Origin of the sequence: Microcoleus sp. S13_C5 (assembly GCF_036700845.1) — a bacterium.
In the GTDB taxonomy this organism is placed as follows: Bacteria; Cyanobacteriota; Cyanobacteriia; order Cyanobacteriales; family Microcoleaceae; genus Microcoleus.
This window is the reverse complement of sequence record NZ_JAUBPR010000009.1, coordinates 57,672-98,516: the sequence shown is the minus strand read 5'-3', so window position 1 is coordinate 98,516 and position 40,845 is coordinate 57,672. Positions and strand designations below refer to the sequence as shown.

Annotated in this window: 29 protein-coding genes and 1 pseudogene (1 of these 30 cut by a window edge); 12 read left to right on the top strand and 18 right to left on the bottom strand. The window is 45.6% G+C overall.

The features are described 5' to 3' along the window. Positions 1-394: 394 nt before the first annotated feature. Both QUA04_RS04655 and QUA04_RS04650 read left to right on the top strand, forming a co-directional pair. A complete protein-coding gene (locus tag QUA04_RS04655) occupies positions 395-1,447 on the top strand; it encodes an ABC transporter substrate-binding protein (protein WP_333254218.1) in 1,053 nt (350 codons plus the stop codon). Beyond that, positions 1,444-3,195 (top strand): ATP-binding protein, encoded by a 1,752-nt coding sequence (locus QUA04_RS04650; RefSeq protein ID WP_333254215.1) that lies wholly within the window; start codon positions 1,444-1,446, stop codon positions 3,193-3,195. The genes QUA04_RS04655 and QUA04_RS04650 overlap by 4 nt, the downstream gene beginning before the upstream one ends. A 226-nt stretch (positions 3,196-3,421) precedes the next feature. Here the strand turns inward: QUA04_RS04650 and QUA04_RS04645 are convergent, their stop codons facing one another. Continuing rightward, the gene (locus QUA04_RS04645; RefSeq protein WP_333254213.1) at positions 3,422-9,112 is read right to left on the bottom strand and encodes an AAA family ATPase; all 5,691 of its coding nucleotides are present in this window, start codon (positions 9,110-9,112) and stop codon (positions 3,422-3,424) included. A 1,047-nt stretch (positions 9,113-10,159) separates the two neighbouring features. On the opposite strand from QUA04_RS04645, the gene QUA04_RS04640 reads away from it, so the two are divergent. The 4 genes from QUA04_RS04640 (at position 10,160) to QUA04_RS04625 (ending at position 14,496) form a co-directional block, all read left to right on the top strand. Further along, positions 10,160-10,645, top strand: a complete 486-nt coding sequence (locus tag QUA04_RS04640) for an ester cyclase (RefSeq protein ID WP_333254211.1) — start codon at positions 10,160-10,162, stop codon at positions 10,643-10,645. 451 nt (positions 10,646-11,096) lie between these two features. Continuing rightward, positions 11,097-13,091 (top strand): bifunctional serine/threonine-protein kinase/formylglycine-generating enzyme family protein, encoded by a 1,995-nt coding sequence (locus QUA04_RS04635; protein ID WP_333254209.1) that lies wholly within the window; start codon positions 11,097-11,099, stop codon positions 13,089-13,091. A gap of 412 nt (positions 13,092-13,503) precedes the next feature. Continuing rightward, entirely contained in the window at positions 13,504-13,785 is a 282-nt protein-coding gene (locus QUA04_RS04630; RefSeq protein WP_333254207.1) for a hypothetical protein, read from the top strand. A 360-nt stretch (positions 13,786-14,145) separates the two neighbouring features. Next, positions 14,146-14,496, top strand: a complete 351-nt coding sequence (locus tag QUA04_RS04625) for a hypothetical protein (protein WP_333254205.1) — start codon at positions 14,146-14,148, stop codon at positions 14,494-14,496. A 51-nt stretch (positions 14,497-14,547) separates the two neighbouring features. Here QUA04_RS04625 and QUA04_RS04620 read toward each other — a convergent pair. The 4 genes and pseudogenes from QUA04_RS04620 to QUA04_RS04605 all read right to left on the bottom strand — a co-directional run. Continuing rightward, a pseudogene (locus tag QUA04_RS04620) lies at positions 14,548-14,772 on the bottom strand (4-Cys prefix domain-containing protein); the annotation flags it as partial. Positions 14,773-15,005: 233 nt separating this feature from the next. After that, positions 15,006-16,433: a serine/threonine-protein kinase gene (locus QUA04_RS04615; RefSeq protein WP_333254203.1), complete on the bottom strand. Its 1,428-nt coding sequence runs from the start codon at positions 16,431-16,433 to the stop codon at positions 15,006-15,008. Positions 16,434-16,628: 195 nt separating this feature from the next. Further along, positions 16,629-18,464 carry a biosynthetic-type acetolactate synthase large subunit gene (ilvB, locus tag QUA04_RS04610; protein WP_333254201.1) on the bottom strand — a complete coding sequence of 612 codons (1,836 nt, stop codon included), beginning with the start codon at positions 18,462-18,464 and terminating at the stop codon, positions 16,629-16,631. Positions 18,465-19,086: 622 nt separating this feature from the next. Further along, a complete protein-coding gene (locus tag QUA04_RS04605; RefSeq protein ID WP_333254198.1) occupies positions 19,087-20,385 on the bottom strand; it encodes an MFS transporter in 1,299 nt (432 codons plus the stop codon). A 353-nt stretch (positions 20,386-20,738) separates the two neighbouring features. Between QUA04_RS04605 and QUA04_RS04600 the strand changes: the two genes are divergently transcribed. Beyond that, positions 20,739-21,077, top strand: coding sequence for a P-II family nitrogen regulator (locus QUA04_RS04600; RefSeq protein WP_006633346.1), 339 nt, complete (start codon positions 20,739-20,741; stop codon positions 21,075-21,077). 154 nt (positions 21,078-21,231) lie between these two features. On the opposite strand, the gene rdgB is transcribed toward QUA04_RS04600, so the two are convergent. From rdgB to QUA04_RS04555, 9 genes are all read right to left on the bottom strand, one after another. Next, positions 21,232-21,819 carry an RdgB/HAM1 family non-canonical purine NTP pyrophosphatase gene (gene rdgB / locus QUA04_RS04595; protein ID WP_333254196.1) on the bottom strand — a complete coding sequence of 196 codons (588 nt, stop codon included), beginning with the start codon at positions 21,817-21,819 and terminating at the stop codon, positions 21,232-21,234. Positions 21,820-21,834: 15 nt separating this feature from the next. Continuing rightward, the gene (locus QUA04_RS04590; protein ID WP_333254194.1) at positions 21,835-22,239 is read right to left on the bottom strand and encodes a hypothetical protein; all 405 of its coding nucleotides are present in this window, start codon (positions 22,237-22,239) and stop codon (positions 21,835-21,837) included. Between the two features lie 36 nt (positions 22,240-22,275). Continuing rightward, entirely contained in the window at positions 22,276-22,455 is a 180-nt protein-coding gene (locus tag QUA04_RS04585) for a hypothetical protein (protein WP_333254191.1), read from the bottom strand. A 255-nt stretch (positions 22,456-22,710) separates the two neighbouring features. Then, a complete protein-coding gene (locus QUA04_RS04580) occupies positions 22,711-24,135 on the bottom strand; it encodes a phosphoglucomutase/phosphomannomutase family protein (RefSeq protein ID WP_333254189.1) in 1,425 nt (474 codons plus the stop codon). 347 nt (positions 24,136-24,482) lie between these two features. Then, positions 24,483-25,217 carry a GTP cyclohydrolase I FolE gene (folE, locus tag QUA04_RS04575; protein WP_333254187.1) on the bottom strand — a complete coding sequence of 245 codons (735 nt, stop codon included), beginning with the start codon at positions 25,215-25,217 and terminating at the stop codon, positions 24,483-24,485. Between the two features lie 110 nt (positions 25,218-25,327). After that, entirely contained in the window at positions 25,328-26,053 is a 726-nt protein-coding gene (locus tag QUA04_RS04570; protein WP_333254185.1) for an SDR family oxidoreductase, read from the bottom strand. A 242-nt stretch (positions 26,054-26,295) separates the two neighbouring features. Continuing rightward, positions 26,296-27,276, bottom strand: coding sequence for an acetyl-CoA carboxylase carboxyl transferase subunit alpha (accA, locus tag QUA04_RS04565; protein ID WP_333254183.1), 981 nt, complete (start codon positions 27,274-27,276; stop codon positions 26,296-26,298). 552 nt (positions 27,277-27,828) lie between these two features. Further along, the gene (locus QUA04_RS04560; RefSeq protein ID WP_333035377.1) at positions 27,829-28,851 is read right to left on the bottom strand and encodes a long-chain acyl-[acyl-carrier-protein] reductase; all 1,023 of its coding nucleotides are present in this window, start codon (positions 28,849-28,851) and stop codon (positions 27,829-27,831) included. Positions 28,852-28,993: 142 nt separating this feature from the next. Continuing rightward, entirely contained in the window at positions 28,994-29,686 is a 693-nt protein-coding gene (locus QUA04_RS04555; RefSeq protein ID WP_333254180.1) for an aldehyde oxygenase (deformylating), read from the bottom strand. A gap of 493 nt (positions 29,687-30,179) precedes the next feature. On the opposite strand from QUA04_RS04555, the gene QUA04_RS04550 reads away from it, so the two are divergent. After that, entirely contained in the window at positions 30,180-30,998 is an 819-nt protein-coding gene (locus tag QUA04_RS04550; protein WP_333254178.1) for a carbohydrate ABC transporter permease, read from the top strand. 90 nt (positions 30,999-31,088) lie between these two features. Beyond that, positions 31,089-31,445 carry a transporter suffix domain-containing protein gene (locus tag QUA04_RS04545; protein ID WP_333254176.1) on the top strand — a complete coding sequence of 119 codons (357 nt, stop codon included), beginning with the start codon at positions 31,089-31,091 and terminating at the stop codon, positions 31,443-31,445. Between the two features lie 60 nt (positions 31,446-31,505). On the opposite strand, the gene QUA04_RS04540 is transcribed toward QUA04_RS04545, so the two are convergent. Then, positions 31,506-32,534 (bottom strand): hypothetical protein, encoded by a 1,029-nt coding sequence (locus QUA04_RS04540; RefSeq protein WP_333129130.1) that lies wholly within the window; start codon positions 32,532-32,534, stop codon positions 31,506-31,508. Positions 32,535-32,883: 349 nt separating this feature from the next. Here QUA04_RS04540 and QUA04_RS04535 point away from each other — a divergent pair, with 349 nt between their 5' ends. After that, positions 32,884-33,081, top strand: coding sequence for a DUF433 domain-containing protein (locus QUA04_RS04535; RefSeq protein WP_333254174.1), 198 nt, complete (start codon positions 32,884-32,886; stop codon positions 33,079-33,081). A gap of 132 nt (positions 33,082-33,213) precedes the next feature. Further along, on the top strand, positions 33,214-35,280 hold the full coding sequence (locus QUA04_RS04530) for a pentapeptide repeat-containing protein (RefSeq protein ID WP_333254172.1): 2,067 nt from the start codon (positions 33,214-33,216) through the stop codon (positions 35,278-35,280). Between the two features lie 98 nt (positions 35,281-35,378). On the opposite strand, the gene QUA04_RS04525 is transcribed toward QUA04_RS04530, so the two are convergent. Then, entirely contained in the window at positions 35,379-35,645 is a 267-nt protein-coding gene (locus tag QUA04_RS04525) for a hypothetical protein (RefSeq protein WP_333254170.1), read from the bottom strand. Positions 35,646-35,733: 88 nt separating this feature from the next. Here QUA04_RS04525 and QUA04_RS04520 point away from each other — a divergent pair, with 88 nt between their 5' ends. Continuing rightward, the gene (locus QUA04_RS04520; RefSeq protein WP_333254168.1) at positions 35,734-35,889 is read left to right on the top strand and encodes a hypothetical protein; all 156 of its coding nucleotides are present in this window, start codon (positions 35,734-35,736) and stop codon (positions 35,887-35,889) included. A gap of 172 nt (positions 35,890-36,061) precedes the next feature. Here QUA04_RS04520 and QUA04_RS04515 read toward each other — a convergent pair whose 3' ends face one another. Both QUA04_RS04515 and QUA04_RS04510 read right to left on the bottom strand, forming a co-directional pair. Then, the gene (locus tag QUA04_RS04515) at positions 36,062-39,265 is read right to left on the bottom strand and encodes an efflux RND transporter permease subunit (RefSeq protein ID WP_333254166.1); all 3,204 of its coding nucleotides are present in this window, start codon (positions 39,263-39,265) and stop codon (positions 36,062-36,064) included. A gap of 180 nt (positions 39,266-39,445) precedes the next feature. Next, a protein-coding gene (locus tag QUA04_RS04510) for an efflux RND transporter periplasmic adaptor subunit (protein WP_333254163.1) crosses the window boundary here: on the bottom strand, positions 39,446-40,845 show its 3' portion. It continues 385 nt past the right edge of the window; 1,400 of the gene's 1,785 nt are visible here — the last part of the coding sequence; its start codon lies beyond the right edge, outside the window — the gene reads right to left on this strand; the stop codon is at positions 39,446-39,448.

The following is a 40,845-nucleotide window of genomic DNA, read 5'->3' as shown; positions in this document are numbered from 1 at the left end:
ATAAATAGTCTAAATGAAAGCTCATTACTCTAACTGTATTGGTTGAGCTATTTTACACCATAAACTCAGGAGAGCCAATTTTCCTCTGTGAATAAACTGTTGATTGCAGCGTCCCCAGAACCGCCAGAGCAACGAACCCCTCAACTCCCGGAAGCGATTCGCATCGCAATATCGGCCTTGTGTAGAAGTTCTAACTATATTTGCCTGCCGATTAATCGGTGAATTCTTATGTGCGGGAATCAGTGACGATTTCTTGATTTTGGTTGGATTTGGTAATGAATTATAAGCGAGGAGAATAATTCTATTTTACATTTGTTTTGGGCGTTTTTTCAGGGAATGACATCCAGAAAAGTTCTTGCTATCATCGACGAACAAGAGCGTGGAGGCTGCATAGATGACTGGCAAAGCTCAGACTGGGACTAGACAATTATTGCGTAGGTATTGGCTGACCTTAACGAAATGGCGATCGCTCAGTGTCCTCTGCGTTTTGACACTGGCGGTTAGCCTGATTGTGAATGCTTGTAGCGTGGCACCCCCGCAACTAGCTCCCCTGCGCGTGGGAATCCTCAGTTGGGCAGGATTTGATATCGCACTTTATGCTCAGGAAGCAGGCTTATTCAAACAGCGCGGATTGGACGTGCAACTCATTCGATTTGAGAATAATCAAGATTCGACTCGCGCCATGCTGCGCGGTAATTTGGATGCTAATTTTACCTCTTTGTGGGATGTGATGCAGTCTGATTCGGGGAATGATAAGCCTGTGGTGCTGATGGTAATAAATATTTCTCACGGGGCTGACGGTATTGTTGCTCAACCGGGAATTAAGTCAGTGGCCAACCTGCGCGGTAAAACAGTGGCAACGAAACTGGGAACGGTTAATCATCTGATTTTATTAGAAGCTCTCAAGTTGCACCAGATTAAACCCGAAGAGGTCAAGATTGAGGATGTTCCCAACGAGATAGCGGTTGATTTGATGCAAAAAAAACGTTTAGATGCCGCCGTGCTCTGGCAACCGTTGCTAGGGGAAACGGCTCAAACTATTAAGGGTAATATCATTTACACTACTCAGGAAATTAATAGTTTAATCATTGATACGTTCGCTTCTCGACCAACTATTACTCGCACGAAAAAAGCTGAACTGAAGCAATTTATGATGGCTTGGTTTGATATTATGAGTGCAGTGGAAACAAAGCCCAAAGAAGTGTTTCAAAAGGTTGGAAAAAGCCTCGGACAGAAGAGTGAGGCTTTTGCTAAAGATTACGCTGGTCTGAAAAAGGGTGACATTGCTATGCAACAACAGATGTTTAAGTCTGGTCGCTTACCAGAAGCGATCGCTCAAATGGCTGAACTATTAAAATCTGACCCCCGTGCCGCACGGATACCGCGTCAGGATGTGGAGATTAATACTGAGCTCGTAACTACAGCGATCAAGGAGTGGCAATTATGACCAAATGGCTGCGTCCCCATAGTTTGTCCCAGCGCTTGCTAGTTAGCGTTGGGTTGTCGATCGCCACTGTTGGACTGGCAACCCTCGGACTCAACTATCGGCTGATGCAGTCTGACTTAGAAACGCAAGTTCATAACCGGGCTCAATCGATTACACAATCGCTAGAGTTTTCTACAGAAGGCTTACTAGAGTTGGAGAATAAAAGCATTCTGCGACGGGTTGTGCAAAATTTTGCTACGATGCCCGGTGTGCTGGAAATTGCGATTGTCGATCCATCTGGAATGGCGATCGCCCGCAGTCCTCAGAATACGACTAATCAGCCATACACTTCGATCTATCCGCAACTGGCGCAAGCGATCGACCAAGCGGCAACCACAAGCGTCGAAGTCACCTACGATATCGTACTAGATGGCAAGCCTGCGATCGCACAAATTCTGCCTTTTAGCAGTACCTTATTTGGCACATCTCAACGACGGGGAGTGGCGATCGCGCTACTCGATCTCAACCAAATGAAGCAAGCTGCTGACAGAACTTTCATTACCTCAACATTGTTATTGCTAGTTGGCATCATCACAATTTTGTTAATCATGGGGATACTCCTTCAGAAGAATGTATTGCAACCCTTGCGCGACTTAAACGAAGCAGTTTTTCAAAGTAAAAAAACTGGCATTTTTCCTATGCCAAAGACGATTCCAGCTAACGAAATTCAATTTTTGGCCAGCACATTTGAAGAAGTATTCCGACAATTGGAAATTCACGATCAACTCACCGCAGAAATAACTCAACGGAAACAAATAGAAGTCACCTTACGCGATAGCGAAGCCAAAGAACGCGACAAATCTCAGCAGCTTGAGCAGGCAATTGAGACTTTAAAACGAATGCAAACCCAACTGATTCAGACAGAAAAAATCTCATCCTTGGGGCAATTAGTTGCAGGAGTAGCCCATGAAATTAACAATCCGGTCGGCTTCATTCATAGCAATCTAATTCATGTACAATATTATGCTGACAGTCTATTAAATTTGGTACACTTATATCAAAAGCATTATCCAAACCCAATTGGCGAAATTGAGAAAGAAGCAGAAAATATTGACCTGGATTTTTTGCAAGATGATTTACCTAAAATTTTGAGTTCAATGAGAATTGGTACCGATCGCATTCGCCAGATTGTGCTGTCACTCCGCAATTTTTCCCGAATGGATGAGTCAGAATTTAAAGAAGTTGATATCCATGAAGGAATTGATAGCACGCTGTTAATTTTGCAACATCGTCTCAAAGCGCGACTAGAACATCCAGAAATTAAAGTCATTCGAGACTATGGTGATTTACCGCTAGTTGAGTGTTATGCCGGACAACTTAACCAAGTATTTATGAATGTTTTGGCAAACGCTATTGATGCACTGGAAGAAATAAATATTCAACGGGTAGCTTGCTCGATCGAGAAGCACCCATGTTGTATTACAATTTGTACCTCGGTGGTATATTCGCAGTGGGTTAAAATTGCGATCGCCGATAATGGCAATGGAATTCCAGAATCAATTCAAACACAGATATTCAATCCATTTTTTACAACAAAGCCTGTAGGGAAGGGAACCGGAATGGGAATGGCGATTAGTTATCAGATTATTACTGAAAAACATGGTGGGACGCTGAGGTGTTTTTCAACGCCAGAAAAAGGGACGGAGTTTGAGATTTGTATTCCTGTTAAGCAGCAGGAGTTGACGATGGGAAAGTTTCGGTATAATTAATGCTTCTAATACTGTAAAATGAAATCGTAAGTTGTCATTTTAGCCAAATATTGATGAAAGTCAAAGTCAAAAATCTTGGTGTTTTAAAGCAAGCCGAATTCACCCTTGGCGACCTAACAATTATTTGTGGTGGCCATACTACTGGTAAAACCTACGCTACTTACAGGGAGAACCGCTGTATCATTATCTCTTTAGGACTACAAGAAATACCAACAACAACCACTCATCAGGTTTGGCTTTGCAAAGCCAATTTTTGATAGTCCTGTCGAATAGGAATCTGAATGATGAACTCTGCCCCCTGGCCGGGATGAGAAACACACTTCAACTGTCCGCGGTGTTTTTCTACCACAATCTGGTAGCTGATTGACAGCCCCAAACCGGTGCCCTTCCCTACGGGTTTCGTCGTGAAGAAGGGGTCGAACACCCGTCCCTTCACTTCCTCTGTCATACCCGGGCCATTGTCGCAAATGCGAATCACAACAAATTGGGCAGCTTTCCGGGTGGGGGCGAGGTTGTGGGAATCCACCTCAGCCGAATAAACTGTAGAGCTTTCCGCAAGGGGGGGATTGGAAATCGGGGATTTTTCTTCTTCCCCATACCCCACTGAGGTGCGAATTGCGATCGTCCGCGGCCCCCTTTGGTCATGGAGAGTGTCAATCGCATTCGCCAGTAAATTTACAAACACCTGGTTCAGTTGGCCGGCATAGCACTCCACCAGCGGCAGCGGGCCGTACTCTTTAATTATTTGAATGGCAGACTGGTCTAATTTGGCTTGCAGTCGATGCTGCAAAATCAGTAGGGTGTTATCGATGCCCTCATGGATATCGACCTCTTTCATTTCCGCTTCATCCAGTCGCGAGAAGTTTCGCAGAGAGAGGACTATTTCGCGAATTCGGTCTGCCCCCACCTTCATCGAATCGAGCACTTTGGGTAAGTCTTCCATCAAAAACTCTAATTCGATTTCCTCAATATCCTCAACAATCGTTGCTGTGGGATGGGGGTATTGTTCCTGATAGAGTTTCACCAGTCCTAGTATATTTTCACTGTATGTCCTGACGTGAGTCAGGTTGCCATATATGAAGTTAATCGGGTTATTGATTTCGTGGGCCACTCCAGCCACCATCTGTCCCAGAGAGGACATTTTCTCAGTTTGAATGAGCTGGGTCTGGGTGCGCTTGAGCTCTTGGAAAGAAAGCTCTAGTTGTTCGGCTTGTTTTTTTAATAGCGCTTCTGATTGTCGCAGAGCTTGCTCTATCTGCACGCGATCGCGAATTTCCTGGCTCAGCAGCAGATTTTTTTCCTGTAATTCCTGCGTCCTCTCTTCCACTTTATGTTCTAAAGTCCGGCTGTAATCTTCTAATTGCTCATTGGCTTGTTTCAGGTTGTCCGTCGCCTCAGACAAATTGGCATATAGTCGGGCATTTTCCAGAGAAATCGCTGCTTGAGAACAGAGCACGGTTAAAACTTCCAGGCGATCGCCCGTAAACGCACTCGTTGTCAGATTATTTTCCAAGTAAAGCAGACCAATGAGCTTTCCTTTATGGACAACAGGCATACATAAAATCGACTTCGGTTGGGCGTTAACGATATAGCTATCCCTGGTAAAAATCCCCTCCTGACTTGCATCATTTAAAACCACATTTTTTTGAGTTCTAGCCACATAATTGAGGAGAGATAAGGGCAGTTTATGACTCGTTTCTATCGGCGTGGATTGCAGCACTACTACCTCATTATTATCTATGCTTGCCGTGCCTTCTACCACCAGTTGACCATCTTTTTCTAAAATGAAGTAACTTTTTTCAGCCCCAGCATTCTCGATCGCAATTTTCAATAACTTAGAAAGCAGGCTTTCCAGAACAATTTCGCCAGAAATAGCTTGAGAAGATTTCATCACAGAGGCGAAATCCAGTGCCGCAAAACTCCCCGTAGTCGTCGCGCTAGTTGTCCGTGATACGTCGAGGGTGGGGGCTTCTTTAGCCAGTAGTCGCCAGAAGAATTCAGGATATTGTTCTGATAAATCTTTCACTTTAGCCTTCGCTCCCCAGCGAATATAGCCATAGTAAGCATCCGTCAAATAAATTTCCGCTATCTTCTCCCGACCGCGAGAGAAATAAAACTCGGCTGCCCGTTCATTAGCTAGGGCTTCTTCATGAATGTATCCCTGTTCTCTGGCTCCTTGAATGCTGGCGTCATAATACTCCATCGCTTTGCCAATTTTACCCAATACCCGCGCTTTCTCTGCCTCCACTAACTCGTATTTGTGTTGATAATTCATCGGCCCATGTATAGCCCATTCCTGCATTTTTCCCTGATTTTTAGCCACTTGCTTCAAGAATTCTTCTTGTTCGCTGCTGGAAACTTGGGGATATTGACCAAGGAGGGCCAGAGAATAGTAGAAATTGTGTTCCGCACCACTCATCAGCGCCGGTGCACCTTCTTTATATTTTTCTGCTTCGCTGGCATTTTTCACGGACTGAGCGTAATCTTTCAACAAGTAAAATCGAATCAGTTTTGTCAAGTGAGCCACAAAAACAAACATATGTTTATTGTCAGCAATTGACTGTTGCAGGAGTTCATCTTCATTCAAAGCTTCGCCCTTGACCGTATATTTTTCTTCAGGGGCTGCAAGTAATTGTAATACCATTACTCTCCATATTTTCAAATAAGGAAGATGCGAATCTTGTTGGAGTTTCAGCAGTAAATCAAGATAGTGCGCCTGCTTCTGATCCACAAACTCTAGCGGTTGGCCAGTAAAAAATATATGATCGCAATAGTAAATACAACTATAACCAACATCGTCTAAATCTCCAATTTCTAGACCACTTTTGATGCCTTCAATTAATGGTAATAAGGTTTCTTTTCCATGCTCTTTCCAGTGTCTAATGTGAGCATTAAAAACTACATAGACGTAAGATTTCAGTTCTTTGGCATCAAATCGATCCAACAAATTTAAACCTAGTTGTCCAAAGCGATATCCCGCCTCAATTTCACCCAGATGCCAGCACAAAATCATGCCATAAACCGCATACCCCGAAGCAGCTTGGGGTGAATTACCATATTGGATACACAGATGAATCATTGTAAATGGAACTTGTGGAAGTAAGGCAGGAGCCACATGAAAAGCAAGAGGAGCGGATTTCAATAATATCCCCATAGCCACTCGCTTATTGAGATCCGTCATTTCGGGCAGAGAAGCTAACGCCTCCGTATTCATCTCTTGTGGAGGTTCTGGACAAAGGGAGACGCCCAGCATACCGAGAACTTGCAGCGCAATATCGAACGCGACCTGCATCTGGTTTTGCTGGGTATAAAACTGCATTTGGATTTCATAAACTTTTACTTTTTCAAGCAGAGTTTTAGCGTGTTTGAGAGCTGCCTCAGAAAGTATTCTTGCTCGCTCGAAGTTGATATTTAGAAATTCCACCGCCGCCGTTTCCACATACAGAGAAAACGTCAGGTCATACTGAGTTTCCCAGCTATCTTCTCTTAGGAGTTCTAGCCCCACCCGTAGTTGTCTGGCGGCAGTTTCATAAGCTGTTGCTGCCTTAGCTTTTTTGCCTGCTATCAAATTTAATCTGGCTAGACGATCTTTTTTTGCCTGATGGGTGATGAAGTCAGCCCCAACATTTAACTGATTGACAATCTCAAAGATATTTTCTTCAATCTCCTCTGCTGGAGTATGCTCCAATAGCAGTTCACCAATTTTCAAATGCGTCTGTTGTTTCTGAGATTCGGGAATAAGAGAATACGCCGCTTGCTGCACCCTGTCATGGAGAAATTTGTAAGCGATAGGGGCGTGATGGCTGCAAGGCAAAGAGGCAGGTGAGCCTGATAGCAGAGGAGAATCTGGAGCTATCCTGTGATCTGCTTCTCTGCTCATTTCATCGGAGTTAAAAACAAGAGGAATTTTGTAGGCTTCGTTTAGGGGCAAAACCAAGCCAGCCTGAAGTCCACGCCACAAATCTGTTGCCGTTTCTGACTGAGATTTTTCATTAACAATTGCCAGAACTTCTAAATTAAATTTGTCTCCTATACAGGCGGCTAACTTTAAGACTTTTTGCGTCTCCTCCGGGAGTTTTTGAATGTTTCTGGCAATCAGTTCTACGACATTATAATCAGTGATTCCTACCGCTTGAATTTCGTTTAATGACCACTGCCAGCACCCAGCACTAAAATCAAAGGTCAATAGTTTTTCTTGGTACAGAGTAGCGAACATCTGAGTCAAGAAGAAAGGATTGCCCTGGGTTTTATTGAAAAGTAGCTCGGACAATTCAGAAACCCGGTTTCTCGGAGCGGAAGACTCATTTAGGGTATGCGCTACCAGTAAGCTGACGTTGCCAATATCCAAAGGACGGAGAGTGATATTATTTACAACCGCCCCATTCTTGTGAATCTCATCTAACGTCAGCATCAACGGATGCGTCGGACTGACTTCGTTATCTCGATAGGCTCCCATCAGCAGTAAATATTGGCTGTCCGGGTCACAAATAAGCAGATGAATCAACTTGAGCGATGCCGAATCTGCCCACTGTAAGTCATCCAAAAAGACGACGAGCGGGTGTGAGGGTTTAGTAAATACATGAATGAATTCTTTAAAGACGCGATTAAAGCGATTCTGGGATTCAGATGCCCCCACTTGCGGAACAGCTTCTTGAGGGCCCACAATCAGTTCGACTTCGGGAATGACATCTACTATGACTTGGCCATTTGAGCCTAAAGCTTCTAAGAGTTGCTCTTTCCAAATGGCTAGTTTTTCCGAACTTTCTGTTAACAGATGCCGCATCAAGCCCTGAAAGGCTTGAATCAAAGAAGCATAAGGAATATTTCGTTTTAATTGGTCAAATTTACCTGAGATAAAATAGCCGCGCTGCCGGAGAATCGGTTTTTGAATTTCATTCACTAAGGAAGATTTGCCAATCCCTGAGTAACCGCTCACTAGCATCATTTCGCTGGTTCCGCCGGAGACTCGCTCAAAGGCTGCCATCAAAGTGGCTACTTCCTGCTCGCGGCCATAGAGTTTTTGGGGGATGAGAAATTGTCCAAATTTATCCCGATTACCGATTGGAAAGTTGTCAATTTTTCCCTGCGTTTGCAGTTGATACTGGCACATTTCTAGGTCCGCTTTTAGTCCCCTAGCGCTTTGGTATCTGTCTTCTGCAGTTTTGGCTAATAATTTCATTACGATATCAGAAATCGCTTCGGGAATCTCGCCGATTTGCTGATGAGGTGGCAATGGTCTTTTAGCGATATGGCAGTGAATTAATTCTAGGAGGTCGGTGGCTTGATGCGGCAGCTTCCCAGTCAGGATTTCATAAAAGGTGACACCTAATGAGTAAAAGTCGGTGCGGTAGTCAATTGAGCGATTCATCCGCCCAGTTTGCTCTGGGGACATATAGGCGAGAGTGCCTTCTAGCAAGTTAGGATTGCTGAGAATCTGGTTTTCTCGCTCTAAGTACGTGGAAATGCTAAAATCGATGATTTTAATTTGATTTGTTTTGGGTTTGATAATGATATTCTGCGGTTTAATATCTTTATGAATAATCTTATTTTCATGCAGTTGAGCTAGGGTTTCTGCCAAATGAATTGCCAGACTCAGAAATTCGCTTATTTCAAGGTTTTTAGCTGCGATTAGGTTCTTCAGGGAGTCCCCCCCAAAATCTTCTAATATGAGCGCCAGACCGTTATTATGCTTTTCCAAAGAGTAAGCTTTGATAATCCCTGCTATGTCCAGAGTTTTAAGGATTTTATATTCATGCCTCAACCGCGCGATTTCTTCTATTGTGGGATACTCGGCTTTGAGGGTTTTTACTATAACCGGAGTTAGGTCGGACTCTCTAACTCCGCGATAAATAACTGTATTGACACCTTCATGAATGGGCAACGATAAGAGTTTGTAACCGGGCAGCGTGGTTTTCATATTTGTTTTTTCGATGAGTCCGATTGTTCGGGTGTGGAATTGATGGATGGGAACCTGAGACAGCGATGTTCGATCGCCTGTAGGGAAAAATTAAAGGAGCAGGGAATCAGCTTATTAGCAAGTGGCAATATTTTCTCCGCTTATTCAATACTCAAGTGCATCATGGTTTGAGGTTTAACTATCATTCTTCTGGTGGAGTTGGACAAGCAAGAAGGCGCATCCACATAAATTATCCGATTATCGCACTACCTCAATCATTTGTTTAAAGGTCTCTCGCTGTACTCCGCACAGATGCTTAAAGTTTTCAGAACTCAGGTTTTTTTACATCCCAGTAGCTTACCTGTTTCAGCATGAATTATTCCCACTTAGGATTATACATCCTACTACAACATATTTGCAGCACTGCGACCGGGCGCGAGCGTTCGCGTCGTGCGAAACATTTGTAGGAGAGCAGCATCCCCCAAAAATTGAATTAGAAGATAATCTTGGCAAGATGATAATCCTTGATATAGAAACAGGCGACTCTAAAGTTGATGAAAATGGTTTACACGCTGCTGATTACCTGAGTGCGAAACATCCAAAGGCTAGACTCTTGGGTATCCCTATTTGATATAACGTTGTGGCATCTCTAGGTAGTGTCATGGATTGTATTTTTAAGTAATTTTACTTACATCGCTTGATAGATAGGCTAAAATTAATTCTATTGGATTTTGCTTAAAAGTCAAGCTGTTTGAGTTTAAATTTATGATAATATTTACTGCGCTGGTTCAGAAAGATGCTAACACTGCTTTATATTATGTACCCTATATTACAGGTTTCTAAGAGAGCGCATTCTCAAGGAGGAACTTTAGACGAGCTACAAGCAAACCTACGTGAAGCGATTGAAATACTGTTGGAAAATGAGAAGATAGCCTTCCATCGTTCTTCAATTCAGTACCATCGCTCTTTGAGTTTCTAGCCTTATTGTTCTGCGAAGAGTGCCAGCTTTGATGGGGCGATCGCACGAGCGTAAGTCGCGTTACAATTTAGTTCAAAACAAAATTATGTATGCTGACTGATCAAAACAAAGCAATCGTTCTCCACTTCTACAAAGCGTTCGACGATCGCAAAATGGAACAAGCCTTAGAGCTTCTAGCGCCGAATTTTATTGCTCACATGGCGGGAATGCCAAAGCCATTGGACGGGGAGGGGTTCAAGCAGTTCGGGATGTCGTTTTATTTAGCTTTTAGTCAGGGTCAACACGTTTTTGATGAGGTCGTGGTTGCAGACAATAAAGTGGTGACGTGCGGAACGTTCACAGCAAAACACCTCGGAGAATTTCAGGGTCTGCCGCCAACGGGCAAACAAATCAGCTTGGCGATTATGCACATCGATCGAGTCGAGAACGGCAAAATCGCGGAGCATTGGGGACACGGCGATGCACTTGGATTAATGCAGCAGTTAGGGATTGTGTTCTTGCCGGGCCCAAAGTTACTACCGCACATTTTGAGAGGTGCTGCGTCCAAACTGTTTAAAAAATCCGCCCATAAATAAGATTGTCAGAGCTTGTAGTTGACAGTGGCACAACAAGTCATGGTAACAGTTACGTCGATCTCGCCGCATAACACATTGCGCCCTCACCGGAACAAAGCATGAATTATCTGTTGAATTACAATGGTTGTCGCCGTCCGGTTAGTCCAAACGCGCCCAAGAGCGATCGCAATACCCCATACTTCAAAATTACCTGTGGATCGATATGTCGATGTCGGCTTCACAACATTAGGCCGATAATTCTAGAGTGTTTGATTTAATACTAAATGCTACGGATGTCGATCGGGCTACTATTTTTTATTCTCAAATCGATTTCTTATAACTCTTCTCGGGTGGCAGGAGCTCCCGCCTGAAAGCTTAAATTTAAATGTAGAACAGCTTGCAAATTTTTACTGCTCCATAAGGAAGCCAAAAAGATATATCATAACCTTAACCAGATCATTTCTTCCCAGATATGTTCTACTGTTCTAATCCCACGTGTTCCCATCCTTTCAATCCCGACAACTCTAAATTTTGTCAAAGTTGCGGCCAGTCTGACCTCACGCCTCTCTTCAGAAACCGCTACCGCGTGATTCGACTGTTGGGCGAAGGGGGATTTGGCAGAACATATGAAGCGGTAGATACCGATCGCATGGACGATCCCTGCGTAATCAAGCAGTTTGTACCGCAATTTCAAGGAACCTCAGCACTTGAAAAAGCCGCAGAATTGTTTAAGCAAGAAGCGAAACGACTTTACGAACTCGGCGAACATCCCCAAATTCCTCGATTAATTGCTTATTTTGAACAAGACAAGCGACTTTATTTAGTACAAGAGTTGATTGAAGGGCAAACTTTACTAGCAGAATTAACTCAGCAGGGTGTTTTTAGCGAAGAAAAAATTTGGCAGTTGCTGGCAGATATTTTGCCGATTCTGAAATTTGTGCACGATCGCAATGTCATTCACCGAGACATCAAACTTGAGAATATCATCCGCCGTCGCACCTCTGTTAGCTCATCATTGCCAAAGGTGGGCAATTTTCGCAATTCAGCTTTCCGAAGGGGAGGGCGGGGAGAGTTAGTTTTGATAGATTTCGGTATTTCCAAACAAGTGACGGGTTCGCTGATGAGCCAAGTAGGCACAACGGTAGGAACGCCCGGATATTCGCCGGTAGAACAAATGCGCGGTCAAGTTTTCCCCGGAAGCGATTTATACAGTTTGGGGATAACTTGCCTGAGACTGCTAACTCAATGTTTGCCAAAAGCTGACGGTTCCGATGACCTTTACGACCCGATAAACGGCGGCTGGATTTGGAGAGAACGGTTGCCAGCCGGCACAAAAATCAGCAGCGAGTTGGCAAATGTTTTAGACAAATTAATTCAAGATTATCTCAAAAATAGATATCAATCTGCTGATGAAGTAATCAAAGCTTTAAATCTCTATTCTTTACCTCCCCAACCCCATTGTGCCAATGGAGGGCAACTTGCTCTAAATTCTTTTATGATAAAGGGAGGACAACTTGCTATCAATACCCCGCTAAATCAAAGCGGGCAAATCAACAGCAATATCTCTGTCAATCCGAGGAAAAAATCCAACACCAATCCGCCAGTGAACAAGGCATCGCAGAGAATTGCTGCTGTCAAAAGCACTTTTGAATTTCAGGTGGTGACAGTAGACAAGAGCGGGAAGCCAACTAATGTTAACAGCGGCAAAGCGCGTTTTTTTGAAGAACATCTCGGTAGCAGTACAGTCCTGGAAATGGTATCTGTTCGTGGCGGTACTTTCCTCATGGGTTCCCCAAACGATCGGGGTGACAGCGACGAAAAACCAGAGCACCCAGTAACTTTAGCATCTTTCTATATGGGCAAATTTCCCGTCACTCAGGCACAGTGGGCAGCAGTAGCGGCGCTGCCGGAAATTAAAATATTTCTCAATCCCGATACTGCCCGTTTTAAAGGTGCAAATCGACCTGTAGAAAATGTATCTTGGTACGAGGCTGTGGAGTTTTGCGATCGACTTTCTCGCAAAACTGGTAAGAATTATCGCTTGCCTAGCGAAGCCCAATGGGAATATGCTTGCCGGGGGCAAACTACGGGGCCATTTCACTTTGGGGAAACGATTACCAGTGAGTTAGCCAACTACAATGGAAATTCTAATTACGCTGACGCGCCGAAGGGAGTTTATCGCTTTCAAACGACAGATGTTGGTAGTTTTAAACCTAATGCTTTTGGATTGTACGATTTCCACGGAAATGTTTGGGAATGGTGCGCGGATTCTTGGCACAATAATTATAACGGTGCGCCTGCGGATGGTAGCGTTTGGGAGTCAGACGGGGACTCTTCGCTGAGGTTGTTGCGGGGGGGTTCTTGGAACGATCATCCTCCGAATTGTCGCAGCGCGTGTCGCCTCAGATATCAGCCGGATTGTAAGGCTAGTATTGTGGGTTTTCGAGTGGTTATTTCTGTTGTTTAAGAATGGCGATTCCCTACGGGATAGAGTCGCTTCACGCTCTTTTTAACTTAACTAAAACTTAACCAGCTAAAAACTGTTTCAACAGTCAATTCTAGCTCAATCCCATTAAGTATTGGTAAATCAGTTGCACCTTCGTACAGTTCCACTCTTTGCCCTGGAACTGACGGGGCGACAAGTCGCCTGAAAAATAGGCAGGGAGGCAATCCTAAACAAATTGCCTGAAAAAAGATAGGGTAAGAGAGCTTTTTACCCAAAAATAATTAAATGATACCAGAATCATATCATGCCCATTTGTCAGAAAAGCTTACACGTTCTAATTACTTATGGACAATTTTGTTGATTCAAGTAGTGCAATAGATTAAAGAAGTCACATTAGAAAGTATAGCGACCAAACTAGCGATTCCCATTAAATTTGAAAGTAGAAGAAAAAAATCATAGATTTTTATTGGAGGATGAATGGACTCTATATGATATTTTGTTACCACTGGTGATTGGTTGGCTCAAAGGTAGTGTCAAACAGAATAAGGTTGTATATTTAGCAATAAACCGAACCAAATGGCAATCAAATAATATTTTGATGGTTAGCATGATTTGGCGAAAAAGAGCTATTCCTATTTATGGGAAAATGCTTGAACAAGGGAACAGCACATTAGAAAATCAACAATTCGTATTAACGCCCGTATTCGCCACCTGATCAGATTATAACTTGATCGTGTTATGAGAGCGTGAATTTTGTAGGGTTACCCTCGCAAACTGGCTTAGGGAGAAGAAAGTAGATTTCTGTTTGCGACTCAAAAAGAATGTTTGCATTTCCGACGGAAGAGGAGTTATGGGCTGAACTAAAAATGCTAGGATTAGAGCCAGGAAATAGCTTCTTCAATCAAGACGTAACGATTACAAAAACTGCACGCGCATTACGGGGTTTAATCTAGCAGGTAAGTGGCTGGGTAAATATCGAAATGTTACCACTGCAGAGCCTTGGTATATTCTGACAAGCTTGGCAGATATACAAGCCGCAGTTGATGCTTATGCAAAAAGATTTGGAATTGAATAAATGTTTAGAGACTTTAAAGGCGGAGGCTATAACTTAGAGAAGACTAATTTAACGGGCGACCGATTGAGTAAATTATTAATTTTGCTATCGCTATCATACTTGAAAAGTATCATTCAAGCGATAGATATTAAATCCAAGCAAGTTCAAAAATATCTAGGTAGAAAAACAGAAAGCCACAAAAAATATGCTATGCCTAGCACTTTTTATATTGGACTCTGGGGTGAATCCTGGGTCGATTCAATGTCTAGTAATTGGCAGTTTGTTGTTGAATTAATGTCTTTGTCTCCACACACACTACCTAATTATCAACAAGGTTTAAGAGCTATGAGACTTATTCTATCAGCCTTATAGGCGACTTGTCGCCCCGACAGCTATTTTTCAGGCGACTTGTCGTCCCGTCAGAGAAGTGCCTTGCACTTGGGGGTAAAATTTTTTAATAACGCAGGGAGGTTTTGAGGGTTTATACTCGTCAATAGCTAGAAAAGTGCGCCCAAATCCTCCTTGTCTAATAATTTTTTGGGCTCCGTAGCGATCGCCCAATAGCAGTTTATTCCCACATTTTCGACAGAATTTTGTAGAGCCAGACTGGTTTTGGAATAGGCAATCAGGGTTGAGACACTGGCTCATAAAATAGGCTTAGAGATTACAGATTAAAGCTCTCGATGCGATCGATAGGTCCGAGAATTTTTATGTCTGCTAAAGATTCGGTTGTAAATTCTATTTCCTAGGGCATATCTAAGCTGTATATATTTTAATAGGATTGGTGTATTACTGTTCGCTAATTAACCCTATATTCGTAAAGTAAAAAAGGTTCGAGAATAAATACTTGACAAAGGGCTGAAATCGCTATAGATTACAGCTTACAGTTCTCGATGCGAGAGAAGAGAGAACCACACAACCAACCCCAACCACCCCAACACCCCAACAACCCAACCCAATCCTTCTCCCCCCCACGCAAACACACGCGCACACGACGGGAGGTGCCCCCGTGGTGCTTCCAGATTAAAGGTTAAATCATCGTACTCCAACCAACCTTTCCTCCCCTTTCTCCTCTTTCTCCAACCCACACGATCGCCTAGCTTGCATTCAGTGTCATAATCAACTTTACCGCCTATTTCTAACCAGATTTTTTTCTGGACACTAAAGCCGAAACGACCCTGACTGTATTTTACCCACAATTGGTCGATCGTCCGCAAATCATCGCAAGGAAAATTCTCGATCGATTCCGTATTAAAATAGCCTTCCTTCTCCCGTCTAGCAGCTTTTAACATCACCTTGAAGGTTTCCTGATCCGCATCTTTCCACTCCCCTGTGGCCAATAAATCCCGCAGACGAGTATAGTCAACACCCTGCGCTGATTTAAGCGAGTCTGGTGGCGGTGCCGGTGGAGGTGTTTGAGCTGATAATTGAGGTGATTGAGAAGCAAGAGCCTGGAACACTTCAGTAGCAGATTGATAACGTTTTTTAATAGCAGGTTGTATCATTTTATCTAAAATCTGACCCAGTTCCGAACTGACAGATGTTTTTAAGTGTTCTCGCCACACCCACTCAAACTCGCTATCATCGAATAAATCAATCGGTTCAACCTCAGTTAACAGACACAGACAAGTGACACCCAGACTATAAATATCACTCGCATGAATAGCTTTGCCGTTGGCTTGTTCTGGTGCCGTATATGCAGCCGTCCCGATCCTGGTTCCCGTTACCGCTAGAGCCGTCTGTGTCGCATATTTCGCGGCTCCAAAGTCAACTAAAACCATTTGCCCATCTTGCCTAAGAATAATATTTTCGGGCTTGATATCTCGGTGAATAACTTGGCGAGAGTGCATGAACTCGAATACTGGCAGTAAATTATTAAGCAAGTCGCGAATCTGCGTTTCGCTAAAATATCCCTGAGATTTTAATGTTTGGGCTAAATTTTCACCGTCGATGAATTCTTGGACTAAATACTGCCGTTCATCTTGACTAAAATATGCTAATAATTCAGGAATTTGATAATGTTTACCCAACTGTTCTAGGCGGACTGCTTCAAGCTCAAATAACTCAGTAGCTTTCTGGATACTAGAAGGGCCTTGAAATTGGGGGTAAAATTGTTTAATAACACAGGGAGGTTTGGAGGGTTTATACTCGTCAATAGCTAGAAAAGTGCGCCCAAATCCCCCTTGTCCAATAATTTTTTTGGCTCCGTAGCGATCGCCCAATAGCAGTTTTTTCCCGCATTTTTGACAAAATTTTGTAGAGCCAGAGGGGTTTTGGAATAGGCAATCAGGGTTGAGACACTGGCTCATAAAATATGCTTAGAGATTACAAATTAAAGCTCTCGATGGGATGCCAGCAGAGAGGGTTTTAAATGTGAAACAGCAGAGCCGGGTAAGGACATCGCATTGCCTTTCATCGTGTCAACTTAACCGGAAAAACCGCTTAACCCGAAAGCTCGGCAGGGGTTTAAACCCCTGCCAAACAAGGCATTGCCGTGTCCCTAGTTAAACTTTTGTCCCGCACTCAGGACAAAAGTTATTGGTCGAAACATTCTTAGCGCCGCAACTGGGACAATAAACCAACTCCGCAGATTGCAACTTGCTACGATCTGGCAAACCAACCATTTGAGCGTTGCTCTTACCTGGAACTACCATCGGATAGCAGTTTTCGTCCCTCGTCACCTTGACGTTCATCAGCACCGGGCCCTCGTGAGCGAGCATTTGAGCGATCGCATCTTTGAGTTCCTCCGGCCGCGAAACGAGCATCCCCTTCACGCCATAAGCTTCCGCCAGCATCACAAAATCCGGCATCCCCACAGTCATATTCGACGACGAATAACGCTCTCCATAGAACGCCTGCTGCCACTGCCGCACCATGCCTTGCCAGCCATTATTTACAATCACAATCTTGACATTAATGCCGTATTGTGCTAGGGTTCCCAATTCTTGAATATTCATTTGCACGCTAGCATCGCCAGCAATACAAATCACTTGCTCATTGGGTAGCGCCATTTTCGCGCCCATCGCCGCCGGCACCCCGAAACCCATCGTGCCCAAACCAGCGCTCGAAATCCAGCGGCGCGGCCCGTTGTTCAAGAATTGAGCCGACCACATTTGATGTTGACCGACATCCGTTGTGTAGTAAGCATCCGGCGCTTGAGTAGCCAACTCGGAAATCACCTCTTGCGGAGACAAAATGTCTGGGTAATGAGGCACAACTAACGGATAGTCCTGTTTCCACTGATCGATCCTGTGCAGCCATTCCGCAGTCTGTCCGGCCTTCCCCGAAACTCCAGTCTCCCGACAGCGACGCAGCAAATCGATCAAAACTTGGCGGACATCTCCGACAATCGGCACGTCAGGGCCGCGATTTTTGCCGACTTCCGCCGGGTCGATATCGATGTGAATCACCTTAGCGCGCGCGGCAAACTCGTCTAATTTGCCAGTCACGCGATCGTCAAACCTCGCCCCTACAGCAATCAGCAAATCGCACTCGGTAACGGCAAAATTAGCGTAAGCAGTGCCGTGCATCCCCAGCATTTTCACCGACAAAGGATGGTTTTCGTCAAAGGAACCTTTGCCCATCAGCGTTGTCGTGACCGGCAATTGGAAAAGTTCGGCGAGTTCCTTAATTTCCTCGTGGGCCGCCGCTGCGATCGCCCCGCCGCCCACATAAAGCAAAGGACGCTTCGCTTCCTTCAGCAAATGAATCGCTTGATTAATTTGCCGAGGATTTCCCTTCACCGTCGGCCTGTAGCCCGGAATTCTCACAGATCCCGGTTCCACGGGCAGATAGTCAAATTCTTCTAAACCCACATCCTTGGGCACATCAACCAACACCGGCCCCGGCCTTCCTGTACTCGCGATGTGGAAAGCTTCAGCCACAATTCGCGCCATATCTCTCGGGTCCCGCACTACATAAGAATGCTTGACAATTGGCAGGGTAATCCCGTAAATATCAGTTTCCTGAAACGCATCAGTGCCGATCGCCGGACGAGGAACCTGACCGGTAATAATTACCATCGGGATCGAATCCATGTGGGCTGTCGCAATCCCCGTCACCAAATTAGTTGCGCCGGGGCCCGAAGTAGCAAAACAAACCCCAACTTGTCCGGTAGCGCGGGCGTACCCGTCGGCCGCGTGAGCAGCACCTTGCTCGTGCCGCACCAGAATATGTTTGATAGCGCCAGTTTCTTCTGCGCGGTAGAGTTCGTCGTAAAGCGGCAGAATTGCGCCGCCGGGATAACCAAAAATATGCTTGACGCCGTGGCGGATCAAGCTGTCAATCAGAGCAAATCCACCAGTTGCACGTCTGATGGTCACTTTAGTTTTTAGTTGCACAGAATTTCCTTCCTTAAACTAATTATGATTTTTAATGAAAGCTTTTATACTACTTTAATCTCAATTAATGAAACTATGAAAATTTAAGTGGTGAGATTTTACCAAAGATTTCGCGATCGCACAGGGTTCGCCCGATCGAGACATTGTGGAACAGCAGAGGAAGAAAAGAAACAGAGGAAATCGCGGCCTCTATGCCGGTTTACCGCGATATGACCCTTGTATAGCATTCGTCATTCGGCATTCGACAAGAAAAACCATCGTTTCAGCAATTAAGAACGTCCTAATCATCAGGGCGGTTGCTATGTTAGGGATCGATCGCGAAAAGAAAGCCATCTTCGCTCTTACCATTGGTGTCAACACTCGCCTAAAACCCTTGATAAATCTTGTCTAAACGCGAGTCTCGATCCCGCTCCCATTCCCGTTAAGAAGGGAAACTAAAGAGAATGCTCCGGTTCCCTCCAACTATCAGGAGCTCTGGGTAATCATCGTCAAACAGTATATCGGTACTACATTTGATCTTAAGTTGACACCATCCCCTCTTCCTTCTTCCTTCTTCCTGACATCCGTTACATCCGTTACATCCGTTACACAATCCGTTGCCGAACTTCCTTCTTTGCCAAGTTTACAAAACATCCTGCAATACTTTGCGAGTATGTTTCCAAGCTGCCATGCCCATCACGGAGACCAAAAAGCCCAAACTCAGCAACACGATCCGCAAGCCGAGGTCATCCGAGCCAACGGCTTTGCTAACAGCATCTGTCAGCGGGCCAGTAATCGCTAAAGGCAGGCTCAGAGCAATATTAATCGCATTGTTTTCAAATCCAAAGACTTTACCCCGCATAGATTCGGGAGTTTTTTCTTGAATCAGAGCCTGCATCGGGCCGTTAATTAAGGAAGCACCAAAACCAAACAGAGCGCTCAATCCGAATCCCACCCACAACAGTCGAGTAAAGGCAAACATTGCTAATACAAAACCCATCATCAAGAAACCGATTAAAGGCAGAGGTTTGTGGTGCATTCGATGACCCCAGTGTCCCAAAAAGGCTGCGCCGAAGACCATTCCAATTCCTGCAGCAGCGAGCAAAAAGCCAAATTGAGTTTCTTTGAGACCTATTTTGCCTGAAAGCGCGATCGCCAGCACCTGAAGCGCCGCAAACACGGAATACAAAATTGTCAACTGCACCATCGCGTTGCTGACAAGGTGATTGTGTTTCAAATAGCGCAAACCTTCCTTGAGATCTTGCCAAGGATGGACGTTTTTGCCACTGCTGCCGGCATGACCTTCTTTGATCCGCATGGCATAGATCAAACCTGCTGATATCAGGTACAACCCGCCCAGCAAAAACTCTTGAGAAGCTGCTCCGAAGCTGTGTTTAACCCAACTAAACAGCGGTTCGCCGATCGTCATCCCGATAATAATCCCGCCCATTGTGGACGAGGCGAACAGAGCATTTGCTGACATCAGTCCCTCTCGCCCCACGGCCAGGGGGACGGCTGCCGCTTCTGCAGGAGCAAAAAATTGCGTTACGGTAGAGATCAAAAACGTCATCGTCAACAAAACCACAAAAGCTTTGGGCAAAAACGGCAAAGCTACAATAAACGCGGCTCGAATCACGTTGCAGGCAATCAGCATTTGCTTTTTAGAAAAGCGGTCTACGACGATACCGGCTGCGGAACCAAAGACGATCGCGGGCACGGTGTAGGCGATCATCACCGCTGACAGCATAGAATTTTCCGAATGCTGCCAAGAAACCGGCCAGGGTCGGTAGTCGCCGGTTTTCAGCAGAATAATCAGCAATACGTAAAAGATTTTATCCGCCACCTGGGCCAATAACTGGCCCGTCCACAAGGCGAGGAAGGGGCGATTTCTCAGTAGGGCATCAAGCCCGCTGCGGTCAGGGGGAGGGCTGGCTGGGTGCATAGGAATAGTTTAACTGACCGCCTCTGGCAATTATAGTTTTCAGCAATACGTGCAAATCTGACATAGCAAAGCGGAAACTCGGAAAACTCCTGTCTCCTGCGTTCTTTTTCTGTTTTAGCAGATCGGCGGGGGACGACTACTGCAGTCTTCTTAACTCTACCGCGATCAGCCGGAGCCGAGAACCCGCGCGCCAGGAAAATCCGAGAAGATTGTTAAAGGTTGGCGTGCATTTCATCGCGAGTACAAGATACGGTAATATACTTGACAAAATACTTGCTGTTGGCAGTGATATTAAAAGATGTCACGCCGATTAAGTAATATAACGAAGGTACTAACTGTTAGGAGTGAGAAACTTGAAAAAGGTTGAAGCTATTATTCGCCCCTTTAAACTAGACGAAGTGAAAATCGCACTCGTCAATGCTGGTATTGTGGGGATGACTGTTTCTGAAGTTAGAGGTTTTGGCCGTCAGAAGGGCATGACAGAACGCTATCGCGGTTCTGAGTACACCGTTGAGTTCTTGCAAAAGCTCAAGGTCGAGATTGTTGTGGAAAACGATCAGGTTGACATGGTGGTTGATAAAATTATCGCGGCTTCCCGCACGGGCGAGATTGGCGACGGCAAGATTTTCATCTCTCCTGTAGAACAAATTATTCGGATTCGGACTGGGGAAAAGAACTTGGAGGCAATCTAAGATACTGGGGCATTGGGCATTGGGCATTGGTAATTGGTCATTGGTCGTTGGTAACTAATCATTGCCAATGAAAAACCTCTTTCCTGTTTAGTTTTGATACCTAAGGGTCAATATCCAATGCCACAGTTACCCCCTGTTTTGGCTTTTTTCTTCATTATCGGGTGACAAGGTTCGCCATTTGTGGTAAAAGAGCTTGGAAGGCTCGACCGCGGTGAGAGTGCGATCGCTTGATATCCGGTGTCATTTCGGCAAAAGTCTGTTGCTGTGCGGGTACGTAGAAAATGGGATCATATCCGAAACCTCCTGTACCGCGAGGAGTGTGCAGGATTTCGCCTCGGCAAATTCCTTCTACTTGCAAGGCAATTGTACCGTCGGGACGGGCGATCGCGATCGCGCAGACAAATTGTGCTTCCCGATTTTGTTCGCTTCCCAATTCTTTGAGAAGTCGAGATATCCTGTCAGCATCGGTTTTCCCGTAGCGCGCGGAATAAATCCCGGGTTGACCGTCGAGTGCATCTACCATTAAACCAGAATCATCGGCGATCGACCATTTGCCCGTTGCTTTTGCGACTTCAGACGCCTTCAAGCAAGCATTAGCAATAAAAGTTTCGCCTGTTTCCTCGATTTCCAACTCTTCCGGTTTGAGCTGCAATTCCCATCCCAAATCCTGAAGATAAACTTGCATTTCCTTGAGTTTACCCGGATTGCCCGTAGCTACAACTAGCAATTTGCGATCGGTCATTATTTCTCTTAAAACTTACGGCTCCATATTAACAAAAGATTGGGAAAATGGTTGCAACAAAATTCCCAAAATCTTATCAACCTCTTTAATATAGTATTCTGTCGGATCGATATAGAGAGTAGTTTCCTGTAAAATCAAAAACTTCCAGTTAGTGCCAGTCGTCACTGAACCGTAAATGCGATCGACCTCAGTACCTTGATTTTGATTGAAGCATTGAGCCGCCACCATTGCCGCCGCGCATTGTCCCAAACCGCCAATGATATCTTCCTTTTTTGCCTCAAAAATTGTTATAACCGGAGCACTGATGAACAATTGTTCTGAAGAACCGCTAATAATATAATCGCAAAATCCTTGCAAGCCTCTTTCTGGATCGACAGTAAAATCCTTACCGGAAAAAAGAGAAACTCGTTTGTTTAACAATCGCCGAACTTCTGCTAAAATCGGGGCTATCAAAAATTATGAGCGAGCTTTTTCTGTGGAAATAAAAGGTGCTACTGGTACATAATCAATCAGGATTGTTGTTAAAATTTCCGATGGCGAAACGGGTTTTGTATTAACAAATAAGTTGCGACTTTCCTCTAAGGTTAATCCCAAATCTTTTTTGACTCTCGCAAGGCTGAAATCGCTGTATGCCATTTGCTTTTATCCTAAAATTCACCTGATATAGCAATAGTATTTCATTGGTGAGTCAGAGTTTTTTTACGAACCGCGAAGACGCGAAGGAAGAGAAGAGAAAGAGTTCACAATTGATGGGAGGATTGCTAGGGCAATACGATTTTATTTGTGAAGAAGATTTTTTTACCGCAGAGAACGCAGAGGACCCTGAGAAAGAGAGATTTGAGATCAATTTATCCGCGTTTGTCTGCGTTTATCTGCGGCTGAAAACTGCAATTAATTATGCGCCCAAGCTTTCGCCCAGTTTAAGTTTTGCATCACCTCTTTCAAAGTCGCAGCTTCCGAATATAACCTCAACACCGGTTCAGTACCGCTAAACCGAATTAACAGCCAACTTCCGTCAGCCAAACGGAATTTATATCCGTCAACTTTGTTGCAATCTACAACTGCTTTGCCGGCGATTTCTGTTAAAGGTTGATTTTCCAACAGCGACAGCAAACGCGACCTTTCTTCCATGTTTGCTAGGTGCAAGTCGATTCTGTCATAAGCTGAAGTAAAGCTTGTTTCTTGTTGCAGTCGGCTGTAAATTTCGCTTAAGTCTTCCCCGGATTTGACAACCGCTTCTAATAAGTACAGCGCTGACAGCAAAGCATCTCGTTCGGGAATGTGTGTACCGTAGCCAATTCCTCCTGATTCTTCGCCGCCGACTAAGACTTGGGTGGTTAACATTCGATCGGCTATATACTTGTAACCGATCGGCGTTTCAAATAATGGCAAGTCGTACAGCTTGGCAATCTTGGGAATTATGTCTGAACCGCTGACTGTTTTGATGACTTCCCCGGTCAAGCCGCGCCGTTTTGCTAAATGTTCTATTAATATGGGAACTAGGATTTGTGAACTGAGAAAGTTGCCGCTAGAGTCAACGGCTGCAATTCGATCGCTATCTCCGTCAAATACAAATCCGATCGACAAACCAGAACTTTTTCGCTGGTGAGTACGCATAACCCGAAATAACTGCGACAGGTAGCGCGGCAAAGGTTCCGGTGCACCGCCGCCGAACAGCGGATCTCGATCGCTATTGACTTCATGTACCGGAACTTCTAAAATTTGAGCTAATCCTCCCGCGGCGGCACCGTGCATTACATCTACAAATACTGTAATTTTGCCGCTGGCGATCGCTTCTTTAATCGCCTCAATATCTACCGTTTCCCGCAAGGTTTTGCAGTAAGCTGGCCAAGGATTGAAATTCTCCAATTTGCCGGGAGTTGCTGAAAGTGCCGCCGGACTTTCGAGTTTTGCTTCTATCTGTTGAGTAACTTCCGGCGAAACTGAACCGCCAAATCCGCCCTTGACTTTTAACCCTAAATATGCACCCGGATTGTGGCTGGCTGTCAGAACGATCGCACCCAAAGCATTTAATTGTTTGGCAGCTAAACTGAAAGCTGGAGTAGGGGCGTAGGATTCGCTAAGGAGCACGTCAAATCCTGCGTTTTGGATGGCAATAGCCGCTGTTTTGGCAAATTCTTCAGCCAGAAATCGGCGGTCGTGACCGACAATTACGGTACCGCTGCTGCCATCGCTGCTGCTGGTTTGTGCGAGAACTTGGGCCGCTAGGGGAGCTACTAACGCCACGCGATCGAATGTAAAATCGTCAGCAATGATGCCGCGCCAGCCATCTGTACCGAATTTAATAGGATTCATTAGTCACAAGTCATGAGTCACCCGTCTATTTTATGGGTTTATTAGTCGATCGTCATCTGATTTTAGATTTTAGATTTTAGATTTTAGATTAGGGAATTGCTTCCAAAGCCTTTACTCTGGCTATTGATCGAAAGCATCCAGGATACAAGCCCCCGGATTCATCCGTGGGGTCAATGTTTCAATCTAAAATCTAAAATCTAAAATCTAAAATCGATTGACTGTTAACTGCTGACTGTTGGCTGTCATTAGACTTGCTTGATAGATTATGTTGGTTTCGTCTCTCAACCCAACCTACTAATTACTGTTAACTGCCAAATACCAACTGCCAACTGTCAACTGTCAACTGACTAAAAGAATGCCGGTTGGTGGCGGATCAAATTCAGGAATTCTTCACGAGTTTTCTGTTCCTCTTGAAACACGCCCAACATGGCACTCGTAACCGTCCAAGAACCGGGTTTTTGTACACCCCGCATCGTCATGCACATATGGCTGGCTTCCATTACTACAGCTACTCCCTGCGGTTCCAATATTGTCTGAACTGCTTCGGCAACTTGACGAGTCAAACGTTCTTGCACCTGCAACCGACGGCTGTACATCTCGACAATTCTGGCTAATTTGCTCAGTCCCACTACTTTTTGGTTGGGAATGTAAGCGACGTGAACTCGACCCATAAACGGCAGCATATGGTGTTCGCACATACTGAATACGCTGATGTCTCGCACCAGTACCATTTCGTTGTGACCTTCGTCAAAGATAGCGCCGTTGAGGAGTTCTTCGAGGGATTGAGTGTAGCCGCTGGTGAGAAACCGCATTGCTTCTGCTACCCGCTTCGGGGTTTTGAGCAATCCTTCGCGTTCGGGGTCTTCTCCTACTCCCAGCAGCAGGGTGCGAACGGCCTCCATCATTTCTTCCTGGCCTACTTCTGAGGGTACGGGTATATTGGATTCTTGGCCGTGCGAGGAATTGCGATCGGGTCGAGTGGGGATGCGCGGGGAGTTGTTCTCTGCGGTTTGTAACAGTTTCATGCTGTCAGTCGAGATTGAGTTCGAGCCATTGGAATCGGCGGAAGATGCAATTGTCATAACAAGTTGGTGTGAGGGTGAATCGATTTTCGATTTTCGATTGGGGGATATAGCTAGAGATTCAAAGATTGTTGAATTCGAGAAAAATCCAGCAGTCTAAAATCTCAAGTTCACAAAACTCCTGCGTTGGACATGAGCGTGATTTCTTCAATTACTGCACTTGCTGGCAACTGAACCGCGTGCAGAATTGATTGGGCGACGATTTCTGGGGTTAACATGGCGGTGCGATCAAAGTCGGCGTCCACGGTGTCTGTGTCCCACATGGGAGTATTGACAGAACCCGGACAGATTGCTGTTACGCGAATTCCATGAGCCCGTTCTTCGGCGGCTAAGGTTTTAGACAAAGCCATGAGACCGAATTTACTGACGCAGTAGGCTCCCCAGTTGGGGAAGGTTTGGTTGCCGGCGATCGAGGAAACGTTGATGATGATTCCCGATCCGCGATCGCGCATGGAGGGCAAAACTCCTAAAATGCACTGCCAAACGCTAGTTAGATTGAGGTCTAGAACGCTCTGCCAGTCGGCTAGCGGCGTTTCCGTTAAGGAGCCGGTGTAGCCCATGCCAGCGCTGTTGACCAGGATATCTACCGAACCCAATTGAGCTGCGATCGCGCTGATGCTGCTTTGCACTTGCTCAATTTTTGCCAAGTCTAAGGGATAAGCTTCTGCTTTCACTCCGACTTCTCGGGCTGCTGCGGCAACGGCTTCTAAGTTTTCTGACTCTCGGCTAACTAAGGCCAGATTTATGCCCTCGGCGGCGAACGCTAGAGCCGTCGCTTTGCCAATACCGCTGCTGGCTCCGGTTATCAGAGCCTGCTTTGTTGTTGGATGGTTCATTCAGTGTCCTAATACTTTCGCTCGGCAACTCCCTACAGCGTTGCAGCCTTCTTCGGCAAATTAGACAACTGTCTGCTGCGGGTGATAACAGTTAATTATGAGATGAACATTAAGAACTGTTAAGCCGTGTCACCTGAGAAATTATAACACTGCTGACTGATTCGCAGAATAGTGAGCTGTGAGTTATGAGTTTAAAGTAAGAGATTTTTACACTCATAACTCATAGCTCTGAATCGATCGGCTTAAGCCGCAATTTCATTGAATACACCGATGTGGCGAAACTTTTGATACCGGATCTCGCGTCGCTGCTGACCCGTAAGCTGTGTTAGTTCTGCTAAGTTTTCCAACAAAGCTTGTTTGAGTATGGACGCAGCTTTGAGGGGATTCGAGTGAGCGCCGCCGATCGGTTCTGGCACTATTTGATCTAGAACGCCGAGGTTTTTCAAATCCCAGGAGGTGATTTTGAGAGCTTCTGCAGCCAAGTTAGCTTTCCCAGAGTCTTTCCAGAGAATGGCCGCGCAAGCTTCTGGCGTGGCGACGGTGTAGACGGAATGTTCCAGCATCAACAGCCGCTCGCCGACACCGATACCCAAAGCGCCGCCGGAACCGCCTTCGCCGATAACGGTGCAAATAATGGGAACGTCGAGGCGAAACATTTCTCGGAGGTTACAGGCGATCGCCTCTCCCTGTCCGAGCTGTTCTGCTTCTAAGCCCGCCCAAGCACCCGGAGTGTCGATAAAGGTGAAAATTGGCATTCCGAAGCGATCGGCGTGTTCCATCAACCGTAAGGCTTTGCGGTAGCCGCCGGGAGCAGCCATGCCGAAGTTGCGGGCGATATTGTCTTTAGTGTCGCGCCCTTTTTGATGGCCGATGATGACTGTGGGACGCCCGTCTATGCGGGCAATTCCACCGACGAGGGCAGGGTCGTCTCCCCCGCGCCGATCGCCGTGAAGCTCGATCCACTCGTCGCTAATTGCCTGAATGTAATCGAGGGTGCTGGGGCGGCGCGGGTGACGGGCGAGTTGCAGCCGCTGCATGGGGGACAAGCTGCTGAAGATTTCTTGTCGCAGTTGGGCCGAGCGAGCTTCGAGTTTGCGAATTTCGTCGGTGACATCGACGCTGTTTTCTTCGGCGAGTTCGCGAATCTGGTGAATTCGGGTTTCGAGTTCGGCCAGGGGCTTTTCAAAATCTAAGAGTAAGGGTTTACGGTCTGGGTTTGGCACGCGGATAATTTCTATAAGGTTTTGTCAGGTTTTGTCGATCGACTATTTCCAGATCCTACCCTGTCAGGGGATGCTGAAAAAGAGGGGAAATTTGGAAGTTGTAAATTTTGAATTATGCTTGGCTTACTAAGCTTCTTGAAAACCCGAGGCTTGAGCCTCGTTTTTTGCTACACTATTTTTGCTTGCTTCTGATTTTTATGCCCCTATTTCCAAGCGTCCCTGGGTTCCCCACCGCCATAAAAGACCTAACCCTGCTGAACTGTTCCTAAGTCCAAAAAGCGACACCAGCGCGATCGCACTCACCCATTGGGAAGCTTTAACAGCCCTGTCTATATTATCTGTTGTCGCTAAAATTAAAATATCAGAAGAATTAAAGAGAAACTTTTGTCACCAATCACATCTGCTTGTTCCGAACTACAAACTACTTTTCTTCGGCTCGTGCGATCGGAGATAATGTTAATAGTTAATAGTTAACGCTTAACTGTATAAAAAAAGTTACTGGTTATTATCAGAAAAACTTTCCTCAATAACCAATAACTACACCAAATCACATCAAAATGACATTAAAGGTCTGAAACCGTGCTTGACAGAAATATGACCGATTTGCTCCATCTTTTCCACTGTAATTTGATTCCGTCCCCAAGAAAAATTGGTATACATTTTTTCAAATTCCAGCAGCATTGATTCAGCAAAACAGGCAAACAACTGTCGGCCCGGTACATCCATATTGACAATCTTCATAATTTTCCACTCAATATCGAGGGAATGCTCCACAATGCCGCCATTGAGTACGTAAATTTCTGGATGCTGAACCTGAGTTGCCAGATTTTTCGGATAGCCACCGTCAATCAATAAACATGGTTGCTTCAATGTCTTAGGGTCAATTTCTACTCCCTTCGGCATACTGGCTACCCACACTACAATATCCGCTTGGGGGAGGGCTTCTTCCAAGTCCATAATTTTGCCTCGCCCCAATTCCGATTGCAAATCTTGTAATCGTTCTTTGTCGCGGGCAATGAGCAACAATTCTGCTACATTTGTTTTAACATTGAGCCAGCGACACACAGCACTGCCAATATCGCCAGTAGCACCACAAACGGCTACCGTGGCTTTTGAAAGTTCAATCCCCAATTTAGGGGCTGCTTCTTCTACTTGGCGGCAGAGGATGTAAGCCGTGTGAGTGTTACCAGTGGTGAAGCGTTCAAACTCCAACTTGAGATTGCGAATTTGCTTAATTTGCTGCAAGTTGAAAGTCTCAAAAATGATCGAAGAAAAGCCGCCTAAAGCAGTGATGTTAATCCCGTTTTTTTGAGCGTGTGCCATCGCATTAAGGATTTTACGAGTGGCTGCTTTAATCCGGCGAGTGGCTAGCATTTCGGGCAGAAAACAGGACTCGACATAGCGCCCTTCTATTTTTTGTCCAGTGATGCTTGTTACCGTGATCTGATCAACTATTTGAGGCGGTGCGCTGCACCAAAAATCGAGACCTTGATCGGCATATTCTGGATAGCCCAGCTCGTTAGCTACTGATTGGGCGTGTTCTAAGCTGGTTAAGTGACCGATTAGACCAAACATTAAGTTGTCAAATGAAGGAAGATGGAAGATGGAAGATGGAAGATGGAAGATGGGAAGATTAAAAATGTATATTTTAAAATGAGGTATCCCATTTTTAATTTTTAATTTTTAATTTTTTTCCCATTCCTTATTTCCGAATTAACTAGGCTGCTAGGCCTTGTGCTGACATCCGCATGATATCGCGGTTGTTAAAGCCAATGTTACCTAGGGCTTCGCCGTAGGCAATCATAAAGTCTTCGATTAAAGCGTCTTTTTCCATTCCCAAGACGCGGGCATCGTCTGCGACAGCGTTTAGCAGCTTCCAGATGATGGGCAGGTTTTGGCGGTTGGCAGCTTCGAGTTCGGCCTTGGATTCCTCAAAGTGAGCTTGCAGCCAGACTTCCCCAAAGTTGAGGTGGCTGTATTCTTCTTTGACGACGCCTTCGGTGATTTTGCGAGCAAAGTCATCGGCGACGGGGATGTAGATGTTGTAAGCTGCGATCGCAAAACACTCGATAATTAGCGATTGAATCAACAAGCAAGTTACAATCTGACCTTGGGCCGCGGCCGTCTGGAAGTTTTTGTGCAGTTCCGAAAAGAACTGCTTGGCAAATGCCATGTCCGGCGTGACTTTAAGATTCCGGCCACAAGCTTGGAAGCCTTTCATGTGGCGGTTCTCCATCTTGGACAAGCCAACTAACTCTGCTTTTTTGTCAGCCAACAGTTCGGCCAGTGTCAGGTAATTGTCGTGAGCTTCTTGTTCGCCTTCAATCACAATGGCGTTGATGCGGCTGTAAGCATCTTTGTAAGTTTCGGTTTGAAAGTCAATTGTTGGGCTGGCCTCAAGCTGGGGCATAGATATGTAGTCTCCTCATATAAGCTTGTGGGATGTTTGGAAACCCCTTTAAAATTGGGGGTCAGTGACAGTACACTTTACCTATTTTGAACGCACCCCATCTAAATCAAAGATTATAGCTGAGGATTCTTTCGACAAAGAACTTTTCTTTGACGTTCTGGGAAAAACTGGCGTCCTCAGCGTGTTTTCCGGACTTTTGCCGTCGAACACTCCAGAAAGACTATCGCTAGAATGCTATCTATTTACTAATTACTTGAATTAGTCGTTAGTCGATCTTTTGCCCAGAAATAGATGATAGAAATACGGTCTATGTCTCCCCCTTTAAGGGTTTTATAGTACCAACTCTATCTATAACATTATATCCTAATCACAACTTCCTCCCTAGGTACTCCTTCTTTCCCTCTACGACTATTATGTTGTTGTATGGGAATCTGGGAGGCGATCGGGTTAAAGAACCTCACAGGCTTATTATTTTAGGTTAATTCACAAATTTATGGGTAAATCCTTTGACAGGTCTCAAGCGCTGGAACTGCTGAGTTTTATTTTGTTGCTGGCGGGTGCTGCGCTGGTGCTGCTGCCACTGGCTGCTGTATTTTTGGTTTCTTTATCACCATCGGGTGTGGGTGTCAAGGCCACAGGCCTGACTTTTGCGAACTATCAGGAGGCTTGGCGACGGGGCAATTTTTTGTTGGCATTCCTTAATTCTACTCTAGTGGCGCTCGCAGTGACGGGTTTTCAGGTTGTGACTTCTGCTTTGGCCGGTTATGCTTTGGCCAGGCTGAAGTTTCGGGGGCGACAGGCGATTGTGTTGGGGGTTTTGGCGACGCTGGTAATTCCGTTTCAGCTTTTGGTGATTCCGATTTTCTTGGTTTTGAAGTGGGGTCATCTGCTGAATACTTACGGGGCGCTGATTTTGCCTACGGCGGCTAACGGTTTTGGGATTTTTTTGCTGCGCCAGTATTTTATGACTGTTCCGGTGGAGTTGGAGGAGGCGGCAATGCTGGATGGGGCTAACCGCTGGCAGGTTTTGTGGCAGGTGATGTTACCTTTGGCCCGCCCTGCTTTGGTCACGCTGTTTTTGTTTACCTTTATCGGAGAGTGGAATGATTTGTTTAAGCCGCTGGTGTTTACGACGCGACCGGAGTTGCGGACTGTGCAGTTGGTTCTGGCTGAGTTTCAGGAACAGTTTACTAGCAGTTGGCAGTTGTTGATGGCGGCGGTGGTAATTGGCACAGTGCCGGTGGTGTTGTTGTTTTTAGCCGGTCAGCGGCAGTTTATTCGGGGGATTGCGGCGACGGGGATTAAGAATTGAGTTGGAGATGCTTGGCAATTAAGTTTGTAGTCATTTGTGGAACCATTCTCAAGAACAGGCCCGAAAGCCTGTTCTTGAGAATGGTGCCAGATGTTAGTTTGTAGTCACTCGGCGATTGAACTCGCTACTATACAAACGAAGTCCACTTTCAGCGGACTAACAGATAAAGGGGATATCAAAGCTGTATTATGTGAATCTATGCAAAAACTCGGTTTATTTTTATTGATCGTATCTTTTCTACCGTGGTTGGCAGTCTTTTTTGTTGTGCCATTCCTGCCGCTGGACATTACCCAAAAAACTACTTTATCTGTCGTTCTGGCTGTTGGGGCGGAAGTGTGTTTTTGGATTAGCGTAGTGCTGTTGGGGAAAGAAGTAGTTACCAAATATCGGCGTTATTTGCATCCCCAATTTCTTTGGAAAAAACTCAAAAATTTTAAACGCAGGTGAACAGGGTTAGACGCAGATAATGAGCCTGGATGTTGGCGCTTATCTGCGGTCAAGGTTGAGCTATTCGCTAAAAATTTGCAAGCGAATAGAGCGTTCTCCGTCTCCAAAATCCACTTCAATCTTTTCTCCCGAAAGACTGTCCAAGCATCCCAAAAGCAGCCGCAAATTGGGTGTGCTTGCTCCTGTATCCACGTACAATCTATCTGCCAAACTGCCTAAACGCTTCCAAATAGTGTAGAGTTTGACTACTGTTTGTTCTAGCTGTGCGGCTTGTTTTACAACGTCGGCGGTGGTTCCCAAACAGCCTACTCGCAAAGATTCTTCTAAGGCCATTTCCATGTCTAAGTGAGACTGATTGAGAGCTTGCACTTGGGCAGCGGCGTCGAGATATTTTGATAAGTTCTTGGCGTCGGAAGTTAGCTGCTTGACAGTATCTACGTCTGGATTTTCTGCTACTTCTTTTTGAATTTCGCTTTGGTGAGATGGAGAGAGTTTCTCCATTTCTTTGACTAAAGGAGCGAGGTAGCGGGAAGGTAGAGAACCGGTAGATGCTTTTTCTTTGACTTCTTCTGGCAATAAATCTGAGTTCATTGCCATCCATTCGTCGGATAGTTGTTTGACTTCGCGGCGGGTGATGCGATCGCCACTTGCTGCTGCATCTGTTACCATTTGCTGGACTTCGGGAGATGCTTTGGCGGTTTCTACAAAGGCTCTTTTGCTGAAGTTTCTAATGGAATTTGGGTCTAAATCTCCTTGCTGGATCAGAGTGTCGGCACTATTAGCTAATTCTATCAAAGAATAGGCTTGACTTTTGCCAATTTCTCTTTCTTTGAGCCAGTTCAAAAACCCTGTGCCTCGTCCTTCGCCACCTTTTTTTTCTCTGTCTCGGACTGTTCGGAGAATGCGTCCCCGCCAAATGTCGGTTTGCAAGTCGAAGCGATCGCACACTTTCCAGGCATTGTCAACCTGATTTTCAAAATCAAATTCTGGTATTTGTTCGTCTTCGGGGTCTGGCAATTGGAAATTGATATCGGTAAAGCCGTTGAGGGCTTCTGCAAGTTCTGCGGGATTTAGGGGGACTTCAGCCATTAGGAAAAATTTGTGTAGTGCAACAGCCGGTTTAATTGGTAACTTGCACGGGTTGACAGTTGAGACGCTATATGTAGCGGTAAGGTAGGCAAGATTTACCTACTAATAGAGTTTTTGTGCAAGTCATATCATTATTGCACGATGAGGTGCGATCAGCGAAAAGATACCCAAAATCACTCCGGGCACGCCCCTGATGGGACTTGAGGGGAGTGCTAGCTGTGCGGGGATTGAATTAAAGTGAATTAGGAAATTAAAGGAACTAATAAAATGCTGGAAATTACCAAAAGTTACGAGCGCTCTATTCCTTTCTTAGCCTAGAATTGAGAAAATAAGCTAAACGAAAAGTGCCATGTCAGAACAAGACATCGCTAATATTATTGCGATCGAACCAGGTAAGCGAGGTGGGAAACCTTGTATTCGAGGTATGAAAATTACGGTTTATGATATGTTGGAATATCTCGCTTCAGGGATGATTTATGAAGAAATCCTAGATGATTTTCCCTATCTTACTCAAGAGGATATTTGGGCTTGTTTGAGTTTTTCTTAAATAGTTATCATCTTAGGTTCTGTAATCGCTAATAATGATTGTATACTAAGAGCGTAAGGCTCGCGAGCTAGAAGCTCGAAGTGTAGTCGTCATTAATTGACCGGACATAATATTACCTCCCTGCGTGAAATCATGCCCAAAGACTTCTCCGGTAAAAATCTCCGAGGCCGCAACTTCAAAGGTCAAAACCTCACAGGTGCAAAATTCATCGGTGCAGACATCCGAGGCGCAAACTTCACCAATGCCATCCTCAGAGAAGCTGATTTCACCCGTGCCAAAGCTGGACTGCAACGCCGCTGGACAATTTTTCTAGTAACGATATCGCTATTTCTATCGGTAATATCGGGATTGATGTCAGCTCGTGCTACTTTGTGGATAGCAGATTTTTTCACTCCAGATATGATCAAACAGTACACCATTCGTCCCGGTGTAATTGTCTTGATAGTTTTGGCCATCTTCTTTATAGCTACTATCCGCCGAGGTCTAGGGGCCGCGACAGACGCAGGGGCAGGGGCAGTGGCAGTGGCAGTGGCAGGGGCAGGGACAGTGGCAGTGGTAGTGACAGCGGCAGGTGCAGGGGCATTGGCAGCGCAAGGTGCAGTGGCAGTGGCAGGGACAGTGCAAGCGGCAGCGGCAGCGGCAGTGGCAGTGGCAGCGGCAGGGGCGGTGACAGGGGTAGGCGCAGGGGCAGCGGCGGTGGCACTGCTAGTGGCATCGGCAGTGGCAGCGGCAGTGGGAGTGGGAGTGCCAGGGGCAGCGGCAGCGACAGGGGCAATGGCAGGACTAGGTATTTACGTTGCTTGGCGTGCCCTGGCTGGGGATGAGAAACACGCCTTGATTCGGACTGTTGCCATTGCCTTTGCCGCTACGGGTGGCACTAGCTTTCGCAATGCCGATTTAACTGATGCCAATTTCACTGAGGCAACCCTCAAAAGTACAGATTTTAGAACAGCCAATCTCACTCGCACTTGCTTCCACAAAACAGAAAAGCTCGATCGCGCGCGAGTCGGTAATTCGATATTAGCTGATACCCACGTCCGACAATTACTCATCACTCGCGATGGCTACAACAAATCCTATGTTGGTACGGATTTCCAAGGAGCAAACCTGACAGGCGTTGATCTCAACAAGGCTAATCTCAAGCAGGCTAATGTCAGCGAAGCAACTTTGCATCAAGCTAATTTGGAATTCGCAAACCTGACTGAAACTCAAGCCTTAGCAACAGATTTTACAGAAGCTTATTTTACAGGTGCTTGTTTGGAAGCTTGGAACATTGACGCTACTACAAAGCTCGATCGCGTTGACTGTCGGTTTGTTTTTCTTCTAGAATATCCCAAACCGGGAACTGACGATCGCGATCGCCGTCCTCACCACATCACTAAATGTTTTGAACCGGGGGATTTCGAGAAACTCTATAAAAAGATTATGGAAACCGTGCAAATCCTCCTCAAAGATGGGATTAACCCCGAAGCTTTTGTGGCCGCTTTTCAGAAGTTAATGCGGGAATTTCCAGAGATTACACCGGATTCAATTCAAGCAATTGAGAAAAAAGGAGATGATATTTTAATGACTTTAAATGTTCTTGAAGGAACTGATAAAGGAAAATTGGAGCAAAGTTGGGACGAAGGTTATCAAGCAGGACTGCCAGCTCAAAGTCAAGCCGAAAAATTAAGATCTCAAGCTAGAGAAATAGAAATTCACGATCAGAACCGTTTGGATATGAAGGAAATATTATTGTTCATGATCGAACGTTTTAATGTTAAAATTATTAATGAAGTTAATTCTACATCAGAGAGTAAAGCTATGAACCCAACCAACAGCAACAACATCACTGCTAGAGATATTAATCAATCTACTTTGAATAGCGATATCAGCGGTACAGTTACCAACTCGATTAATCAGCTACCAGCTTCTCCTCCAAGTGACAAGCCGGGAATCAAAGAATTGTTAACCCAGTTACAAGCAGCGATCGAGGCGGAAACTAATTTATCTAAGGAGGATGAAGCTGAAGCGTTGGAACAGGTAAAAGCCTTGGCCGAAGTAGGGAAAAATCCCCAAGAAAGCACAATGCAAAAGGCCGGGAAAACGGCAATGAAGATTCTGAAAGGGACTATTGCTGGTTTACCTAGTGCGGCGACATTGGTGGAAGCTGGCAGTAAATTGTTGCCCGCGATCGCCAATCTCTTATTTTTACCCTGAAATCCAATATCAACGCCCAGTAAGTAATTGTATTTTTAGGGCGGGCGAGACGCCCACCCCACGATGATTCTTCGCTTCACTCAGAATGACAGCGCAGCTTACCGTCCAGATTTTCTCCGCGGTGTACCGTTAGCCCGCGAACGACGGATCAGCACGCTCATCACCTGCTTCGGATTGGCTGCACGTTGTACGGGGCTCCAATCGCCGACTTCGGCAAATCCCAGCCGATACAAAGTGAGTATGGTTTCCCGGACACCTTTGGGCGAACCGACAACCGTTAACAGCACCACTTCCTGTTCGCATACTGCTGAGTCGTCATTTGGGCGATCGGACTTGTTGTCGTCAGGCACGAATTCCTGTGACATATTATGTTCTCCTGGTTTTGGGTTTTCTAGAAAAACCCAAAAACCCAGCCGCCCCGCATTTCAACACATAGCAGGGCGGCTACAGAGGATGTTAAGATACTCCGTTAGCCTCCAGACTGCTTGTACCAGTTTGGCGGTTAGCTGTCCATTGCTGTTGGTAGCAGCTTTGGGCAGTGCAACTAGATTTTTGGGCGACGCGGGCTGCCTCCTCTACAAGCAAGCAACCTCTCACTTCAAAGCGTAGCCGCAGATGGGGGCCGCCGTCAATCCATTTTGGATTTTGGATTTTGGATTTTAGATTGAAGAATTGATCCCCGGACTAATCAGGGACTTTGGGGGTTTTGATGCGGGATTGGCGGGTTTTGGGCGATCGCACCAATGAGACTCACAAAACGATCGCCTTTTCAACTTACCAACTACAACGGCGATACTTTATCGCGTTCAATCTCCTCGTGGTGAGTTGTTTTCCCGTTCAAAATTGTGCCATCCTCGGGCGGATTTTGCGGGCGATCGCGCTTCTTAAAGCGATCGCGAGCCGACACAATCACCACATACAGAACCGGCACCATAAACAAACTCAAGACAGTAGAAACCACCATCCCCCCTGCGATCGCATTCCCTAGCGATCGACGACTCGCCGCCCCCGCCCCTTCCGGGTTAACCAAAGGAGCAATACCCAAAATGAAAGCTAGAGAAGTCATCAAAATCGGTCGTAAACGCTCTTGAGCAGCTTCAACTGCTGCCTTCGCAATTGGATATCCCCGCTCCCGCAACTGGTTCGCAAACTCCACGATTAAAATCGCATTTTTACTCGCCAATCCAATCAACATCACCAAACCAATCTGGCAATAAACATCATTCGCCAAACCCCGCAACGACTGAGCTAAAAGTGCACCCAAAAGCGCCAGAGGAACAGCCAGCAAAATAATGAAAGGATCGACATAATTTTCGTACTGAGCCGCCAAAACCAAAAACACAAAAATCAGCCCCAAACCGAAAATAATCGGTGCTTGACCCCCAGACTCAATTTCTTCTAAAGAACTCCCCGACCATTCATAGCCAAAACCCGAGGGCAACACTTGAGCCGACACCTTTTCCATCGATTTTAGAGCCTGTCCAGAACTCGATCCCGGAGCCGGAGTGCCAGTAATTTCAATTGACCTATATAAATTGTAGTGGTTAACAGTTTGCGCCCCCACCACCGGAGTAATCTTGACCAAATTGCTCAAAGAAACCATTTCATTCTTTCCCGAACGCACATACAATTTCCCAATATCTTCAGGGTTATCACGAAACTGTTTATCCGCCTGAACATACACGCGGTAATTGCGCTGCTGGAGGTTAAAATCATTCACATACTGAGCACCCAGAGCCGTTTGTAACGTACTGAAAACATCATTAATCGGAATATCTAGAGCCTTAGCTCGATTGCGGTCAACCTCCACAATTAACTGAGGCGTATTCGCAGCAAACGTACTAAATACTGCTTGCAATCCCGGTGTCTGATTTGCCTGCTTCAAAATCCCGCCCATAGTCTGGACTAAGCCATCTAAACCGCTGTTACCTTTGCGGTCTTGCAATTGAAATTGGAAACCCCCAAATTGACCTAAACCTTGAATAGCCGGCGGATTCACAGGAAAAATTCTAGCTTCTGGAATTGCGAAAAACTTACCCCGCAACTTACCAATAATCGCTTGTACAGTTTGATCTTCTCCGTGACGTTCATCCCAGGCTTTCAGTGTAGTAAATATAATGCCTTGATTAGAAGTGCTACCGCTAAAACCAAATCCACCCACTGAAAAAGTCCCGACAACTTCAGGAAGTTTGAGGATTTCTGCTTCTACTTGATCCATTACTTTCTGAGTGTATTGCAGCGAAACACCTTGGGGCCCTTGAATAATTGTCATAAAATAGCCCTGGTCTTCTTCCGGGATAAACGCTGTGGGTACTGACAAATAAAGCCAAGCCGTTACTCCCAGAGAACCGATGAACACGAGGGTGACAATAGTCTTAATCCCTGTGAGAAATATTAAGGATTTCCCATATTGCCGCTGTACCCAATTGAGAACTCCATTAAAACGGTCAAAAACCCAACCTAGCGGGCCCCCAAACTTCGGCCCTCGACGCAGTAATATAGCTGAAAGTGAGGGGGTGAGAGTAATAGCAATAAAGGTAGAAAGCAGAACTGAAAAAGCAATTGTTAGCGCAAATTGTTTATAAAGCGCTCCTGTAGTTCCGGGGAAAAATGCCACTGGCACGAACACTGCCATCAACACTAAAGAAGTCGCAATTACAGCGCTAAAAAGCTCCCGCATTGACTCAAAAGCCGCTTCGCGGGCATTCATCCCTTGGCGGATCAGGCGGTCAATATTTTCTACTACAATGATAGCGTCATCAACCACTAATCCCGTCGCTAATGTCAGACCAAACAGAGATAAACTGTTAATCGTAAATCCGAAAACTTTGATAAAGGCAAACGTCCCAATCAAAGAAACTGGAATTGCGATGATAGGAATAATAGTTGTGCGCCAGTCTTGCAAGAAAACAAAAATAACTATCACCACTAGCAAGACTGCTTCAAATAATGTCTTGACTACTTCTGCCATCGACTCTTCTACAAACAAAGTCGTGTCCAGCGCTACTCTATGTTGCAACCCCGGAGGGAAAGCAACAGCTAGTTTTTCCATTTCTGTTTTGACGGCATGGGCAACATTCAAAGCATTACTTCCAGGCAGTTGGTAAATCCCTAAACCTACTGCATCATTGCCTCGAAATCGCAGAAATGAGCTGTAATTCTCTGCCCCTAGTTCTGCTCTACCTACATCTTTTAATTTAACTAACGTTCCATTGGTCTCTGTTTTGAGGACGATTTCTTCAAATTCTGCTGGTTCTTTGAGGCGACTTTCAGCACGCAAGTCAATTTGATACATTTGTCCCTGGGGAGCAGGTTCTTGACCAATTCTCCCAGCACCCACTTGCAAGTTTTGTTCGTTGAGAGCCCTCGTTACATCTTGCATTGTGAGACGGCGAGCTGCTAATTTATTGGGATCTATCCATAAACGCATTGCATAGCGTCTTTCCCCAAAAATTCGTACGTCGCCAACACCTTTTACTCGTTTTAAAGCATCTGCTAAATAGAGGTCAGCGTAGTTGCTTAAAAATATCGTGTCGTATTCTTTATTTTCGGTAAATAAACCGATCGCTAATAGGAGACTGGTAGATTGTTTTGTAACTCTAACTCCTGTGCGTTGTACGGCATCTGGTAGTTGTGGCTGAGCAACTGCAACCCGATTTTGAACATCGACGCCGGCAATATCTTTGTTGCGCGAGGAATCAAATGTAGCTGTAATGGTGCTAGTGCCATCGTTACTACTACTGGAAGTTAGATATTTGAGTCCTTCAACGCCATTGATTTGTCTTTCTAGGATGTTCGTAACTGCATTTTCGACAATTTCAGCACTTGCCCCGCTATAGTTAGCTGTGACGTTGATTTGGGTAGGGCTGATGTCGGGGAACCGCTCGATAGGCAGGCTGGGAATACTGATTGCGCCTACCAAGATAATAATTAAGGCGCAGACGCTAGCAAAGACTGGTCGTTTAATAAAGAAATCTGCAAACATTATTTGGGTAATGGGTAGTTGTTAGTTGATAATTCCTAATTCCTAATTAGACTTACGTTAACAATTAAAATTTCCCCTTTTTAAATAGCTGAGCAATCAAGTAGTTTCACATAAGGTATGCTGTTACGCTTGTGCGCTCTTAAGAGGTGAATCAAGAGTGCACAAGCGCAACAACACACTTTATTTTTTGCTTTCTACTGGTAATTTGTTCCCTGCTCCTTTCCCTTCCTCTTGAGCCATAATGGGAACACCGTCTGTCAGGTTAAGGATGCCTGCGGTAACAATTTTTTCCCCGGCTTTCAAACCTTGGATAACTTGGTAATTATTCCCCTCAATGGCTCCCAATTTCACGGACTTTTGTCGCGCTACTAAAGGTGGCATTCCAGGTTTTTGCTGTTCGGGCTTTTGAGCTGTGAATACAAAAGTTTCCCCACCTAAGCGAGTGACTGCTGTTACTGGAACTAAAATTCCGGGGTTCTGTTTCCAGATGACTTTAGCTTTTACAAACTGGAGATTAAGCAGTTCGCCACTGGGGTTGGGAAAGGTGGCTTTAGCTAAAATTGTTTGGGAATTGGCGCTGACGTTGGGGGAGATAAAACTGATTTGACCTTGGGCGATCGCCTTACCTTGAGCGTCGAGCATTTGTACTGGCAGCCCTAAGCGTAATTGAGGCATCTTTTCCAAAGGAATTGATAACCGCAAGTCTAGCAATTGGTTCTCAGTTAGGGTGGCGATCGCATCACCTTTTTTCAAGTAATCACCTACTTTCACTGGTATGTCGCCGATGACTCCCGCGAAGGGAGCGATGACAGCAGTTTCTTGTAGTTGTACTTCAAAGCCGCGCACTTGAGCGGTGGCCTCGGCAACTTGCGCTTCAGCTTGATCGACTTGTTCTTGGCGAGTGCCGTTGGCTAACTGCGCTAATCTGCTCTTGGCTTGTGCGACTTCTGCTTCGGCTTTGGCTATTTCCTCTGGGCGCGAACCGTTTTGCAATTGCCGCAAAGCTTGCCGCTGCTGTTGCAAGGCTGCTGTCCGTCGCTCGATCTCGGCTTGTCTGTTCTTTTGCCGCTGCTGGAAACGCCTTTGAGCTTCTCGGAGGTTGGCTTTGGCGCTGCCTTCTTTTTGGGTGTATTGCTCAAGAGTGTTGGCGGATTCTGCGCCTTCTTTTGCCAATGCCTGATATCTGGCAAGCTGCTGGCTGGCTAATTTTGCTTCGGCTGTGCTTGCTTCTATTTGCGCTCTTGCTTGGGCGATGTCTTCTAAGAGGCTACCTGTTTGGGCGTCGGCGAGGTTGGCTTCAGCTTGGGCGACGCGGGCTTGGGCTTGACCTATTTCTTCGGGCCGAGAGCCCGATCGCAGTTGGGCGAGGTTGGCTTGAGCTTGGGCGACTTGGGCTTGAGCTTGGGCGATTTCTTCGGGCCTGGTTCCTGCTTGCAATTCTGCTAAGTGGGATTGAGCGCGAATCAGGTTGGCTTGGGATTGCCTCAAGTCAGCTTGGGCGCTGTCGCTTTTCATGCGGGCGATGGCTTGTCCTTTGTTTATGAAGTCCCCAGATTTGACAAAAATCTCCGTGACTAGCC

Coding starts and splice junctions, on each gene's coding strand:
- QUA04_RS04615 (WP_333254203.1), bottom strand. CDS start 16,433: ATGAGCCAGTGTCTCAACCCTGATTGCCTATTCCAAAACCCCTCTGGC.
- QUA04_RS04545 (WP_333254176.1), top strand. CDS start 31,089: ATGTTAGTTTGTAGTCACTCGGCGATTGAACTCGCTACTATACAAACG.
- folE (WP_333254187.1), bottom strand. CDS start 25,217: ATGACAATTGCATCTTCCGCCGATTCCAATGGCTCGAACTCAATCTCG.
- QUA04_RS04560 (WP_333035377.1), bottom strand. CDS start 28,851: ATGTTTGGTCTAATCGGTCACTTAACCAGCTTAGAACACGCCCAATCA.
- QUA04_RS04515 (WP_333254166.1), bottom strand. CDS start 39,265: ATGTTTGCAGATTTCTTTATTAAACGACCAGTCTTTGCTAGCGTCTGC.
- QUA04_RS04570 (WP_333254185.1), bottom strand. CDS start 26,053: ATGAACCATCCAACAACAAAGCAGGCTCTGATAACCGGAGCCAGCAGC.
- QUA04_RS04650 (WP_333254215.1), top strand. CDS start 1,444: ATGACCAAATGGCTGCGTCCCCATAGTTTGTCCCAGCGCTTGCTAGTT.
- QUA04_RS04640 (WP_333254211.1), top strand. CDS start 10,160: ATGCTGACTGATCAAAACAAAGCAATCGTTCTCCACTTCTACAAAGCG.
- QUA04_RS04605 (WP_333254198.1), bottom strand. CDS start 20,385: ATGCACCCAGCCAGCCCTCCCCCTGACCGCAGCGGGCTTGATGCCCTA.
- QUA04_RS04655 (WP_333254218.1), top strand. CDS start 395: ATGACTGGCAAAGCTCAGACTGGGACTAGACAATTATTGCGTAGGTAT.
- QUA04_RS04540 (WP_333129130.1), bottom strand. CDS start 32,534: ATGGCTGAAGTCCCCCTAAATCCCGCAGAACTTGCAGAAGCCCTCAAC.
- QUA04_RS04580 (WP_333254189.1), bottom strand. CDS start 24,135: ATGAATCCTATTAAATTCGGTACAGATGGCTGGCGCGGCATCATTGCT.
- QUA04_RS04530 (WP_333254172.1), top strand. CDS start 33,214: ATGCCCAAAGACTTCTCCGGTAAAAATCTCCGAGGCCGCAACTTCAAA.
- QUA04_RS04635 (WP_333254209.1), top strand. CDS start 11,097: ATGTTCTACTGTTCTAATCCCACGTGTTCCCATCCTTTCAATCCCGAC.
- QUA04_RS04645 (WP_333254213.1), bottom strand. CDS start 9,112: ATGAAAACCACGCTGCCCGGTTACAAACTCTTATCGTTGCCCATTCAT.
- QUA04_RS04525 (WP_333254170.1), bottom strand. CDS start 35,645: ATGTCACAGGAATTCGTGCCTGACGACAACAAGTCCGATCGCCCAAAT.
- rdgB (WP_333254196.1), bottom strand. CDS start 21,819: ATGACCGATCGCAAATTGCTAGTTGTAGCTACGGGCAATCCGGGTAAA.
- QUA04_RS04585 (WP_333254191.1), bottom strand. CDS start 22,455: ATGGCATACAGCGATTTCAGCCTTGCGAGAGTCAAAAAAGATTTGGGA.
- QUA04_RS04555 (WP_333254180.1), bottom strand. CDS start 29,686: ATGCCCCAGCTTGAGGCCAGCCCAACAATTGACTTTCAAACCGAAACT.
- QUA04_RS04550 (WP_333254178.1), top strand. CDS start 30,180: ATGGGTAAATCCTTTGACAGGTCTCAAGCGCTGGAACTGCTGAGTTTT.
- QUA04_RS04625 (WP_333254205.1), top strand. CDS start 14,146: ATGTTTAGAGACTTTAAAGGCGGAGGCTATAACTTAGAGAAGACTAAT.
- QUA04_RS04535 (WP_333254174.1), top strand. CDS start 32,884: ATGTCAGAACAAGACATCGCTAATATTATTGCGATCGAACCAGGTAAG.
- QUA04_RS04520 (WP_333254168.1), top strand. CDS start 35,734: ATGTTAAGATACTCCGTTAGCCTCCAGACTGCTTGTACCAGTTTGGCG.